This is a genomic window from Kitasatospora sp. SC0581 (assembly GCF_048159585.1).
Classification (GTDB): Bacteria; Actinomycetota; Actinomycetes; order Streptomycetales; family Streptomycetaceae; genus Kitasatospora.
Genome location: NZ_JBLRWA010000018.1, coordinates 1 through 55,674, shown reverse-complemented (window position 1 = coordinate 55,674; position 55,674 = coordinate 1). Strand labels below are relative to the sequence as shown.

Here is a 55,674-nt window from a genome sequence, read left to right as displayed (position 1 = left end):
CGGCGCGAACTGGCCGCCGAGGAGCGGGCGGCGGCGGCCGACGCGCTGGCCGGGCACGCCGGGGAGCTGGCCGCCCCCGGCGCCACGGTGGCCGCGTACGTCTCGGTGGGCGCCGAGCCCGGAACCAGGCCGCTGCTGGACGCGCTGCGGGCGCGCGGGGTCCGGGTGCTGCTGCCGGTGCTGCTGCCGGACAACGACCTGGACTGGGCCGCGTACGCGGGGCCGGACGCGCTGGCCCCGGCCGGGCGCGGGCTGCTGGAGCCGGTCGGTCCGCGGCTCGGCCCGGAGGCGGTCGCGCGGGCGGCGGTGGTGCTGCTGCCGGGCCTGGCGGTGGACCGCTCCGGGCTGCGGCTGGGCCGGGGCGGCGGCAGCTACGACCGGGTGCTGGCCCGGCTGGCGCGGGCGGGGGCGCGGCCGGTGCTGGCGGTGTTGCTGTACGAGCACGAGCTGCTGGAGCGGGTGCCGGCCGAGCCGCACGACCGGCCGGTGGACCTGGCGGTGCTGCCCTCGGGGGTGCGCCGGCTCGGGTGAGACGGCGGCGGCCCCGCTCCCTCGGGGGGAACGGGGCCGCCGGTGTCCGGGCCGTACGGGCGTCAGCCGGTGGTGAGCACCAGCTTGTGCTTGGTGGCCTTCTCGACCGCGTCCGGCGTGTAGGCCCAGGTCAGCAGCTTGCCCTTGAGCCAGAGGTCGGTCTGGTCGTTGTAGTTGTCGTGGAAGGCGTGGCCGGAGGCGCCGCCGACGTTGACCCAGCGCGAGGAGTCGAGGTCGTTCAGGTCGACCACCATGCGCATCGACGGGATCCAGTCCACCTGGTAGCCGGCCGCCGCGTTCCAGCCGGCCGCGTCGACCGCCGCCGAGCCGCCGGAGAGCCGGTACGGGCCGCGGTTGAGCAGCTTGTGCACCGCGCCGGAGGCGATCGAGGAGTCGTCGGTGCCGAGGGTCTGCTCGCGCAGCTCCAGCTTGTGCAGGCGGCCCCAGCTCCAGGTGGAGACGTCCTTGCTGAGCAGCGAGGTCAGCTCCTGGCGGGCGTTCTTCATCGCCTCCTGGAGCAGGTTGTCCAGGCCCTTCTGCTCCTTGTGCTGGTCGTCGATGTACGTCCACCACGAGCTGTCGGGCTTCTCCAGCTGCTGGCGCACGACCTCGGTCCAGCGGTCGCCGCCGTCCGGCTGGGCCTTGCCCGGTTCCCGGGTGCCGCACTCGGTGACGATCTTGGTGGCGCTGTCCGGCTTGGTGGGGTCGTCCTGCTGGCGGACCAGCAGGCAGTTGTCCTTGGCCCGCAGGTCGGCCGGGAACTTCTGGCCGAAGGCGAGGATCAGCAGCTGGCGCCAGACGCCGTTGTAGTAGGCGGCGGCGGCCGAGTCGGCGTCCTGGTGGAAGTTCCAGTCCTTCAGCAGGTCCTGGGCCTCGCGCACGTACGGGTCGCTGACCGGCTGCTTGAGCAGCAGCGGGACCAGCGTCTTGGCCATCACGCTGGTGTTGTCCAGCTGGAGGGTCTGCATGTCGTCCGGCGAGATCTTGCCGTTGTTCTTGAGCAGGCCCTCGATCTGGTCGGTGATCTCCTTGGCGCGGGTGCCGTACTCCCAGTCCTTGGTGAGGTTGTACTTGTAGCTCGGGTCCACCACGGCCTGGTTGGCGGTGACGATGTAGCCGGCCGAGGGGTTGAGGCTCCACGGCAGCGCGTTGAAGGGGATCGGGTCCTTCCACTGGTACGCGGAGTCCCAGCCCAGCGCCGGGAGGGTGCCGTCGCCCTTGCCGCGGACCGGGATGGTGCCCGGGGCCTGGTAGCCGATGTTCTTGGCGTCGGCGTAGATCAGGTTCTGCGCGGGGACGGTGAAGTCCTTGGCGGCGGCGCGGAACTCGTCCCAGTTCTTCGCCTTGTCCAGCTCGAAGACGGCGTCCATGGTCTTGCCGGGGCTGAGCGCCGTCCACTGCAGGGCGACGCCGTAGCCGCTGGTGCCGCGGTCCGGGGCGGAGGGGCCGTTGGGGGCGTACTTGCCGACGTTCTGCTGCTCGGTGCTCTGGTCGGAGATGAGCGGGGCGCCGGTCTGGGTGGTGCGGACGGTGATGGTGCGGTCGTCCCCGCCGGCGACCTTGATGGTCTCCTTGCGGAGGTCGAACTTCACGTCCTTGCCGTCCACCTGGTAGGTCTCCGGGCCGGTGACCTTCTCCAGGAAGAGGTCGGTGACGTCGGCGCCGAGGTTGGTGAAGCCCCAGGCGATGTCCTTGTTGTGGCCGATGACCACGCCGGGCATGCCCGCGAAGGTGAAGCCGGAGACGTCGAACTGGCAGGCCGGGGAGCTGGTCCGGCAGTGCAGGCCCATCTGGTACCAGACCGAGGGCAGGCCGGGGCCCAGGTGCGGGTCGTTGGCCAGCAGCGGCTTGCCGGTGGTGGTGTGCGAGCCCGCGACCACCCAGGAGTTGGAACCGATGCCCTGGCCGGGGCGGCCGAGCAGCTGCGGCATCGCGTCGACCCGGTCCGTCAGGCTCTGCAGCATCGCCTTGGTGGTGGCCGCGCCCTGGGCGGTGGCGGCCGTTCCGGCGGGCGTGCCGGACTGCGGGGAGCCGTCCGCGGGGCGGTAGTTGTCGCCGGTCACCGCGCCGGTCTTCACGATGGTGCCGTTGCGGGCGTACGGGTAGTCCGGGTACAGCTCGGCGATCTTGTCCGGGCCGAAGTCCTGGGCCAGCAGCGAGCGGTCGATCTCCTCCTGGAGGTTCCCGGAGAGGTTCCAGGCCATCGCCTTGAGCCAGGCCACCGAGTCGACCGGGGACCACTGCTCGGGCCGGTAGCCGCCGTTGACGACGCCGAGCAGGCCGTACTCCAGCGAGGCCTTCGCGCCGCCGGGGTGCTCGGAGAGCCAGGCGTTCACACCGTCCGAGTAGGCCTGGAGGTACTTCTTGGTCTCCGGCGAGAGCTTGGTGTCGAACTCCTTCTGCGCCACCTGCCGCCAGCCCATGGTGCGGATGAAGGTGTCGGTGTCGACCTGGCTGTCGCCGAACATCTCGGAGAGCCGGCCGGCGGTGATGTGCCGGCGGACGTCCATCTCCCAGAAACGGTCCTGCGCCTGGACGTAGCCCTGGGCGCGGAACAGGTCCTCGTCGGTGTCGGCGTACAGCTGCGGGATGCCGTTCGCGTCCCGCTTGACGTCGACGGGCGCGCTCAGGCCCGCGACCTTCACGCTGCCGTCGACCTCCGGGAAGGAGGCGCGAACCGCGGAGACCCCGCGGTAGCCGCCGTAGCCGGCACCGGCCACCAACAGCACGACCAGCACGATCACGATCAGACGGGCGCGCCGGAACTTCTTCGAGCGGGGCATCTGGGTCCTTGCGGTCCTGACTTCGGGGCGGGCGGGCGTGTCCAGGGCCTGCGGCCGTGACAGGGCACCACATTAGGCCGAGTCGGCCGGGCACCGTGAACGGGGGACCAAGCTAAAGATATGGCAAAATGTTAGACTGCGTAACGATCCGCAAGGGGAGCATTGACGACTTCTTAACGGGTCACCCCACAGCACCACCAGACACCCCGTCCGCCCCTGCCTGCCCGAGGTGCCCCTGCGTGAACATCTCCCATCTGAACCAGCTCCTGCTCGAGTCCTCCGTGATCCTGCTGTTCGCGGTGGGCGCCGTACGACTCTCCACCCGATCAGGGCTGCCCAGCCTGCTGATCTATCTGGGGATCGGCGTGGCGCTGGGCCAGAACGGGATCGGTGTCACGTTCAACAACGCGGAGCTCACCCAGGTGCTCGGCTACGCGGCGCTCGTGGTGATCCTGGCCGAGGGCGGCCTCAAGACCAGCTGGCGCGAGATCAAGCCCGTGATGCCCGCCGCGACCGTGCTCGCCACCCTCGGCGTCGGCGTCAGCGTGTTCGCCACCGCGGCCGGCGCCCACTGGCTGGTCGGCCTGGACTGGCGCACCTCGCTGCTGCTCGGCGCCATCGTCTCCTCGACCGACGCGGCCGCCGTCTTCTCCGTGCTGCGGATGGTCCCGCTGCCGCATCGGCTCACCGGCCTGCTGGAGGCCGAGTCCGGCTTCAACGACGCGCCCGTGGTCATCCTGGTCGTCGCCTTCGCCACCACCGGGGAACTGGACTCCTGGTACGTCCTGATCGGCACGATCGTCGCCGAGCTGGCCATCGGCGCCGTCATAGGCCTGGCCGTCGGAAAGATAGGGGCCTACGGGCTCAAGCACGTCGCCCTGCCCTCCTCGGGCCTCTACCCGATCGCCGTGATGGCGCTCACCGTGCTCGCGTACGCCGGCGGCGCGCTGCTGCACGGCTCCGGCTTCCTCGCCGTCTACATCAGCGCGGTGATCCTCGGGAACTCCAAGCTGCCGCACGGCCCGGCCGTCCGCGGCTTCGCCGACGGGCTCGCGTGGATCGGGCAGATCGGCATGTTCGTGCTGCTCGGGCTGCTCGTCACGCCCGAGACCATGGGCGACGCGGTGGTGCCCGCGCTGGTGATCGGCGGGGTGCTGGTGTTCCTGGCCCGGCCGCTGTCGGTGATGCTCTCGCTGACCCCCTTCAAGGTGCCGGCCCGCGAGCAGGCGCTGCTGAGCTGGGCCGGGCTGCGCGGGGCGGTGCCCATCGTGCTGGCCACCATCCCGGTGGTGTCCGGCGCGCACCGGGCCGAGGACGTCTTCAACATCGTCTTCATCCTGGTCGTCGTCTTCACCCTGCTCCAGGGGCCGACCCTGCCCTGGGTGGCCAAGCGGCTGCGGATCGACGAGGGCGACATGGGCCAGGACCTGGGCATCGAGTCCGCCCCGCTGGAGAAGCTGCACGGACACCTGCTGTCGGTCGCGCTCTCCCCCACCTCGAAGATGTCCGGCGTGGAGATCAGCGAACTGCGGCTGCCCAAGGGGGCCGCGGTCACCCTGGTCGTGCGCGAGGGGAACTCCTTCGTGCCGGACAAGGCGACGGTGCTGCGGGCCGGCGACGAACTGCTGGTGGTCACCACGGACGAGGTCGGCGAGGCCGCCGAGCGGCGGCTGCGGGCCGTGGACAAGGGCGGCAAGCTCGCGGGGTGGCTGAACGGGCGGTGACGGGCGCCGGGCCCGCCCCGGCTCTCCTCGGTCCGCCTTGGTCCGGGGGCCCTGACGGGCCTGCGGGCCGGGGTGGGCTGGCGGTGTCTACGCGCGTAACTGTATGCTGGTTCGACCACGCCGTATAACCACCGCTAGACCACCCCAGCATCTGCCTGACGCAGAGTTGGCGCGACCGCTCGGCGGCCGCGGTCCGGCCCCCGGCCACCACGCCGGACCGACCCGGTATCTACCCCGGTCGACGCGCGAGAGGACGACTCTCGGCGCCGTCGGGGCCACACCATGCCCTGCCGCGCTACCAGGCAGCAGGAAGGACCGACCGTGACGGCGCGCCGAACGGTCGACACCGCCGCGCACCCCGCGGCCACCCCCGCAGCTCCCGCCCCCGCCCGCGTCGGGTACGGCGAGCTGCTGCGCACGCCCAGGGCCTGGACGTTCCTGTCCCCCGCCCTCGTCGCGCGACTGCCGTACGCGATGCTCAGCATGGGCATCCTGCTGCTCGTCACGCAGACCCACGGCTCGTACGGCACCGCCGGTACGGTCACCGCGGTCGCCGCCGTCGCCCAGGCCCTGATCGGGCCGCAGACCGGGCGGCTCGCCGACCGCTACGGCCAGGCCTCGGTGCTCGTCCCGACCGTCCTGGTGCACGCCGTCTCGGTCGGCGTGCTGATCGCCCTCGCGCTCGGCCACGCGCCCGCCTGGAGCCTGTTCCTGGCCGCCGTGCCGGCCGGTGCGAGCGTGCCGCAGGTCGGCGCGATGGTCCGGGCCCGCTGGGTCGCCAGGTTCACCGCCGACGGCGCCTCCGACGCCTCCGCGGCCCGGGTGAGCACCGCCTTCGCCTTCGAGTCCGTGACGGACGAGTTCACCTTCGTGATCGGCCCGATCCTGGCCTCCGGCATCGCCGCCCTCGCCAACCCGGCCACCGCCCTGGTCGCCGAGGCCGCGCTGACCCTCGTCGGCGGCCTGGCCTTCGCCGCCCAGCGGGGCACCGCCCCGGCCCGGATCGTGCCGCAGCCCGGCACCAGGCGCGCCTCGGCGCTCGCCTCCCCCGGCGTCCGGCTGCTGGCCGGGACCTTCCTCGGGGTCGGCGCGGTGTTCGGCGGCATGCAGGTCTCGGTGAACGCCTTCGCCGACTCGGTCGGGCAGCACGACGCCGGCGGCACCGTGTACGGGATCTTCGCCGGCGGCTCCATGCTGGCCGGCGTGCTGTACGGCGTGATCGCCTGGCGGCGGCCGGTGCAGCAGCGGATGCTGTTCAGCTACGCGCTGCTGGTGCTGGGCTGCTCGGTGCTGTGGGCGATGCCCAACCTGGTCGCGCTGACCGTCGCCGGGCTGGTCTGCGGACTGGCCATCGCACCGACCCTGATCAGCGGCTACACCCTGGTCGAGACGCTGGTCGCGGACGGGGCCAAGACCGAGGCCTTCACCTGGCTGACCGGCGCCATCGGGCTGGGGCTGGCGGTCGGCTCGATGGCGGCCGGCCGGCTGATCGACGGGCACGGGCCCTCCACCGGGTTCCTGGTGCCGGTGGTCGGGGCCGGGCTCGGACTGGTCGTGCTGGCCTCGCTGCGGCACCTGCTGGTGGCGCCGCGGGGCGAGGAGACCGCCGCTGCGGAGACCGCGGAGGGCGGGCGTCCGATGCAGCTGGCGGGTGTCGCCGAGGGCTGAGCGGGGCGGCGGCCGGGGGCCGGGCCTCCGGCCGCCGGGGCCGAGCCGACGGCGGCCGGAGGCTGCGCGGGCGTTGTCCGGGAACCGGGCCGACGGCGGCCGACGGGTGCTCCGGGGCCGATCTCACACCGGGGTCGCTGGACTGATCCCGCGGAATGCCGCATCATTGACCATCGTTAGCACTCATCAGGCGAGAGTGCCAGGAGGAAGACAAGTGCCCACGTACCAGTACCAGTGCACCGAGTGCGGCAACGGCCTGGAGGCGGTGCAGAAGTTCACCGACGAGGCGCTGACCACGTGCCCCGACTGCCAGGGACGGCTCCGCAAGGTCTTCTCGGCCGTGGGCGTCGTGTTCAAGGGCTCCGGCTTCTACCGGACCGACAGCCGTTCGTCCTCCAGCAGCTCGGTGGGCGCCGGGTCGTCGTCGACCCCCTCGACGTCGTCCACCGCGTCCACGTCCTCCTCGTCGACGTCGTCGGGCTCCGGCTCCTCGACCTCGTCCAGCCCGGCTCCGGCCGCGAGCTGATCCCGGCGCCGGGCACCATCGGCCCGGACGGCCCGTAGACCCGGGAAAGGCCCGTCGATCCCGCTTCCACGCGGGGCGGCGGGCCTTTTCGCATGCCCGCCCGGGCGCCCTGTCACCCCGGAGGGGTCGACCTCACTCCGGCGAGTGAACGAAGTTGTCCACAGGGGCGAGTTGTCCACAGGCCTGGGGAAAGGGCTTTCCGAGTTCGCCGGAAACGCCCATCGTGTGGGCATCCGGTCGGTCCGCGAGGGGCCGGCCCGCCGACACCCCGGAGGTGCGTCGATGACGACCGCGAGCTTCTCCCTCCCCCTGCCGCTGCCCGCACCCGCCGTGCCGCCCCGGCAGGAGCTGCCGAGCTTCCCGCCGATCCGGCGCGGGTGCGGCGGGTGGCACCGCTGGCGCAGTGCGGTGCGGCGGCGGGCCGCAGTGCCCGTCCTGGTGCTGCTCGCGGTGGCGTCGGCGCTGGCACTGGGGCCCGCGCGGGCCGGGCTGCCACCGCCCCAGGGAGGCGCACTGGGCCGGACGGGTTGTCAGTCCGGGGCTGCGGAAGATCACCCGTAACCGGGAGGCGACTTCGTCGTTCGAGGCGGCATGAAAGGCTTCAAGGAATTCCTGCTGCGTGGAAATGTCGTCGAACTCGCCGTCGCCGTGGTCATCGGCGCGGCTTTCACCAACATCGTCAACGCCTTCGTCAAAGGCGTGATCAATCCGATCGTCGGCGTCTTCGGGACCAAGGACCTCGCGTCCTACAGTTCCTGCCTCAAGGGGCCCTGCGAGGTGAGCCCGACCGGTGAGGTCACGTCCGGGATCCTCATCCTGTGGGGATCGGTGCTCAGCGCCGTGCTCCAGTTCCTGATCACCGCGGCGGTCGTCTACTTCGCCCTGATCGTGCCCATGAACAGGCTGGCGGCCCACCGCAAGAGCCTCGCCGAGGAGGCGGCGGAGGCCGAGGCCAAGGAGGTCCAACTGCTGACCGAGATCCGCGACGCGCTGGTCGCGCCGCTGCGCTGACCGGCGGGCGCCGTTCGGCCCCGGTCCCCGTTCCCCGTCCCCGTTCCTCAGTCCCCGTGGTGCGGCGGGCGCTGGCTCAGGTACCAGTCCAGCCCCCGTCCACCGCTCTCCCCCGCCCCGGGGCGGCCGCCCCAGCCTGCGTCGGTGTCGTCCCCGGACTGCTGGTCCAACGGGTCCCGGAAGACCAGCCGGGCCTTCACGGCCGCGGCCTTCCGGAGCTCCTGCTCCTGTTCCCCGCCCTGCTCCCGGTCCTTTTCCTGCCCCTGCTCGCTCACGCCGTCCACTCCGTCCGCTCGTCCCTTTCCTCCAGCCTAAGAGCCCCGTGGCACGCCTCGGGCCCCGGTGCGGGGCGCTCCGCACCAGGGCCCGATGAGGGCGGGTCCAGTCAGCCTGCCGGGAGGCTTCCCCGGCGGCCTTTCAAGCGGCTTCCTCAGGCTGCTTTCCCGGCGGCCTCTCAGGCGGCTTCGAAGCCCGCGTGGTCCGCGATCTTCTTCAGCTCGGCCAGCGCGTGCTTCTCGATCTGGCGGATCCGCTCGCGGGTGAGGCCGTGCTGCTTGCCCACCTCGGTGAGGGTGCGCTCGCGGCCGTCCTCCATCCCGTAGCGGGAGCGGATGATCGAGGCGGTGCGGTCGTCCAACCGCCCGATCAGGCCGTCCAGTTCCTCGCGGCGGAGCATGACCATCACGGCGTCCTCGGGGGACGTGGCCCCGGTGTCCTCGACGAGGTCGCCGAACTGGGTCTCGCCCTCGTCGTCGACCGACATGTTGAGGCTGACCGGGTCGCGCGCCCAGTCCAGCACGTCCTTGATCCGGGCCTCGGTGGTGTCCAGCTCGGCCGCGATCTCGGCCGGCTCCGCCTCGCGGCCCAGCTCCTTGGACTTCTCCCGCTGCACCCGCCGGATCCGCCCGAGCTCCTCCACCAGGTGCACGGGCAGCCGGATGGTGCGGGACTGGTCGGCGATGGACCGGGTGATCGCCTGCCGGATCCACCACGTCGCGTACGTGGAGAACTTGAAGCCCTTGGCGTAGTCGAACTTCTCGACGGCGCGCACCAGGCCCGCGTTGCCCTCCTGGATGAGGTCCAGCAGCGGCAGGCCGCTGCGCGGGTAGCGACGGGCGACGGCGACCACGAGCCGGAGGTTGGAGCGGATGAAGACGTCCTTGGCGCGCTCGGCGTCGGCGGCTATCGCCTCCAGCTCCTCGCGCGTGACGCCGTCGGGGAGTTCGCCCTCGTCCAGCATGTGCTGGGCGTACACGCCGGCCTCGATCCGCAGCGAGAGCTCGACCTCCTCGGCGGCATCGAGCAGGGGTGTCCTGGCGATCTCGTCGAGGTACATGCCGACCAGGTCGCGGTCGGCCTCGAGGTTGGTCGGGCGGGCCGCGCGACTCCGGTCGGCCCTGTCGCGAACGACGGCACGGGTGGCCATGCTTGCTCCCTTTGCTGGTGTTGCCGAGGTCTGCCTGCCTGCCTCGTGAGGGCAAGAAATGCGGGCCCCTCGGGGCCTCACACGTAACGATCCAACGAACAGATTCCGGACAACATTCCCAAGTCACTCAGATTCTTCCCGGCGATGCAGTATCCTGCCGGTTTTCACCCCGGTTCTGGACACTGGGTGACCGGTCGGGCACTTCCCGTGTCATCGGGTGACCGCTCCGGGAGTGTTTTCTTCACTCGACCCTCACGCGGCCACCGCCCACCCGTTGAACCCGCGAACGGCCGCCGACGTTCCCCGCGCACCCCGCCGTCCGTCCCGGCCCACACCCCGGCGCACGCAGGTCCTCCGCACAAACGATGCCGAATCGCTATCACTCCGGCCCTTGCTCGGCACGGGACACTGGGAAGGTGTCAGCCATGCACCTGACCAACAGCACGACCATCCTCACTGCGCGTAATCGCAGTCTCCTTCGGGACGCCGCGCTCGCGCTGGGCTGTGCCGCGCTGTTCGGCCTGCTGGCGGCCCTGGTCACCGGCCAATGGCGCCCGCTCGCCCGCTTCGACCAGGAGTGGATCGGCGAACTGCACACCTACGCCCGGGAGCACCGGATCTGGACCGCCTCGGTGCAGACGCTCTCGGACATCGGCGGCACCGTCACGATGCGTACGCTTCTCGGATTCGCCGCCGGGTGGCTCTGGTTGATCGGCGCCCGGGTGCTGGCCGGCTGGGTGGCCGCCCAGGCCCTCGTCGGCTGGGGCGTCCTGTGGGCGCTGAAGCTGTCCTTCGACCGCGCCCGCCCCTCCTTCACCGATCCGGTCTCGCACGCCGGCGGGCCGTCCTTCCCCTCCGGGCACGCCATGGCCTCGGCGATCACCTGCGCCGTCCTGGTCGGCCTCCTCTGGTACCGGGTCCGTCGGCGCGGCCGGACCGCCGCCTGTCTGGTGGCCGCGGCGACGGTGCTGACCATCGGCTGGACCCGGGTCGCGCTCGGCGTGCACTGGCCCAGCGACGTGCTGGCCGGCTGGCTGGCCGCCGGGATCGTGCTGGGCACCGTGACCGCCGTGATCCAGGTGTGGCGCCCCGGCGCGCTGGCCCAGGACGTACGGCGGGTCAACTGGCGTACCAGGCCCCGGGTGCAGCGGGTCCTCGTGTCGGCCGGGCACCCCTCGGGCACCGCCGCCCCGCTGGACGAGGACGGACCGCACGGCGCGCGGGACGGCGCCCCGGGCGAACCGGTGGACCCGGCCGACCCCGTCGACCGGCCGGACGAGGCCGTGCGCTGAGGCGCCGTCACCCCGCTGACCCGCCCTCGCCGCCCCGTTACTCCGACACCGGCCGAGGGCCGTCGCGCTAGGTTGGCGGCCATGTCCGACACCCCTGCCCCCACCGCTCCCACGGCTCCCAACGCCCCCACCGCACCGGCCGGTTACCCCGGGCGCCCGCTGCGGATCGCCACCGTCCAGACCCAGGCCGTGGCCGGTGACATACCGGCCAACGCCGCCCAGGCCGCCGGACTGATCCGCGAGGCCGCCCGGGCCGGCGCCCGGCTGGTGCTGTTCGCGGAGAAGTTCCTCTCCGGCTACGAGCCCGAGCTGATCAGCGCCGACCCCGTCAGGTACGCGGTCCAGCCCGGCGATCCGCGGCTCGCGCCGATCGCCGAGGCCTGCCGCGAGACCGGCACCGCCGCGATCGTCGGCGCCGCCGTACGGGACGGCGACGACCTGCGCGTCTCCGCCCTCGTCTTCGGCCCGGACGGCGGCTTCGTCACCCGCTACGACAAGCAGCACCTGTTCAAGAGCGAACGCGAGCACTACCGCCCCGGAACGGCCGGCTGCACCGTGGAACTGGACGGCTGGCGGCTCGGCCTCGGCGTCTGCTACGACTCCGGGTTCCCCGAGCACGCCCGCGCCGCAGCGCTCGACGGCTGCCACGCCTACCTGGTCGGCGCGCTGTTCAGCATGGGCCACGGCCACCACGAGTCCCGCACCTGGTTCCCGGCCCGCGCGCTCGACAACACCCTCTACACGGTGCTCGCCAACCACGTCGGCCGCACCGGCGGCTGGCACACCTGCGGCGGCAGCGCGGTCTGGGGCCCCGACGGCCGGCTGATCGCCGAGGCGGGCGAGGACCGGCGCGAACTCGTCGTCGTCGACCTCGACCCGGACGTCCTGCGCACCACCCGCGAGACCGAGACCCTCCTCGCCGACCTCGCCCTCGCCGCCGACCGGCCGCCCGTGCCCCGGACCCGCTTCACCCTGGCCTGAGCACCCCGCCGGGCCGGCCGCCCGGCAGCCGGGAGCCGGGCACCCGGCTGCCGGCCCGGTCAGGAGGCCCGCATCGCCGCCACCGCGCTCATCCGCCCGACCCGGCGGGCCGGGAGCACCGCGGCGGCCAGGCCGACCAGGACGGTCAGGCCCAGGGCGGCCAGCACCGGCAGGACCGGCGGGGTGCCGACCGTCCCCACCGTCGAGGTGATCGAACGGGCGGCCGCCCAGCCGTAGGCGGCCCCCAGGCCCGTCCCGACCAGGGCGCCGGCCAGGGAGAGCAGCAGCGCCTCCAGGGTGAGCATCCGGCGGAGCTGTTCGCGGGACATCCCGATCGCGCGCAGCATGCCGATCTCGCGGGAGCGTTCGCTGATGCTGAGCATCAGGGTGGCGGCGACGCCGAGGCCGGCGATGGCGACGGAGAAGGACAGCAGGGCCATGCTGATGGTCTTCAGCCGGTCCAGCAGGGAGCGCAGGGTGTCCGCCTGGGCGGCCGTGTCGGCGACGGTCACCTGCGGGTGGTCGGCGAGGGCGTGGTCCAGGGCGCGGCGGGCGGTCGGCCGGTCCTCGCCGGCGGCCGGGCTGATCCAGGCCGTGGTGACGGGCGCGCCGGGGGCGAGGCGGTCCAGGGTCGCGGGCGCCACCAGCAGGGTGGCGCCGCTCTGCAGGGTGAACGGCAGGCTGCTGCGGCCGGGTTGGAGCCGCAGCTCGACGCCGCCGACCCGGCGCACCCCGGTGTCGCCGAGCCCGCTCAGCGCGCCGCCCTCGGTGAGCGCGCGGGCCCGGTCCACGTCGTCCGTCGAGGAGTTGAGCCGGGTGGCGTCGACGGCGGCGACCACGGTGGGCCGGCCGTCGAGGTCGACGGTGGCGGACCGGACCGGGGTCACGGTCAGTCCGTGCTCGGCGCCGAGCGCGCCGAGCGCCCCGGCGGGCAGGGCGCCGCCGCCGGTGGCGGCCGCCGAGAAGACCCCCGGCTGGCGCGCGGACACCACGGGCACCAGCGACTGCGAGGTGATGTCCAGCGCGGTGACCGCGCCGACCATCACGGTGACGCCGAGCAGCAGCGCCGAGCCGGTGGCCCCGGTGCGGCCCGGGTTGAGCCGCAGCTGCTGGGTGGCGAGCCGCCCGGCCGTACCGCCGAGCCTCCGGGCGGGCCGGCCGAGCACGGCGACGACGGCGGGCAGCACCCGGTGGGAGAGCCGCAGCACCCCGAAGAAGTTGGCGATGGCGCCGACGGTGACGGCGAGCAGCGACAGCGGCGGCGGGGCCACCGCCCCGGCCACCAGCAGCGCGGTGCCCGCGACCAGCAGTCCGGTCGTCCACACCGCGGCCCGCACCCGGGCCGCCCCGTCGGCCGGCGCGGGGGTGCCGCCGAGCGCGGCGATCGGCGGCACGGCCGCGGCGGCCTTCGCCGGGCCGCGGACGGCCAGCAGGGTCAGCAGCACGCCGAACAGCCCGGCCAGCAGGCAGGTCAGCGGGGAGGGCAGCAGCGACAGGTGCACCGGGCCGAGGTCGAGCCCGCCGACCACGGCGGTGCCGGCCGCGCCGAGGGCGACGCCCAGCAGCACTCCCGTCGCCGAGGCGCCCACCCCGAGCAGCAGCCCCTGGCGGCGGATCAGCCGGCGCAGCTGCTGCCGGTCGGCGCCCACGCAGCGCAGCAGGGCGAGCTGGCGGGTCCGCTGGGCGAGCACCACGGTGAAGGTGTTGCCGACCACCATCCGCGCCACCGCGAGGGCGATCAGGACGAAGGAGAGCGAGGCGATCAGCACCATGCCGTACAGGGTGCTGCTCTGCCGGGTCGCCTCGTTGACCGAGGCCTCGTGGGTGTGCACCTGGATGTCGGCGCCGAGGGCGGCGCGCAGGGCTTCGACGGTCCCTGCCCGGGAGGCGCCGGGGGCGACCCGGACGTCGAGCCGGTCGGTGACGGCGCCGGCCGCGTAGCCGGCGACCGCGTCCGCCGGGACGCCGATGATCGGGACCCCGGCGAGGCTCGGGGCGCCCCGCTCGTCCAGGGTGCCCACCAGCCGGGCGGTGGCGGTGGTGCCGTCGGCCCGGGCCAGGTGCACCTCGGCGCCCACGGCGGCGTCCAGCCGGTGCGCGGTTCCGGTGTCGAGCAGCACCTCGCCGGGTCCGGCGGGCCAGCGGCCGTCCTTGAGCAGCTGCCAGCGCAGCGCCGGGTCCTCGGCGACGGCGCTGACCGCGGCGGTGCGGTCGAGCGGCCGCCCGTCGGCGGCCAGCACGCCGCCCTTGCCGGTCAGCCGCGGCGCCACCGCGGCCACCCCGGCGGTCTGCCGCACCCGCTCCGTCGCCGCCGCGTCCAGACCGCCGGCCGCGGCCTTCCCGGTCACCTGGATGTCTCCGGGCCCGACCTCGGCGGCCGCGGTCTGGCTGAAGGAGTCGACCAGTGCCCCGCTGCCGCTGACGGAGGCGATCAGGAAGGCCACCCCGAGCGCGATCGCGGCGCCGCTCAGGAGCAGTTGGCGCAGTTGGCCGCGCAGTTCGGCCACGGTGTATCGGTACGTCGTCATGGTTCCCCGGCTCGTCCACCCTGGCCGGTACGGTGCTCCGGCAGGGGTCTCGACGAGCCTAGGAGCGGAGCGGCCGCGGGCCATCGGCACGAGGTCTGCTTCATGATCAATCCGTGGGCGGACGGTCTCCCGCCCCCTCCTCCTCCCGGAGAGGTACGCCGCCCCTGACGCGGTCAGCCCCGGGAACTCCGAGGGCTCATGGAATTCCGAGGGCCCATGGAACGCCGACGGTCCGGGGAACGCCGACGGCCGCCCGCCCCCGGAGGGACGGACGGCCGGTGCGCGGTGCCGCTCGGGCGTCAGATCTTGTCGTACACACCGAACACGTCGATGATCAGGTCGGTCGACTCCCAGCCCCGGTTCCAGACGTCGACGGTGTCGGCACCGCTGACGTCCGCCTGGACCAGGTTCGACACGGTGGCGCCCTTCTCCCAGTTCAGGACCGAGGAGTCCGGCGGCGTCGGCCGGACGGCCTTGCCGGTCCCGTAGGCGTCGGCCGCGTTCGGGTCCGGCGCGACCGAGAGGTGTCCGCTGCCCTGGGTGTTGGTCACCGTCGTGTTCAGGACGAGGGCCTCGGCCGACCGCCCGACGATCCCCCCGGCGTACTGCCGGTAGTAGTCCTGGCCCTTGAGCGACAGGGACAGCGTCCGGCTGTCCCACACGCGCCAGGGATCCACCGGCCGGTAGGCGGACTTGCCGTCGGCGCTGTAGTAGCCGGCGACGTCCACGATCACGTCGGCCCCGGACCAGGAGCCGTTGCGGACGCTGACCTTGCCGTCCGCGCCGACCGGCACGATCACCGCGTTGGCCACCGTCTGCCCCGGCTCGAAGTTCAGGTTCGACGTGGCCGACGGCTGCCCGCCACCCGGCGAGACCGTCAGGTGACCCGAGCCCTGCGGGTTCGTCACCGTGACGTTGAGCGCCACGGCCGCCACCCCCTGGACCGGCAGCCCGCCCTGACCCGCGACCTGCAGGTCGAAGGTGCCCTGGCCGGCGACCTGCCCCTGAGCGGCGCCCTTGCCCTCGCGGGTGTCGGCGATCCGCGCCGGCTTCACCGAGGTGTACCCGTTCGCCGCCGCCTTGGTGAAGTAGCCCGTCACGTCGGCGATCAGGTCCACCGTGCCACCGCTGCGGTTGGCCAGCTCGACGTAGCCGTCCGCGCCGACCGGCACGATCGCCAGCGTCGGCACCGTCCTCCCCGCCGCGAAGTTCACGTTCGAGGTGGTCGGCTGCGACGTGCCGGAGGCGAACGCGATCACGTGCCCGTCCGCCACGGCGTTGGTCGCGGTGATGTTCAGCGCCACCGCCGTCACCCCCGCCGGAATGCCGCCGCGGCCGGCCACCTTCACGCTGGTCGCGGCGTTCGGGCCGACGGCCCCGACGTACGGCGCCCCGGTGCCGTCCCGGGTGTCCAGCAGCCGGGTCGGCGCGTACGGGGTGAACTCGGAGCCGTTCAGCACCACCTCCGCGGTGGTGGTGGCGGTCAGCTTGCTGGTCTGGTCGGTCGCCGTGACCGTGATCGTGTGGGTGCCGGCCTTCCTGAACGTGTGCTTGAAGTGCCCGTACGCACTGGCGTTGGCCGCGTCCGTTTCGACCGGGCTGCCGTCGCCCCAGTCGAGCTGGTAGCTGATGGAGCCGTTGGGCAGGTCGGTGGTGACGCCGGTGGCGACCCCCACGCTGAGCGAGTCGGTGCTGTAGGAGCCCACTCCCACGGTGAACTTCGGCGCGGCCGACGGTGCCGAGGACGGCGCGGCGGCCGCGGTCTTCTGCTGTGCGGCCCCGACCCCCTTGGCCGCGAGGTCCTGCTCCGCGGCGGCCTGTCCGGCCTGCTCCGCGGTGGCCCCGGCGGTCGGAGCGGCGGCGGTCGAGGCCCCGCTCGGAGTGGCGGACGGGCCCGCCGCCTGCGCCACGGCGGGCACGAAGCCCACGACTGCCGCGACGACGACGGTGGAGATGATGAAGCGGTGACGGTACACCGGCCCCCCAGTGCTTGAACGAGTTCAAAAAGCCTGGGCCGGAGCCTACCTGACCAGCAGTTCGAGCCGAACGGGAAGCCGGCCGCCCGCTCCCGGGGAGCGGACGGCCGGCACACCGCGCATGACGCCGCGTCAGCTGGTCTCGTACCGGCCGAACACGTCGATGATCAGGTTGGTCGGCGACCAGCTCCGGTTCCAGACGTCGATCGTGTCGGTGTTCTTGAGGCTCGCCTGCACGAGGTTCGACACGGTGGCGCCCTTCTCCCAGTTCAGGACCGAGGAGTCCGGCGGCGTCGGCCGGACGGCCTTGCCGGTCCCGTAGGCGTCGGACGTGTTCGGGTCCGGCGCGACCGAGAGGTGCCCGCCGCCCTGGGTGTTGGTCACCGTCACGTTCATGACGACGGAGTCGAACGAGCCGAAGAGCTGCGGCACGTAGTGCCGGTAGTAGTCCTGGCCGGCGAGCCCCAAGCCCCAGGTCCGGTCGTCGTGCGCCCGCGTGGGCTCCTCCGGCATGTAGGCGGCCTTGCCGTCGGCGCTGTAGTAGCCGGTGACGTCCACGATCACGTCGGTTCCGGACCAGGAGCCGTTGCGGACGGTGACCTTGCCGTCCGGACCGACCGGCACGATCACCGCGTTGGCGACCGTCTGCCCCGGCTCGAAGTTCAGGTTCGACGTGGCCGACGGCTGCCCGCCGCTCGGCGAGACGGTCAGGTGACCCGAGCCCTGCGGGTTCGTCACCGTGACGTTGAGCGCGACGGCCGCCACCCCCTGGGCCGGCAACCCGCCCTGGCCCGCGACCTGCACCGCGAAGGTGCTCTGGCCGGCAGCCTGCCCCTGAGCGGCGCCCTTGCCCTCGCGGGTGTCGGCGATCCGCGCCGGGTTCATCGAGGTGTACCCGTTGGCCGCGGTCTTGGCGAAGTAGCCCGTCACGTCGGCGATCAGGTCCACCTTGCCGCCGCTGCGGTTGGCCAGCTCGACGTACCCGTCCGCGCCGACCGGCACGATCGCCAGCGTCGGCACCGTCCTCCCCGCCGTGAAGTTCACGTTCGAGGTGGTCGGCTGCTTCGCGCCGGAGGCGTAGGCGATCACGTGGCCGTCCGCCACGGCGTTGGTCGCGGTGATGTTCAGCGCCACCGCCGTCACGCCCGCCGGGATGCCGCCGTTGCCGACGACCTTCACCTTGGTGGTGCCGAACGCGGCGACCGCGCCGGCGGCCGGGGCCCCGGTGCCGTCCCGGGTGTCCAGCAGCCGGGTCGGCGCGTACGGGGTGAACTCGGAGCCGTCCAGGACCACTTCGAAGGTGGTGGTGTCGGTCAGCTTGCTGACCGGCTCGGTCGCCGTGACCGTGATCCGGTGGGTGCCGGCCTTGGCGTACTTGTGCTTGAAGTACACGTCCTCCGTGCCCAGGCCGTGCTCCGAGGCCGCGGGGGTGCCGTCGCCCCAGTCGACCGTGTAGTTGACGACGACGTACTTCAGGTCGGTGGAGACTCCGGCGGCCATGCCCATGCCGTGCGCGTTGGAGGTGGACGCACCCGTGAACACCTTGAAGTACGGCTCGGCGGCCGCGGCCTTCGGCGCGGTCTCGGCCTCGGCCTTGACCTCGGCCTTGGCGGCGGCGTCCTTCGCGGAGCGCTCGGCGGCGGCCTCGACGGCGGCCTCCTGCTGCGCGGCCGCCTCCTTCGCGGCCCCGGCCCCGACCCCGGCGGCCGGAGCGGTGGCGGTCGCGGCCCCGCCGGGAGCGGCGGACGGGCTCGCCGCCTGCGCCACGGCGGGCACGAAGCCCACGACTGCCGCGACGACGGCGGTGGAGATCATGAAACGGTGACGGTACACCGGCCCCCCAGTGCTTGAACGAGTTCAAAAAAGCCTGGACCGGAGCCTACCTGAACAAAGGTTCGGACCCGGCGGAATATCCGGCCACCTCCCGGCATCGGCCGGTGAACGGCCCGGAGAACGGACGGGACGACCGCACCGGACCGTGCGGCGAACCGGCGGAACCGACCGGCCCGGCCGGCCCGGAAAGCGGCACAGGCCCCCCGCCCGACATGGGCGGAGGGCCTGTGACCTGCGTGTTCGTTGTGCCCCAGGCAGGATTCGAACCTGCGACACCGGCTTTAGGAGAGCCGTGCTCTATCCCCTGAGCTACTGAGGCGGGGCCCGCGTGCTGCCGGGCCGTTCACAGCGTACCGGATCGGGGCTGGGGCTCGGGGTGCGTCCTGTGGATCTTGTCGGATCGGGCCGCGGCGGCGCGGACCGGGCGGGATCCGCGGGAGGCGCCGCACCGCGGCGGAGGGGGTGCGGGTGGCCGACGGCGTGTCAGGGCGGGTCAAGTAGCCTGCCGGGCAGGGCGGGATCCGCCCCGGCGCGTCGCGTGAAGGAGACGAAGGACTCGATGAGACCTGCTGTGCGCCCGGTGGGCCGGCTGTTGGGGCAGGTGTGGGTGTGGCCCGCGCTGGTCATGCTGGCGGTGGGCGGGTACCGGCTGGGAACGCCGGACCTGTGGCGGGACGAGATGGCGACCTGGACGGTCTCCACCCGCTCGCTGGGCGACCTGCTGCGACTGCTCCAGCACGTGGACGCCAGCAACGGCGCGTACTACCTGCTGATGCACGGCTGGACGGCGGTGTTCGGCGACTCGACGCTCTCCCTGCGAATACCCTCCGTGCTGGCGATGGCCGGGGCGGCGGCGCTGGTGGCGCTCACCGCCCGACGGCTGTTCGGCAGCAAGGTGGCGGCGGTCGGCGCCGGGCTGCTGCTCGCGGTGCCCCCGGAGATCTCCCGGTACGCCCAGGAGGCGCGCTCCTACGCGCTGGTGACCTGCGCGATCGCGGCGGCCTCGTACTTCCTGCTGCGGGCCCTGGAGCGGCCGACCTGGCGGCGCTGGGCGCCGTACTGCGTGGCCATGGCGCTGGCCGGCGCCGGGCACCTCGTCTCCTTCAGCACGGTCGCCGGGCAGCTGGGGCTCCTGGCGCTGCACCTGTGGCGCACCCGTCCGGCAGCGGACCGGCGGCTGCTGTGGCAGTACCCGCTGGCGGTCGCCGTGGCGGCGCTGCCGGTGCTGCCGGTGGTGCTCCTGGGCAGCCGGCAGTCGGACCGGCAGCTGGGCTGGATACCGACCCCCTCCCTGCGCGGCCTCGCCTACTTCGGCGAGCGCCTCTTCGGCTCGGACCTCGTCTTCTACGCCTTCGTCCCGCTGGCGCTGCTGGCACTGGCACTGCCCGGCCGGCGGATCCAGGCCTGGCAGGCGCTCCTGCTCGCGGAGCTGCCGGTGGTGGGCGTCTGGCTGGTGTCCCGGTTGACCGACACCTCGTACTTCCTCGGGCGGTACCTGCTGTTCACGGTGCCCGCCTGGGCGGTGCTGGCCGGCGGCGGCGCCGGGGCGGTGTACGGCGCGGTGGCGGCCCTGGCCCGACGGCGCGGCCGGGCGCCCCGGGGGGCCGTCGCGGTGGCCGGGCTGCTGACGGTCGGGCTGCTCGCGGCGCCGGCCGTGGTCGCGCTGCCGAAGCAGCCCGAGATCCGGTACGCGGACTCGCACAACGGCTCGGAGGAGCCGTTCAAGGCGGCGGCCCGGGAGATAGCGGCCGGCTACCGCACCGGGGACGGGATGGCGGCCCCGCTGGGCGACCAGGCCTGGGCGATGGCCTGGCCGGGCGTCAGCTACTACCTGCCCCGGGACGTCGTCCCCTTCCCGGTCTTCGTCGCGCAGAGCGCCGACGACGCCGAGGACCTCTCCCCGACGCCCTGCCCGCAGCCGGCGGACTGCCTGGGCGGGGTGTCCCGGATATGGCTGCTGGTCCTCGGCGACACCGAGGACCCGCTGGGCGCGATGCCGACCGACCAGGCGCAGGTGCTCCGCACCCAGTACGGCGACCCGGACCGGGTGACGCCGCTCGGCGGCCTCACGCTCGCGCTGCTCGACCGGGACGTGTAGGGGGCGAAGAAGAGAAGGGAGAAGGGGAGCCGGCGCGGACCGGCTCCCCTTCTCCCTTTCCCCGTTCGGCGCCTCAGCGCCTCAATGCCTCAGCGCCTCAACGCTTCAGCCGCTCGGCGCCTCACAGCGTGCGCAGCAACCGGGACTGGATGGACGGCGGGTTCAGGTCGGACTGGAGGGCCACCGGGACCTCCGCCTTGTCCTCGCCCGCGCCCACCCGCAGCGTGCCGACCTCCGTGCCGGCCAGCGCGCGGTGGCCGATCTTCGAGGTGTCCAGGGTGACCGTGCCGGAGATGCCGGGGAAGCCCGCCACCACCAGGTCCTTGGTCGCGACGACCGCGACCTTGCCGCCGATCCCGTCGTCCACCGAGCCGACGACGTCGCCCTTCTTCACCACGGTCTGGCCGGTCACGCCGTTCTGCGCGGCCTGGATCTGCTTGCCGCTGACCTTCAGCACGGTCGGCAGGATGCCGTCGCCCGGGTTGGGCGAGGTGGCCTGCTGGCCCAGCGTGACGCCGAGGATCAGCCGCTGCACGCCGCCGATCTCCTTGTAGGCGGCCCACATCAGGCAGCCGCCGGCCGGGGTGCTGGAGCCGGTCTTGACGCCGATGACGCCGGTCTTCGGGTTGATCAGGTTGTTGGTGTTGGAGATCTTCACGTTGTTGAAGTTGGTCTCCGGGGTGGAGACGATCTGCCGGAAGATCTCGTCCTGCATGACCTGCTCGGCCAGCTTCAGCTGGTCCTTGGCGGTGGACTTGGTGTCCGCGCTGAAACCCGCCGGGTCGGCGTAGATGGTGTTGGTCATGCCGAACTTGGTCGCGGTGTCGTTCATCAGCTTGACGAACGCGTCCTCGGAGCCGGAGTGGAAGCGGGCGAGCAGCCGGGCCACGTTGTTGGCCGAGGGCAGCATCAGCAGTTCCAGCGCCTGGTACTCGGTGATGACCTGGCCCTCGGTGAGCGTCACCCGGGACTCGTCGACGTTGCCGGACTCCTGCGCGGCCTGCTTGTCGACGGTGATCTTCGGACCGCTCTCCCCCTTCTTCAGGGGGAACTTCTGGAGGATCAGGTAGGCGTTCATCACCTTGGTGACGCTGGCGATCGAGGACGGCGTCTCCTGGCCCGAGCTGCCGAGGCTGCCGACGCCGACCACCTCGGCGGCGGACTGGCCCTTGGCCGGCCAGGCGAGGTCGAGCACGTCGCCGGAGAAGCTGTAGCTGCCCGCGGCGGTCATCTTCAGCTTGGGGTCCGGCAGCGGGCGCAGCAGCTGGGCCACCGCGAGCGCGCCGAGCACCACGGCGAGGAAGACCGTCCAGATGGTCACCCGCTTGAGGGCGCGCCGCAGCGGCGAGACCGGGCGGGCGTTGAGGGAGGCCAGGACCTCCATCGCCTCGGCGGTGTTCTCCGGCGACGGCAGCGGCTCCGGGGCGGGCAGCGGCTCGGGCTTGGGCAGCGGCGGGACCGGCGGCACCGGCCGCGGGTCGGGCTCCGGCAGCGGCTTCGGCGCCGGTACGGGGGCGGGCTCGGGGGTCGGCTTCGGCAGCGGCGCCGGACCGGGGGTCGGCTCGGGCTCGGGAAGCGGCTTGGGCTCGGGCTTGGGCTCGGGCTTCGGCTCCGGCACGGTGCCGGTCCCGGGGACGGCGGCGGCCGCGGAGGCGCGCAGCGGCGCGGGCTTCTCCAACTTCTCGGCCTGACCCGGCCGCTGGCCCGACTGGCCGGGCTGGCCGGGCTGAGCGGGCTGAGCGGGCTGAGCGGGCTTGGTCAGCGCGAGGGTCACGGAGCCGATAGCGGGAGCGCCGTCGTCGTCACCGGTGTCGCCGGTCTCCTCCGGGGTCTCCTCGGCCTTCCCTGCCTTCTCGGTCTTCGCGGCCTTCTCGGCCGTCTCGGCCTTCTCGACCGGCTCCGCCGTGGCGGCTTCGTCGGCCTTGTCGGCCGCTTCGTCGGCCGCTTCGTCGGCCGCTTCGTCGAGCTTCTCCGCCGCCTTCTCCACCGGTGCGGCGGCAGGCTCGGAGCCGCCCTCGGAGCCGGTCTCCCCCGACGGCTCGGCCGTCTTCTCCCCGGCCTTCCCCGCCACCGCGGCACCTGTCCGCATGGCGAGACGCGGGTCGGCGGCGACCGGACGCCCGGCGGGCTCCGTCACCTCCGCGGTGTCCGACGAGGACTCCTTCTCCTCGCCCCCACCTTCGGAACTCCCCTTGCCGGCAGCCTTCACCAGCTCCTCGGGCAGCCGCAGCGCGGTGGTCCGGTTGTCCACCGGCAGCCGCAGCATCGTCGTCCGGCTGTCCACATCCCGGACGCGGAGCTGCACGGTCGAGCCGCCCTTGGGCGCCGTCGCCGGGGCGTCGTCGGACGCCTCCGGGGCGGCCTCGGCGGAGGTCTCCGCGGGGCTCTCCGAGGCGGTGCCGGAGTCGGCGGCCGAGGAGGCGTCGGAGGCGGCGTCGGAGGAGGTCTCCGCGGTCGCCCCGGTCTCAGCCGCGGCTGACGCCCGGTCGGCCGCCGCACCGGAGCCGCCCCCGGCCGGCCCGGCGGCGCCGGCCGCCGCACCGGTCCGTTCGGGTTCGCGGTCCCGCTGCCGCTCGTCGCCGTCCCTCAGCACCCTGTCGGGGGACTCGCCCACGTATCCCAGCCTCCTCAACGCCCGGCGGGGCACCGGCGAACCCGATTTCGGGAAGCCGACGCCCCGCCCCGTGTACCTGTACAGTCTCCGCCACCGGCGGCCGTTCCGGCCGCGCACACCCCGCCCGACCGGCGCTTATTGTCGTCGCCCGGCCGCGCCGCGGTCTGTTCACCGCTCAGACGCAGGGCCCGCCGCCGCCGGTTCCGCGCCTTCACCGCAAGGTCACGATTCGGAGGCGTACTCGACAAGCCCGTGTGAGAGGCGTCACCCTGTCTCTCATCCACGCGGGGAGGCTTGGATGGGCAAGAGCCGCAGAACTGTTCCCGAGGAACTCTTGCTGCTCGCTTTGGACCCGACCACGGGTACCACGGCGCAGCCGCAGACCCTCGACCTCGGACTTGCCGGGGCCCAGCTCGTCGAGCTGTCCCTGGCCGGACGGATCGTACCGGAGGGAGACCGGATCGCCGTCGTGCTCGCACGGCCGACCGGCGACCCGACCCTCGACCATGCACTGGAACTGCTGCGCCGACGCGGCAGTCCGGTCCGCGCGGCGCACTGGATCGGCGGGCCCCGGCTGGGGCTGCGGCAGACGTATCTGGCGCACCTGGAGCGCTGCGGCATGGTCACGGCCGTACCGGGCCAGGTGTGCGGCGTGCTGCCGACGACCCGGTACCAGGCGTCCGACGACTGCACCAACGCCGCGATCAAGCAGCGGCTGGACACCGCGATCCGCACCGGCGTCCCGCCGGATCCGCGGACGGCGGCGCTCGCGGCGCTGGCCCACTCGGTCGGGCTGGGCAAGCACCTGTACCCGGGCAACGAGGGCCGGTCCTCGCGGTCGCGGCTGCGCGACCTGATCCGGTACGACCCGCTGGGCGGGATGGTCGCGCACGCCGTGATGGACGTGCAGAACGGCCTACCGGCTCAGCAGAACCGTTCTTCCCAGGGTTCCGGGGCCGCTTCCGGCCGTCCTGGCGCCCGTACGGCGGGCCGGGGTTCGGGCGGGCGGGTCCCCGCCTCCCGGGTCGGCGTGCGCTGATCACAGCGGCGTGCACTGATCTCGGCGGAGCGCACTGACCGCGGCGGTCCGCGCGGCCCGGCGGGCAGCCATCACGGCGCCCGACACCACCGGCCGCACGCCCGCCGGCGCCGGTCGCGCGTCCGACGCCAACGGCCGCGCACCCGGCGGCGCACGCCGCCCCGCTCGCACCGCCCGAGGGCGCCGAGCGACCCGACGCACGACCGGTACCACCGGCGCCAGGAGCACGACGCGCACCGGCCGCACCGGACGCACCACCGGCACCACCAGCACCGAGGGGCGGTCGCCCCGCGACGCGAGTCGCCCGGCGACCGCCCCTTCGCCGTCCCCGGACGCCCGGCAACCGCCCGCCCCCCGCACGCGCCGGGGCAGGTGCGGGCCGGTCCGGGAACGGCCTCCGCAGTACCTGTCCGAGTCGTCCGAGCCGCATTACCACCTGGGGGCTTTCGCTGTCTCGCGGAAGTGCTTTTCCGATGATCTGTTCTACCGCGCTGCTGTGATTCCCCGGCGCCGACCTGGCCCAAGGTGACATGCTGCTCCAAGTCAGGGGGGTTGGTCCCAATGTCCGAAGTGTTCCGAGGACTGCCGTTCCAACGAGCACCAGAGGTCCGGCCGGAGGTCGAAGTGTCCGCCAACGTCAATCCCACCGTGCGCCGTCGGCGCCTCGGTTCGGAGCTGCGCAAACTCCGTGAGGGCCTCGGCATGACGGCGGAGGAGGTCGCCGGCCGGCTGATGGTCTCCCAGTCGAAGATCAGCCGGCTGGAGAACGGCCGGCGCAGCATCAGCCAGCGCGACGTGCGCGACCTCTGCGACGTCTACAAGGTGCCCGACGACCAGTTGCGCGCCAGCCTGATGGAGATGGCCAAGGAGTCCCGCCAGCGCGGCTGGTGGCACGACTTCAACGACATGCCGACCCCGTACAGCGTCTACATCGGGCTGGAGGCGGAGGCCTCCTCGATCCGCGCGTACGAGTCCTCCTTCGTCCCCGGCCTGCTGCAGACCGAGCACTACGCCCAGGCCGTGGTCGAGGGCACCCAGCCGGACACCGACGCGGTCGCCGTGCAGCGCCGGGTGCAGGTCCGGATGAAGCGCCAGGAGCGCGTCCACGGCGAGAACCAGCTGGGCAGCCTGTGGACCGTCATAGACGAGGCGGTGCTGCGCCGCGAGGTCGGCAGCAAGGCGGTGATGGCCCAGCAGCTGCGGCAGATGCTGGAACTCAGCCAGCGCCCGAACATCACCATCCAGGTGATCCCGTTCTCGCACGGCGCCCATCCCGGAATGACCGGGACATTCTCGCTGCTGGAGTTCCCCGAGTCAGCCGATTCCACAGTTGTCTACTTCGAAGGTGTGACGAGCGATCTCTACCTGGAGAAGGAGGCGGACGTGCGCCGCTATACCGGTCTGTACGACTACCTGAGAGCGGCCGCACTCGGTGTCTCGGAGAGCCGGTCGCTGATAGCCGACATCGAGAAGGAATTCCACGAATGATCACCCCGTCCGAGTACGGAACCCCTTGGCACAAGAGCAGTCACAGCGGGGGCCAAGGCGCCTGTGTGGAGATCGCCGTCCCCGGCGCGGGGGAGGTGGCCGTCCGGGACTCCAAGGACCCCCGGGGGCCCCAACTGCGCTTCTCGACCGAGGCGTGGAACACCTTCGCCTCGGCGGCGGCGGGCGGCGCCTTCGGCGAGCTCCCGGGCTGACCCCCCTCCGGTTCCGCACTCGGACCAGTTGCCCGTAGCGGTGTCCGTCGCCCGTCGGCGGCCGGCGCTACGGGCAACTCCCGTTCCGGGGGCCGCCCCGGCCCGGCGCCGGTCCCGAGGGCCGGTCCTGTGGGCCGGTCCTGAGAGCCGGTCCCGGTGCAACTCCGGCACGCAAGGCCCCGGTTCAGCCCGCCACCGGGTAGCGGGTGGTCCAGTTGGCGCCCTCCGGGGTCCGCCGGTCGTGCAGTTCGGTGCCGTGCACCAGCTCCATCACGAAGTCGTCGGCGAGTTCGAGGATCGCCCCGCGCCCTTCGAGCCCGGCCAGCAGGCCCGGCGGCAACGCGGTGTCCCCGTGCAGCGCCCCGAGCAGGTTGCCGCAGATCGCGCCGGTGGAGTCGCTGTCCCCGGAGTGGTTGACGGCGAGCAGCAGGCCCGAGCGGACGTCGTGCGCGACGAGGGCGCAGTAGACCCCGATCGCCAGCGCCTCCTCGGCGACCCAGCCCTCCCCCAGCGCCTCGACCCGCTCGGCGGACGGCTCGCCGGCCCGCACCGCGTCCAGGGCGGCCCGCAGCGCCGCGGTGGTCTCCTCGTGCGCCGACCGCTCGGAGAGCAGGGCGAGCGCGAGGTGGACGCCCTCCTCCAGGGTGCCGCCGCGGGCGACGGACTGGACGATCACCGCGAGCGCGCCCGCCGCTAGGTAGCCGGTGGGGTGGCCGTGGGTGAGCACCGAGCACTCCACCGCGAGCTGGAACACCAGGCCCGGCTCCCAGGTGGTGAGCAGTCCGAAGGGCGCCGCCCGCACCACCGTGCCGCAGCCCTTGGAGTGCGGGTTCTTGGGGGCCTCCAGGGTGCCGAGCCGCTCGGCGTGGGCCCCGCTGAGGCCGGACAGGCAGCCCTGGCCGGGGGCGCGCTGGGCGTACAGCCACTCCTCGCGGCCGAGCCAGCCGAGGTCGGGGCGGCGCTCGTCCGGGCCCCAGTCGCGCTGGGTGGCGGCCCAGCGCAGGTAGGCCAGGTGCAGGTCGGTGGGCGGGTGCCAGCTGCCGGTGTCCCGTCGGATGTGGGCGCGTATCAGTCCGTCGACGGTGAAGAGGCTGAGCTGGGTGTCGTCGGTGACGGCGCCGGTGCGCCCGTACGCGGGGACGTAGCCGGTGACGCCCTGCGGACCGTGCTGGGCCCGGATCTTCTCCAGCGACTCGAACTCGACGCCGGCTCCGAGCGCGTCGCCGATGGCACCGCCGAGCAGACAGCCCCGCACCCGGCTGCGGTAGTCCTGCTGCTGGGCGCGTGACCACAGTGGCATCACGACGGGGCGCCTTTCCTCGGGCGTGTGGGGGTCCGCGCGACGCTCGGCCGGGCGCGCGCCCTCGCACTGTATTCGAAGAGCCGGTCGGACCGGCCCCGTCCCCCGGACTTCGGCGCACCCGTCCCCGGGAGTTCACCGCCCCGTCCCGGCCGCCGCCCGTACGGCGGCCGGGACGGCGACCGGGGCGGCGGCCGGGACCGTCGCGGGTCTCAGTCCAGCACCGGCAGCAGCTCCGGCAGGTGCCCGTCCGAGGCCAGCGCCGCGGCCCGCCGTTCGGCCGGCACCTCGCCGTAGGTGGTGGTGCGCTGGCGGTGCGGGCGGCCCGCCGCCTCGGCGATCGCCTGGAGGTCGCGCACCGACTTGTAGCTCCCGTACGCCGAGCCGGCCATCCGCGAGATGGTCTCCTCCATCAGCGTGCCGCCGAGGTCGTTGGCGCCCGAGCGGAGCATCTCGGCCGCGCCCTCGGCGCCCAGCTTGACCCAGCTGGTCTGGATGTTGGGAATGTGCGGGTGCAGCAGCAGCCGGGCCATCGCGACCACCGCGCGGTTGTCCCGGGCGCTCGGGCCGGGCCGGGCGATGCCGGCCAGGTAGACCGGGGCGTTGGTGTGGATGAACGGCAGGGTCACGAACTCGGTGAAGCCGCCCGTCCGCTGCTGGATCTCCGCGAGCAGCCGCAGGTGGCCCAGCCAGTGCTCCGGGGTGTCCACGTGCCCGTACATCATCGTGGACGAGGAGCGGATGCCCAGCTCGTGCGCGGTGGTGACCACCTCGGCCCAGGTGGCGGCCGGCAGCTTGCCCTTGGTGAGCACCCAGCGGACCTCGTCGTCGAGGATCTCGGCGGCGGTGCCCGGGATGGTGTCCAGGCCCGACTCCTTGGCGCGCTGCAGCCAGTCCCGGATCGACAGCCCGGTGCGGGTCGCGCCGTTGACCACCTCCATCGGCGAGAAGGCGTGCACGTGGATGCCGGGCACCCGCTCCTTCACCGCGCGGGCGATGTCGAAGTAGGCGGTGCCGGGCAGGTCCGGGTGGATGCCGCCCTGCATGCAGACCTCGGTGGCGCCCACCTCCCAGGCCTGCGCGGCCCGGTCGGCGACCTGCTCCAGGGAGAGGGTGTAGGCGTCCGCGTCGGTGCGCCGCTGGGCGAAGGCGCAGAAGCGGCAGCCGGTGTAGCAGACGTTGGTGAAGTTGATGTTCCTGGTGACGCAGTAGGTGACGTCGTCCCCGACGGCGTCCCGGCGGACGTCGTCGGCGATCCGGCAGAGCGCGTCCAGGGCCGGGCCGTCCGCGTGGAACAGGGCCAGCGCCTGGTCGTCGGTCAGCCGCGCCGGGTCGTCCGCGGCCACCGCCAGGGCCTCCCGGAGGTCCCCGGCGAGGCGCTCGGGCGCGCCCTTGGCGAGCACCTGCTCGCGCAGCACCTCCCAGTCGCCGTACACGTCCTCGAAGTCGGCCCGGCGGTCGCCGGTGCGGCCCTCGGTGTCGACGGCGGTGTGCAGGTCGGTGCGCCCGTACGACTCCGGCAGGTCCTCGGGCTCCTGCCAGGGCAGGCCGCGGACGACGGCGTCCGGGTTCGCCAGGCCGGTGGCCGGGTCGGCCAGGGCGCGCACGTGCGGCAGCACCCGCGGGTCCAGCCAGGGCTCGCCGCGCAGCACGTACTCGGGGTAGACGGCGAGGCGCTCGCGCAGCTCGAAGCCGGCCGCCGCCGAGCGCTCGGCGAGGCGCTCGATCTGCGGCCAGGGGCGCTCGGGGTTGACGTGGTCGGGGGTGAGCGGGGAGACCCCGCCCCAGTCGTCGACGCCGGCCGCGATCAGCCGCTCGTACTCGCCGTCCACCAGGTTCGGCGGGGCCTGGAGGCAGGCGGCCGGGCCCATCAGGTGCCGGGCGACGGCCACCGTGGCCACCAGCTCGTCCAGTTCGGCGTCCGGCATGCCGCGCATCGCGGTGTCCGGCTTGGCGCGGAAGTTCTGCAGGATCAGCTCCTGGACGCCGTGGTAGGCGCGGGAGACCCTGCGCAGCGCGAACAGCGACTCGGCGCGCTCCTGGTGCGTCTCGCCGATGCCGATCAGCAGGCCGCTGGTGAACGGGACGGAGCTGCGCCCGGCGTCCTCCAGCACCCGCAGCCGGACGGCCGGCTCCTTGTCCGGGGAGCCGAAGTGCGGGCCGCCGGGCTCGCTCCACAGCCGGGTGGCGGTGGTCTCCAGCATCATGCCCATCGAGGCGGAGACCGGCTTGAGCCGCTGGAAGTCCGTCCAGCCCAGCACCCCGGGGTTGAGGTGCGGCAGCAGGCCGGTCTCCTCCAGGATGCGGATCGACATGGCGCGCACGTAGGCGATGGTGTCGTCGTAGCCGTGCGCGTCCAGCCACTCGCGGGCCTCGGGCCAGCGGTCCTCGGGCTTGTCGCCGAGCGTGATCAGGGCTTCCTTGCAGCCGAGTTCGGCGCCGCGGCGGGCCACCTCCAGCACCTCGTCCGGGGACATGAACATCCCGTGCCCGTCCCGGCGCAGCTTCCCGGGGACGGTGGCGAAGGTGCAGTAGTGGCACTTGTCGCGGCAGAGCCGGGTGAGCGGGATGAAGACGCTCTTGGAATAGGTGATGACGCCGGGGCGGCCGGCCGCTTCGAGTCCGGCGTCGCGGACCCTCGCGGCGCTCGCGCAGAGGTCCAGCAGGTCCTCGCCTCTGGCCTGCAGCAGCACGGCGGCCTCGGTCACGTCGAGGGCGACGCCGTCCCGGGCGCGGCGCAGGGCGCGGCGCATCGCGTTCGCGGTCGGCGGGGTGCTGGAGTCCGTGGCGGTTCCGTCCATGGCGCGACCCTACGCCAGGGGTGGTACCGCGGGTGGATGCAACCCTGAGGCGGCATCAGGGTCGGCGTACCCACGAAGGTCAACCCGATCTGGCCCCACAGGGCGATGACGGCGGCGGCGCGGCGGCCTCTAATGGAAGGGCAAGGCCAACCACACGTGTTCGCGGAGGAGTTGAGGACGCCATGACCAATGAGAAGGCGGCGGGGGACGATCTGGACGCCGGTACGCCGTACCGCTCCCGACGGCGCGTACTGATGCGCGCCGGGGTGCCGGTGGCGGTGGTCGCCGCGATCGCCGCGGGGGTGGGACTGGTCCCGGCACTGGCCGCCGACAGCGCGCCCGACCTGCCGGCGGTGAGCGCGGAGCAGCTGGTCGCCAAGGTGCTCGGCTCCGAGACCCAGGCGCTGTCCGGGTCGGTCGCCATCTCGACCGACCTCGGCGTGCCCGGCCAGCTGCTGAGCGGCGCCGCCGGCCTCGGCGGGGCGGTCGGCGGGCACGGCGGTGACGGCGGGGGCTCCACCGCGGACCCGCAGTCCAAGCTGCTCGGCCTGCTCGGTGGGGACCAGACGCTGCGGATCGCGGTGGACGGCCCGGACCGCCAACGGGTGGACGTGCTGGAGAAGATGGCCGGCTACTCCATGGTCCGCAACGGCGACCAGGCCTGGGCCTGGGACAGCTCGTCCAACTCCGCGGTGCACATGACCGGTCGGGCCGCCGGCCAGGAGCACGCCAAGACGCCGCTGTCCGAGCTGCCGACCACCCCGCAGGAGGCCGCCAAGCAGTTCCTGGCCGCGAGCGCCGGCACCACCTCGGTGACCGTCGCCGGGACGGCCAAGGTGGCCGGGCAGAACGCCTACCAGCTGAGCGTGAAGCCCACCCAGTCCGGTTCGACCCTCGCCGAGGTGCGGATCGCGGTGGCCGCCGACAACGGGGTGCCGCTGTCGGTGGCGGTGAAGTCCATCGACGGCAGCACCGTGCTGAACGTCCGCTTCACCCAGGTGTCCTTCGCCCGGCCGGACGCCAAGACCTTCGACTTCACCGCCCCCAAGGGCGCCAAGGTGACGGAGCAGAAGGCGCAGGACGCGGCCAAGGGCGCGCCGGGCGACGCCCGGGAGCACGTGGGCACCGGGGCGCCCGAGGGCCTCGACGTGATCGGCGAGGGCTGGACGACGGTCCTCGCCACCCGGCTGCCCGCCGCGGTGGACGGGGCCGCGGACGGCGCGCCGAAGGGCGACGCCAAGGGCGGCAAGCACGGCGGCCACGGGGCGGGGGCCGGTCAGTCGCTGAACCCGCAGTCGATGGTGAAGTCGCTCGGCAAGCCGGTCGCCGGCGGCACCCTGGTGAGCACCAAGGTGCTCAACGTCCTGCTCACCGACGACGGCCGGGTCCTGGCCGGCGCGGTGACCCTGCCGGTCCTCCAGCACGCCGCCGGGGTGAACTGACGGATGACCCAGGCTCCCGTAACGGGGGACGTTACGGAGCCGGCCGGGGGTCCGGGCGCCGCGTCGCGCCCGGCCCCCGCGCCCGTGCCCGCTCCTACCGCTCCTTCGACTTCCACTCCTTCGGCTTCCGCTTCTGCTCCGGCTCCGGCTTCCGACGACGTCATCCGGACCCGCGGCCTGACCAAGCGCTTCCGCGGCGGCCAGCTCGCCGTGGACGGCCTGGACCTCGCCGTGCCGCGCGGCTCCGTCTTCGGCTTCCTGGGCCCCAACGGCTCCGGCAAGACCACCACCATCCGGATGCTGATGGGCCTGATCGCCCCCACCTCGGGCGCGGCCACCGTCCTCGGCGAGTCGATGCCGCAGTCCGTCGCCACCGTGCTGCCCCGGGTGGGCGCGCTGATCGAGGGCCCGGCCCTGTACGGCTTCCTCACCGGACGGGACAACCTGGTGCGCTTCGACGCCGCCGACCCGACCGCCGACCCGCGCACCCGCCGCCGGCGCGTCGACACGGCCCTGGACCGGGTCGGCCTGAGCGCCGCGGCGGGCAAGAAGGCCCGCGCGTACTCGCTGGGCATGAAGCAGCGCCTGGGCCTGGCCTCCGCGCTGCTCCAGCCGCGCGAGCTGCTGGTGCTGGACGAGCCGACCAACGGGCTGGACCCGCAGGGCATGCGGGAGATCCGGACGCTGGTCCGGGAGGTCGCGGCGGAGGGCACCACGGTGTTCCTCTCCTCGCACCTGCTGGACGAGATCGAGCAGGTCTGCACCCATGCCGCGGTGATGTCCCGGGGCCGGCTGGTGGTGCAGGGCACCGTCGCCGAGCTGGCCGCCCGGGCGCAGGGCCGGCTGGTGGTCCGCACCCCGGACGTGGCGCGGGCCGCGGAGGTGCTGGCGGCCCACCGGGTCACCGCCCTGGTGCCCGGCGAGGACCGGGTGGACGGCGAGCCGGGCGTCCTGGACGAGGAGGCGCTGCCCAGGCTGTGCGCGGCGCTGGTCGGCGCCGGGGTGCGGGTGCACGGCTTCGGGCTGGAGCGGGGCACGTTGGAGGACGCCTTCGTGGCGCTGACCGGGGAGGGCTTCGATGTCGCGGGCTGAGGCACCGGCCGAGGGCGGGGCGCTGCCGTTGACGACCGGCCGGCGGCCGCAGACGGCGGCCGGGTTCCTGGCGCTGTTCCGCAGCGAGCTGCACCTGACCTTCCGCCGGATGCGCACCAAGGTGCTGCTGGGCATCCTGGCGGCGCTGCCGATCCTGATCGGGGTGGTGGTCAAGCTCAACACGGACAGTCCGCACCAGGGCGGCGGCGGTCCGAGCTTCATCGCGCAGACCACGCAGAACGGGCTGTTCCTGGTCTTCACGGCGCTCGCGGTCGCGCTGCCGGTCTTCCTGCCGATGACGGTCGGCGTGGTCGCCGGGGACTCGGTGGCGGGCGAGGCGGCCGCCGGGACGCTGCGCTACCTGCTGGTCGCCCCGGCCGGGCGGACCAGGCTGCTGGCCGCCAAGTTCACCGCCGGGCTGGTGTTCTGCCTGGCGGCCACGGCGGCGGTCGCGGTGACGGCGCTGGCCGCGGGTGCCCTGCTCTTCCCGCTCGGCCGGGTCACGCTGATCTCCGGGGACACCATCGGCCTCGGCGACGCGCTGCTGCGCGCGCTGCTGGTGGCGCTGGTGGTCGCGGCCTCACTGGCCGGGCTGGTGGCGATCGGGCTGTTCGTCTCCACGCTCACCGGCAGCGGCATCGCGGCGATGGCCGCGACCGTCGGGCTGGTGGTCACCGTCCAGATCCTGGACGTCTTCCCGCAGCTGCACGCCGTCAGCCCGTTCCTGTTCTCCCACTACTGGCTGAGCTTCGCGGACCTGCTGCGGGCGCCGATGTACTGGGACGGGGTGCTGAAGGACCTCGGCCTCCAGGCCGCCTACGTCGCCGTGTTCGGCTCGGCGGCCTGGTCCCGCTTCACCAGCCGGGACATCAGCGCGTGACGGCCTCCGGGCCGGCCGCGGGGGTGGCCGCCGCCACGGGGACGGGCTGCGGCACCGCCGCGGCGGCCCGCACCGCGCGGTCGGCCCGCACCTGGCGCAGCGCGTCCCAGGTGAGCAGCGCGAGCGCGACCCAGACCAGGCCGAAGCCGGCCCAGCGGGCGGGCGGCATGGACTCGTGGAACACCGCGACGCCGATCAGGAACTGGAACACCGGCGCCAGGTACTGCAGCAGGCCGAGCACCGTCAGCGGCACCCGGACGGCGGCCGCGCCGAAGAACAGCAGCGGGATCGCGGTGATCACCCCGCTGAGCATCAGCAGCCCGGAGTGCCCCCAGCCGTACGAGCCGGCCACCGTGTGCCCGAAGGTGCCGCGCCCGCTGACCTCCAGGTAGACCAGGTAGCCGAGGGCGAACGGGAACATGAAGGCGCTCTCGGCCGCCAGGCTCTCCAGGCCGCTCAGCCCGACCTGCTTCTTCAGCAGGCCGTAGGTGGCGAAGGAGAGCGCCAGGGTGAGCGCGATCCAGGGCAGCTGCCCGTACGCGACGGACAGCACCGCGACGGCGGCGGCGCCGATGCCCACCGCCGTCCACTGGGCGCCGCGCAGCCGCTCCTTGAGCACCAGGACGCCGAAGCCGATGGTGACCAGGGGGTTGATGAAGTAGCCGAGGCTGGTCTCGACCACGTGGCCGGCGTTGACGGCCCAGATGTAGACGCCCCAGTTGACCGAGATCACGGTGGCCGCGCCGGCCAGCATGGCGAGCCGGCGGGGCTGGCGCAGCAGCGGGCGTATCCAGCCCCAGTGCCGCTGGGCGACCAGCAGCAGGACGACCGCGACCAGGGACCAGACCATCCGGTTGGCCAGGATGTCGTCCGCGGCTCCCGGCTCCAGCAGCGGCCAGAACAGGGGGAAGAGGCCCCAGATGCCGTACGCGGCGACGCCGTACCAGAGGCCCCGGCCGTTGTCCTGCTGGTCTGTTCCCGCCATGGCCGAGTGCCCTCCCGCGCGCGTGTGTCGATGGCGACGGTAGCGGGCGGGAGGGGCGACTGTCATCTCCGTTTCCGGATTTTGGTCATGACATTGCCTGCATGCTGGACCCGTCCGGAGTTCCGGGAGCTCAGGGCGGGTGCCCCGGGGGTCGGGAGCCGCCGTCTCAGGCGTCGAGGGCCGTACGGACGGACTCGGCCAGCGGGACGGTCGGGCGGCCGATCAGCCGGGCCAGGTCGCCCGGGGTGCCGGCCAGCTCGCCGCGCGCGATGCCCGCGTCCACGTCCACCAGGGCCTCGGCGAAGCCCTGCGGCAGGCCCGCGCCGACCAGCGCGTCCAGGTGCTCGGCCGGGGTGACGTCCCGGTGCCCGACCGGCTCGCCGGAGGCCTTCGCCAGCTCGGCGGCCAGCTCGGGCAGGCTCCACGCGGCGTCGCCGCTCAGCTCGTACACCCGGCCCTCGTGGCCCTCGCCGACCAGGACGGCGACCGCCGCGTCCGCGTAGTCCCGGCGCGGGGCGGTGGCGACCCGCCCGTCCCCGGCGCTGCCGAGCACCACGCCGCGCGCCACCGTGCCGGCCGCGTCGCCCAGGTAGTTCTCGGTGTACCAGCCGTTGCGCAGGAACGCGTGCGGCAGCCCGGAGGCGAGGATCAGCTCCTCGGTCGCCTTGTGCTCGTCGGCCAGCCGGAAGGTGGCCGCGCCGGGGATGCTGGTGTAGGCGAGCAGCGCGACCCCGGCGGCCTTGGCGGCCTCCACCACGGCCCGGTGCTGCGGGATCCGGCGGCCGACCTCGCTGCCCGAGATCAGCAGCACCCGGTCGCCCTCGGCGAAGGCGCCGGCCAGGGTCTCCGGCTTGTCGTAGTCGACCACGCGGACGGCGACGCCGCGCGCGGCCAGGTCGGCGGCCTTCTCGGCGGAGCGGACGGCGACGGCCACCTCGCTCGCGGGGACCTGGGCCAGCAGGCCCTCGACGACGAGACGGCCGAGCTGGCCGGTGGCACCGGTGACGACGTACATGGTGAAGCTCCTCGGGGTTACGTTTTGCGGTTCTGGCCTCGGAACTCACCCTAGGGGTGGCACTAACCTTTCGAAAGTACGCACTTCAAAGTAGGGTACTGACATGAAGGTAAGCGAGATGAAGGCCGGCGGGCTGCCACCCGCCGACGTCTTCGACCGGATGTGTCCGTCCCGGGGCGTGCTGGAGCACGTCACCAGCCGCTGGGGCGTGCTGGTCCTGGGCGCGCTGAACGAGCGCGGCTACCGGTTCAGCGAGCTGCGCCGCAAGGTCACCGGGGTCAGCGAGAAGATGCTCGCCCAGACCCTCCAGACGCTGGAGCGGGACGGCTTCGTGCTGCGCGAGGCGCACCCGGTGATCCCGCCGCGGGTCGACTACAGCCTCACCCCGCTGGGGCGCGAGGCGGCGGAGCTGGTCGCGGCGCTGGCGCACTGGTCGGAGCGGCGGGTGCCGGAGGTCGAGGCGGCGCGCCAGGGGTACGACGGACGGGCCGCCGCCCTGCGGTGAGGCCGCCTCCCCGCGGTGATCGGGCGGGCCGCCGGCCTCGGCTACCGCTCCGCGACGAGGGCGGCGAGCCCGTCCAGGACCCGGGCCAGGCCGAAGGCGTAGGCGTGGTCCGGGCTGTACGCGCCGCCGTGCGCCTCGCCGGCCGCGGCCCCGACCCGGGCGGCGACCGGGTAGCGCTCGGCGTCGAAGACCCGGGCGAGCAGGTCGGCGTTGGCGGCCCACCACTGCTCGTCGGTCATCGCGCTGTCCTGCCGGGCGGCGCGCTCGTCGGCGGCCATCCGGGCACAGGTCTGGACGAAGCCGAGCAGGTGGGTCAGCGCGGCGTCCAGGTCGACGTCGGGCAGCCCGGTGCCCTCGAAGGCGCGCAGCTCGTACTCGTACTTGGCCATCAGGCCGGGCCCGAGCGGCGGGCGGCTGGTGGAGACGGCGGCGACCCACGGGTGGGCGCGGTGCAGCTCCCGGTTGTCGTCCGCGACGGCGGTGACCCGGGCGCGCCAGCCCTCCCCGGCCGGGGTGCTGCGGGGCATCGTGGCGTAGACGGTGTCCAGCATCAGGTCGAGCAGCTCGGCCTTGCCCGGCACGTAGGTGTAGAGCGCCATCGGGGAGAGGCCCAGCTCCTGCGCGACCCGGCGCATGGTGACGGCGTCCACGCCCTCGGCGTCGGCGAGGGCGATCGCGACGGCGGCGATCTCGCCGGTCGAGCGCGCCTGCCGGGGCCCGCGCCGGCCGGGCTTCTCCTCGGCGGTGAGCCCCCAGAGCAGGGCCAGGGTGCGGGCCGGGTCTCCTGCGCTGCTGCGGTCGGTGGCCATGGGGCCATCGTTTCACGCACCGGCCGGGGGCCCTGACGGCGCGGACGGCTACCGTCTCACCATGACCAGCCCGACCACCCCTCCCGGCCTTCCCGGACCGACCGGCCTTCCCGGACCGACCGGCCCTTCCGGACCGGCCGAGCCCGAGCCGCTCCCCGGGACGGACACCGCGCAGACCCTCCGCCCGCGGGTGACCTGCCGCCGCTGCCACCGGCCGCTGCACGACCCGGAGTCGCGGATGCTGCGGCTGGGCCCGGAGTGCCGGGACCCGGCGGAGCGGGTCGCCCGGTACGACGTCGACCAGGAGCCGCTGCCCGGGGTGGGCTAGCCGCGCCCCTGAGCCTCAGCCCCGGCCGAAGAGGCGGCGCAGCCGGCCGCGCCGGGGCTCCTCCTCCGCGGCCGCCGCTGCCGGGGCCTGCGGCTCCGCGGCCTGCGGCTCCGACTCCTGCGGCTCCGGCTCCGCCCCCGCGTCGGCGGCGTCCTCCCGGGCCGTCAGGTGGCGGGCGAGCGCGCGGTCCTCGGCGGACGTCCAGGGCGCGGCGAGCACCAGCGCGGACAGCGAGCGCAGGATCGTCACCGCCCGGGTGCGGCGGGCCCGGGCGCCGTGGTGCAGCCGCTGCCGGAGCAGCTCGGCGATGTCGGCCCTGGTCCGCGGCTGCGTCCAGCCGATCGCGACCAGCGCGAAGCCGGCCGCCTCGACCACCCAGTCCTCCGGCCCGAGCAGCAGGTCGCGCAGCACCCGGCGGCGCTCGGAGTCCTCCCAGGGCTGGTCGGCCCGGTGGTGGGCGATGCCGAGGCAGGCGAAGACCTGGACGGCCCGCACCCAGAGTTCGGGCTGGTGGGCGAGCAGGGCGCGGCCGAGGTCGTCCTCGCGCGGCACCGGCGGGTGGACCAGGACGCCGAGCAGGTCGTCCAGCGGCAGTCCGGCCAGCCGGACGGCGTGGTCGTAGGCGGCGGGGACGGTCGGCCAGAAGATCTCGGCGGTGGCCCGGACGAGTTCGGCGCTCTGCGGCGCGGGCGGGTCGACGGCCGGGCGCGGGTCGGTGCCGTCCCAGGCCCAGATCCGGGTGGTGGGCTCGGTCAGCGGCAGCCGGGGGTCGGGCTCGCCGACGGCCTGGTAGCGGACGGTGGAGCGCGGCAGCGCGAGCCGGACGGCCAGCACCGAGCTGGGCGGCTCCACGGTGGAGGCCGTGCACTCGATCTCGGTGTCGCGGCTGGTGTCGGCGGCGGCGAGCACCTGGTGCAGCACGTTGACGGTGGCCTCGGTGGCGCCGGAGACCAGGCCGAGCCAGGGCTCCCGGTGGCTCAGCCGCTCCAGCAGCTCCTGGGCGTACCCGTGTTCGGGGTGGGCGCGGTGGTGGTCGGCCAGGGCGAGCAGGTGGGCAGGGTCGCCGTCGAGGGCGTGGCGCAGCCCGTACCGGGCCGGGCCGGCCTTGGGGTGGTCGGGCACGGCGGCGAGCACCCGCTCCAGCCAGGGCAGGCCCTCGGCGGGGCGGCCGAGCGCGCCGTACAACTCGGCGACGTCGACGGCGAGGTAGCTGTTGGAGTCGTCGAGGTCCGGGGCGACCCGCTCCAGTTCGGCCTCCCAGACGGCGAGCGCCTGCTCCGGGCGGCCGGCCGAGCGCAGGGCGTTGCCGAGCATCACGGCGGGCAGGTAGCCGGGGGCCGACCGGTGCGCCCGGTCGGCGAGTTCGACGGCGCGGGCGGTGTCGCCGAGCCGGCGGGTCAGGCCGGAGGCCATCGCCAGCAGCAGGACGTGGTCGCCGTGGCGGTCCAGCACGGCCTGCACGAAGTCGTGGAACGGCCGTACGGCTTCGGCCGGTTCGGCCGGGAGCGGGTCGGGCAGCGCGCCGGTCGCGCGGGCCACCGCCTGGGCGACGGCGTCCGGGTCGACCAGGCCGGGCAGGTCCTCGCGGGCGAGCCAGGCGGCGTGCGCCCAGGGGCGGGCCGGCTCGGCCTGGATGGCGGAGGCGAGCAGTCCGACGGCGGCGTTCCAGTCCCCCGCCGCGGCCTCCACGTGGGCCCGGCAGACCGCCGTGCCGAGGTACACCCGGCCGTCCAGCGGGAACAGCTCGCGGGCCGCCGCCGGGCCGCCCGCCGCGGCGCACAACTCGGCCAGCGCCTCGTGCAGTTCGGGCAGTTGGGGGGCGGCGAGGATCGCGTCGCCGAGGTGCTCGGCGGCGTGCGTCAGGTCCCCGGAGTCGATCGCCAGCCGGGCGACCGCGACCTCCCCCTCGGCGGCCAGGCGCTCGGCGCCCTCGTCGTCGGTGTGACCGCTCATGCGCCCCTGCTCCCCCGGTTGTGCCGTCCCACTCGGAAGGAGGCTATCCGGTACGACCGACAGCCCGGTGATCACCCCGAGGGCGGCTGGCGTCCAACGACCGGATTGGATACGACCCGTACGAGTGGTTTAGACCTCCGTTGGACATATTTGACGCTTTCCGCCCGCCAGGATGGCGGAGGCCCTTCGCGAACCTTCGCGAGCTGTCGAGACCCTTCGCGACTCTTCGCGGATCTTTGTGACCTTTTGCGCGAATCTGCGCGTCCCCGCGAACCGTCCCGAGCCGTCGCGAGCCCTCGCGAGCGAAGTGCCGTCCCCGCCAAGGAAACCCGAGGAACGAGGAAACCGATGAAGCTTTCCCGCACCCTGTCTCTGGCGGCCTCCGCCGCCGTGCTGAGCACCCTCGCCGTCGCCGGCCAGACCGCCCCGGCCTCGGCCGCCGGCTCCTTCGTGGTGAGCGAGGCCCAGTTCAACAAGATGTTCCCGAACCGGAACGCCTTCTACACGTACAAGGGCCTGACCGACGCCCTGGGCGCCTACCCGAAGTTCACCACCACCGGCGACACCGCGACCCGCAAGCGCGAGGCGGCGGCCATCCTGGCCAACGTCAGCCACGAGACCGGCGGGCTGAAGTACATCGTCGAGCAGAACACCGCCAACTACCCGCACTACTGCGACACTTCGCAGCCGTACGGCTGTCCGGCCGGGAAGTCCGCGTACTACGGGCGCGGGCCGCTCCAGCTGAGCTGGAACTTCAACTACAAGGCGGCCGGCGACGCCCTGGGCATCGACCTGCTGCACGACCCGTACCAGGTCGAGAAGAACCCGGCGACGTCCTGGAAGACCGCGCTCTGGTTCTGGAACACCCAGAACGGCGCCGGGCGGATGACGGCGCACGACGCCATCGTCAACAACAAGGGCTTCGGCGAGACCATCCGCACCATCAACGGCGCACTGGAGTGCGACGGCAAGAACCCGGACCAGCGCAACGACCGGATCAACCTCTTCAAGCAGTTCGTCGGCGTCCTGGGCACCGACGTGGGCGGCGGCAACCTCTCCTGCTGACGGGCGCCTCGGCCGCCCGGTGCCCGGGGTCCCGGTGCGGCCGATCAGCCCGTTCATCGAACGTCGACCGCCCGTCGACCGCTTGTCCACGCCCCACCCCGACCGTGATCACCTGCCGGCCACCGGGGCCGGCCCCCTCCGAGGAGCTGAAAATGATCACGAAGCGGATCGCACGGGCGTCGACACTGGCCCTGGCAACCGCCGCACTGGCCGGCACGTTCACCGTCGGCGGCGCGGGCAACGCGTTCGCGGCGTCGGGCGGCGGCTGCAACGGCAGCACCCAGCAGGCGTGCGTCAGCGTCAACGGGAGCACCCTGGTCGCCGACGCGTACACCAACTTCGCGAACTCCAACTGCACGGTCGACCTGGTCCTGTACGACCGGAGCACCGGCTACCGGTGGGACACGATGGCGGGCTGCGGGCTCGGCTGGTCCCACTACGTCGGCACGCAGGTCCCCAACCCGACCCCGGGCCACGTCTACCAGACCCAGCTCATCGTCAACTGGGGCGCCGGGAACGTGGGCGTCACGTGGAGCCCCGAGCTGACCGCCTGACGCCTCCGGGCCGTCGTGGAGCGGGAAGTCGGCCGGGCCGACTTCCCGCTCCGTGTTCGGCGGCTCAGCGGGGCACCGGGGTGGCGCCGGTCGCGGCCAGCGAGAGCTCCCAGAGGCGGGCCGCCCCGCCCGGGTCGACGGCGTACGGGCGGACGCCGCCGTCGTCCATCGGGGTGTCCTGGCCGGCGGGGCGCGCGACCTCGCAGTCCTCCAGGTAGAGCCCGCCCAGACCGTCGAGCAGCGGCGAGGTGGCCGCCCACAGGCCGGTGGCGGCGCCCTGGGAAGGGGACTTGAAGTCCGCGCCGATCACGGTGCCCCGCTCGTCCACCCAGCCGCGCTCGACCTGCTCCTGCCGGGTCATCTCCCGCTGGAGCCCGGTGATGATCTTCCCGGGGTGGAGCGCGAACGCCCGGACGCCGTCCGCCCGTCCGAGCGCGTCGAGGTGCACCGCGAACAGGGCGTTGGCGGTCTTGGACTGGCCGTACGCCAGCCACTTGTCGTAGCCGGTGCGGAAGTGCGGGTCGTGCCGCCGGATGTCCGTCAGGAAGTGCCCGGCCGAGCTGTTGACGACGACGCGGGCGCCGTCCGGGGCGGCGGCCAGCAGCGGGTACAGCTCGCAGGCGAGCAGGAAGTGCCCGAGGTGGTTGGCGGCGAACTGCCCCTCCCAGCCCGGCCCGACGCGCCGCTCGGGGGTGGCCATGACCCCGGCGACGGCGAACAGCAGGTCGAGGCGGTCCGTGGTCTCGCGGACCAGCCCGGCGGCGGCGCGGACGCTCGCCGGGTCGGCGAGGTCCATCGGGACGATCCGGCTCCCGGTTCCGGCGAGCGCGGCGCGGGCGGTGTCCGGGCGGCGGGCCGGGACGATCACCTCGGCCCCGGCGGCGGCCAGCGCCCGGGTGGTCTCCAGGCCGAGGCCGGAGTAGCCGCCGGTGACGACGGCGGTGCGGCCGGAGAGGTCGAGGCCCGCCAGGACCTCCTCGGCGGCGGTGGCGGCGGAGAAGGGCGAGCCGATCGGCTGCTGCTGGCGCTGGAGCTGAGTGGTGGTCATGGCGATGACCGTAGGAAGTGGAGCGCGGTCTAGATCAAGCCCGGCTCCCGCGTTCTTCCTATGCTCTGACGACATGACGGAACTCAGCATCGGCGAGGTGGCCGAACGCACCGGGCTCAGCGTGCACGCCCTGCGCTTCTACGAGCGCGAGGGGCTGCTGGTCGGCCCGGTGCGGCGCACGGCGGGCGGGCGACGGCGGTACGCCGTGCTGGACGTGCGGTGGCTGGAGATCTGCGTCAGGCTCCGCGAGTCCGGCATGCCGCTCGCCGACCTGCGCCGCTTCGCCGAACTGGTCCGGCAGGGCCCGGGCAACGAGGCCGAACGGCTGCGGCTGCTCGACGCCCACCGGCAACGGGTCGACGAGCGGATCCGGGAGCTGGAGGAGTGCCGCTCGCTGATCGCCTGGAAGACCGCCGTCTACGCCGACCACCTGGAGCGCGGCGAGGCCGCCGGGCTCTGGGACCCGACGGCGGAGAACCGGTCGGCCCGGGCCTGATCCGCCCGGCACCACGGCCGGCGCTACCATCGGCCCGGCTCATGGGGCCCTCGGGTGCCCGGGGCGGGCCACTCGAACGGGGGGATCCAGGAATGGCGTCCGACGCGGCCGACACCACCGACGCCGCAAACACAGCCGACATCGCCGACATCGCCGGAACGACCGACGGCGACGCGACGACCGGCACCGCCGACGGCGCCGGTGCCGGCGCCGGCGCCTGGAAGCGCGGCGGCCGACCGGGCCTCCGGACGGCGGCCGCGGCGGCCCTGGCCGTCGCCCTCCTGGGCGGCCTGTGGGGGCTGGGGTTCCTCCACCTCCCGAAGCCGGGGCACGAGCCGGGCGGCCCCGGAAAGCCGGCCGAGTGCGCCGCGCCCCGCCCCACCGACAAGCCGGGCTACCCGGCGCTCTGCGCGGCGCTCAACCGCCCCGACCTCCCGGCCCTGCTGGGCACGCCCGAGGACCGCGTCACCGTCGCGCAGCCGGCGCCGATCACCTTCGGCACGGACGTCATGGCGGAGGTGCGGCTCACCCACACCGTCGTGAGCCTGCTGGACAGCAGCACCTCGCTCGAGGACACGCGCGACATGCGGCGGGTCTACACCTGGCCGGCCACCGTCCTCGGCCACCCCGCCGCGACCTACTGGTCCAACGCGACATCGGTCATCCCCGGCGGGAAGCTCGGCCCCGCCACGCGGAACATCGTCGTCGCCCAGGACCCGGCGGCGCCCGGCGGACGGGCCTTCGAGGTCGTCGTCTTCCGCGACGACGGCCTGACGCCCGACGAGGCGACCCTGACCCGGCTCGCCGAGACGGTGCTGCCCACCGTCCCGGGCTGGGTCCCGGCCCCGTAGCCGGACACGGCGGGCCTCCTTCCTCAGGCGTCTCCCTCGTCCTCGTCCTCGCCGTAGGGCGGGATGGTCCAGCGCAGGACCGTCCCGCCCGCCCCGTCGGCTTCGAGGGTGACCGGGAAGGCCTGGCCCCAGTCCCGCCCGCCGTGGTGCCGGACCGCGTGGTCGCCCTGGCACCAGTCGATCCCGAGCACCTGGCAGCCGCCGACCTCGATCGCGCCCACATGCAGCGGGTGGTGCAGGCCGGCCCGCCGGAAGGTGAAGTAGTCGACGTGCTTCTCCACCGAGGTGGCCACTCCCCTGCCGGGCAGGCCGCCCCGCCAGGTGCTGATCTCGGCCTCCAGCGCGACCGCCTCCGCCACCGGGAGGTCGAGCCACCCGTACGGCCCCCCGTCGCCGTAGAGCGCGGGCATCCGTTCGCCGCCGAACCGCGCATGGGCATCGGCCTCGTACCGTCCCCAGTAGGAGAGGTCGGCGAGCCCGTCGGCCGGTTCGTCGTCCAGGCTCGTCCACGCGTCCAGCCCGACGGCGTCGCCGACCACCATGCCGCTCCGATCGACCGGCAGGTCCCCGAGCAGCACCGGGCCCTCCGCACCCTCCGGCCAGGGCAGGCCGAGGGCGATCTCCAGCGTCGCGATCGTCGGCTCCTCGTCGAAGGCCGAGGGCTCGGTGGTGGCCCGCACCGCCAGCGGCCGGTCGGCGGCGGCCGGGACGGCGACCGCCTCGCACTCCTCGTCCCGCAGGTGACCGCCTCCCGTCTTCGCCGCCGCCGCGGCCCGCACCGGCAACGGATCCCCCAGCTCCCGCCAGTAGTCGATCCAGGTGGCCATGCCGAGCACCACCACCCCGGAGGGCGCGGTGACGAATCCCAGGTCAACGAAGGTTTCGGGCATCCGTCGATTATCTCCGGGCAGGACGTCGCCCCGTCGCCTAGCCTGGCCCGGTGAATCTTGACGATCTCGCCTGGCAGCGGCAGTTCGACGGCGGGATAGAGCCCGCCATGGCGGAATACCTGGCCCGACAGGGGCAGTTGGAGTTGCTGATCGAGACCGCACGGGACCGCGGTGAGTGGTTCTGCGCCGAGGTGGCGGTCGGTGAGCTGTGCGAGGCGGGGGAGTTCGAACGGGCCCTGACGGTCCTGGAGCCGTTCGTCGCGGTCGGCTGGCCGTTCGCCGTACGGGAGTCCGCCTCGATCCTGGTCCGGCAGGGCCGGATCGAGGAGGGGCTGGCGCTGGTGCGTCCGGACGCGGCCGGCCTGGAGTCGGCGTTCGACTGCCGCTGGTTCGCCGGGGCGCTGGTGGAGGCCGGGCGGGTGGACGAGGCCATCGAGGTGCTCACGCCCCACCTCGGGGAGCCCTGGATCCTGGAGTCCCTGGTCGATCTGACCAGGGGGGAGAACCGTGACTCCCGTGTCCTGGAGCTGCTCGCCCCGTGCGCCGAACGGGCCCTGGGCGGCGCGGCGGACTGCCGGTGCTCCGCGGCCGGGGGTCGGCGCGAGTGCCGGCACCAGCCGTCGGAGGTGCTGGTGAAGTACAGCCGCGTCCTGGAGCGCATGGGCCGGGCGGACGAGGCGATCCGGCGGCTGGGCCCGGTCCTGCCCGCCGTCCCGGGCGTCGCCTGGCGGTACGCGGAACTCCTCGCCGACCAGGGCCGGTTCGAGCAGCTGCGCGAGCTGGCCACCGGCGAGCACGCGGGGCTCGCCCTGAACCAGTACGCGAAGGCGCTGGAGGAGCAGGGCGAGCTCCGGGAGGCCGAAGCCGTCCTGCACGAGGCCCTGGCAACAGACGCCGAGTACACTCGCCGACGCCTCATGGCCTTCCTCGCCCGCCAGGGGCGCCTCGACGAGGTCGTCGACGTCGGACGGCCCACGTACGAGGACGCCGAAGGGAGCCTCCTCCACGAGGCGATCGACCTGCTGATCAGGGCGGGCAGCCCGGAGCGCGCGCTGGAGCTCGTGGACGGCCTCGGCGCCGCGTACGTCGAGGCGCATGCCGACGTCCTGGGCTACACCCGGCTGCGCCTGCTCGCGAAGGCCGGGCGCTACGCCGAGGGCATCGCGGAGGCGCGGGCCCTGAGCGAGCGGGAGCCCGGCCAGTGGGACACCACGCTGGCCTGGCTGCTGGATCTGGACGGCCGGCCGGACGAGGCCCTCGACCTGCTCCGGTCGTCCACCGAGCGCGAGGCCCACCGGGCGATCGCCCAGATCCTGACCAGGCACGGCCACTACGCCGAGGCCGTCGCCGTCATCCCCACCGTGCCCGCCCAGCGCGAGGCCTGGGACCGGCGCTGAGGCAGGAGGCCGCCGACCGGCCGGCCCGAATAGTTCAGTGAGAGAAATATTCAGGTGGACGGGGGCGTTCCGGCAGGAGCAGGCGCGGGAGGTCCCCGCGAGGCTGGAAGGAGTGCGGCGCCGTGCGCGTGGAGATCTGGACCGACATCAACTGCCCCTGGTGCTACATCGGCAAGGCCCGGTTCGAGCAGGCCTTGGCGGCGTTCCCGCACCGCGAGGAGGTGGAGGTCGTCCACCGCTCCTTCGAGCTGGACCCGAGGGCGCCGCACGAGGCCCGTCCGGTCGTACCGCTGCTCGCCGCCAAGTACGGGATGAGCCTGGAGCAGGCCGAGGCGGCGGAGGCCCGGATCGCCGAGAACGCGCACGCCGAGGGCCTGCCGTACCTGCGCGAGGGGCGCGACGCGGCGAACTCCTTCGACATGCACCGGCTGCTGCACTTCGCCGAGGAGCACGGCCGGCAGGGGCAGCTGCTGGACGCGCTGTACCGGGCGAACTTCGCCGAGGAGCGGTCGGCCTTCGAGGAGGGCCGGCTGGTCGAGCTGGCGGTCGAGGCCGGACTGGACGGCGAGGCGGCCGCGGCCGTCCTGGCCGACCCGGAGGCCTACGCGGAGGCGGTGCGCGAGGACGAGACCACGGCGAGCGCCATGGGGGCGACGGGCGTGCCGTTCTTCGTCCTGGACCGGCGCCTCGGCGTCTCGGGCGCCCAGCCCGCGGAAATGTTCACCCGCGCACTGGAGCAGGCCTGGGACAGCCGGGTCGCCCTGCCGCTGGCCCCGCTCGCGCCCAAGGAGTGAGGCGGGGCGGAGCAGGAAGTCGGCCGGGCCGACTTCCTGCTCACCCGGCTTGCCAGCGGTGGGCGTAGACGATGTGCAGGCTCGCCGGAACGCCCTTGGCCGCCCGCCCGGAGCCCCAGCCCTCGTGGTCGAGCTCGATGCAGTAGTGCTCGTCGGGGCGCCACCCGAAGCGCCACCCGGGGGCCTCGCGGGTGAACTCGTGGAGCTGGGAGCCCGACCAGCGGAAGGCCGTGGGGCTGCCGGTGACCACCAGTGTGTGGGCGGCCCCGGAGAAGCGGAGCCGGTCCCGCCAACCGGCGAAGTGGTGGCGTTCGTAGTCGATCTCCTCGTCGGACGGGAAGTCCGTCACCGGCAGGTCGACGGTGTGCGGCGTCCCGGCGCCGAGCCGCGCCCGGACCTCCTTCCAGCGCGACGCGGGGAAGCCCAGGCCGTGGTGGACCAGCAGCAGGTCCAGCCGGTCCTCGGACGGGACGTCGCCCAGCCCGGCCGGACCGGCGTTGGCCCGCAGCGGCAGGTGCACCAGGGAGCGCCGGGAGCGGGCCGCCAGGGCCCAGGCGGTGGCCAGGTCCTCGGCGCCCTGCCGGTCGAGGTGCAGGTGCATGTACGTGCTGCCCGGGCCGGCGTGGAGGAAGGCCCCGGTGGGCGGCCGGGCCGGGGTGACCACCCGGTACTCGTCCCGGCCGAGCCGCACCCGGTGGATCTTCGTTCGCAGTCTCACCGGGTCTTCGTACCGGAGACCGGCCCGGGCTGTCCCGCGGTTTTCCTCCGGCCGGGGCCGCGCGGCGCTGCTCCGCCACGAGCCAGGCACCCCGGGGTGTCCTTGAGGGATCCGGATCCCTGCCCGGCCGGAGCCGCCCCGCGCGACAGTTCCGAAACATTCAACCCCCGTGTGTAAAAAGACCATTGAGGCTGCCTCGCCGTCTGGCACACACTGTGCACCGACGCCCTTCCGGGGGCGGGGTCATGACACACCAGGGGGTAGGGGCATGATCGACAAGGACACCGTCCTCAACCACCGGTACCGGCTGCTGGAGCAGCTCGGCCGTGGCGGGATGGGGACGGTCTGGCGCGCCCGGGACGCCGTCACGGAACAGGACATCGCCGTCAAGGTGCTCAACCCGGGCCTGCTGGAGGATCCGACCGCCACCGAGCGTTTCCGCCGGGAGGCGAAGGCCGTCACCGGAATCGGCCACCCGGGCGTCGTGGGCGTCCACGACTACGGGGAGAGCGGCGCGGAGGGCACCGACGGCACGGAGAGCACCGACAGTACGGACGGCGCCGACGGCCCGAAGGGCACCGACAGCCCGAAGGGCGCCGACACCGGCCCGCGCTACGCCTACATCGTGATGGACCTGGTCGAGGGCCGGCCGCTCAGCGCGGTGCAGAAGGACGAAGGGCCGATGCCGCCCGAGCGGGCCCTGGCCATGGTGGCCACCGCACTGGACGCCCTCCAGGCCGTCCACCAGTCCGCCATCGTCCACCGCGACGTCAAACCGTCCAACCTGCTGGTGCGCGAGGACGGCGCCGTGCTCGTCGCCGACTTCGGCCTCGCCCTGGCGATCGCCGACTCCAAACTCACCACGTCGAACGGATTCATCGGCACCGCCTCCTACGCCTCCCCCGAACAGGTCGACCCTTCTCCCGACAACCCCGTCACACCCGCCGCCGACCTCTACTCGATGGGGGTCGTCTGTTACGAACTGCTGGTCGGGAAGCTGCCGTTCGAGGGCGGACGCGCCATGCAGGTCGCGTACAAGCACGTCAACGAGCCGGCGCCGGAGCTGCCGGACACCTTCCCGCCGGCCGTCCGGGCGCTGGTCGCCAAGGCCCTGTCCAAGGCGCCGGAGGACCGGTACGAGAGCGCCGCCGAGATGGCGGCGGCGGCACGAGCGGCGGTCGGACTGCCGGTCGGTGAGGCCGCACAGCGGCCGGTCAGGCTGTGGAAGAGCGCCCCGAGGGCGGGCGGTGCGGGCCCCGCTCCGCGGAACGAGCCGGTCCCCACGGCCGAACTGGTCGTGAAGGTGTCCCCGGTCGTCCAGGCGGACCCTCAGCAGACGGCCGAGCAGAGCCGCCGCCGCTCGCGGCGGCGCCGCCTGCTGGTACCGGTGATCATCCCGGTCGTCGTCTCGTTGGGTACGGCGGGCGCCCTGCTGGTCGACCGCAACCCGTTCAGCGCCGACGCCGCGCCCGGAAGCCGGTCGACCACCGCCGTGACCGCCCCGCCGCCCGGGGGCACCGGTGTCCCGGACACCGGTGCCCCCGTCGAGACCCCGGCCGCCACCCCGGCGGGCGACCAGCTGCCGGGGACCACCCCCGACCAGCAGACGCCGCAGCAGCAACGGCCCGTGCCGCCGGCCTCCTCCGGCGGCAACGGGGGCAACGGCGGCAACGGGGGTACGAACGCGGGCAACGGCGGAGGCGCGAACAACGGAGGCGCCAACAGCGGCGGCACGACCGCCGGACAGAACGGAGGCACCCAGCCCCGCCAGTCACCGGCCAACACCCCCGCCCCGCAACCCCCGGTGACCAACAACCCCGCCCCGCAGCCTCCGCCGCAGAACTCCGCCGGCGGGACCACCGCACAGCCCGGCGGCGGCAGCACCCCGCCGCCGGAGTCCCCGGCCCGCCCGGCGGAGTGCGGCGGAACCAACTGGACGCGCATCATCGGCGTCCAGTCCGGCCTGCCGATCGGGCTGGCCAACGACAACCTGAACGCGAGCAACCCGGTCGTCCTGGGCGGCGCCACGCAGTACGGCTGGGTCGTCAGCTACGACAACTGGAACGAGTACCACGCCTGCAACTCCGCAGGCTACCGCCTGATCAGGGGCGCCCCCTTCAACAACGCGGTGACCCTCGGCAACGGCCTCGACTTCGCGTACCGGTGGACCGTACAGCCCGCCGCCTCGGGCGGGTACACCCTGGGCGACGGCACCAACTGCATGACCGCCGGCGCGCGGGGCAAGCCCATCACCATGACCACCTGCACCGACGACCTCGCGAGCCAGCTGTGGAAGTTCCAATGACCGCAGGGGTGTCCACGCGCCCGCACGGCCTCACATCCGGAATTCATGGTCCGCACCCGGGAGCCCGGCTGTCCATCACCTCGCCGTCAGGGGACCGGAAGGCCTCCCGAGCGGGCGGCGAGCCAGGCGGCGGCACGCTCTCGTTCCTCGCGGTCGGAGAAACGACCGTCGTGACACGCGATCCACTCCAGGTGTCGCAGGACGTTCTCCGAGCGGTCCGGCTCGCGCACCGCGAGCACGTCGACGCCGGTCTCGCCCGTCGAGGCGCAGACGTACACGCTGCTGTCCAGGGCCATCATGCCGAAGCCCGGGTGGCCCGAGCGCACGCCGAGGAACGCCGATGCCGCGCCTCGGCCCATGATGTCCCAGCGGTCCAGGAGCCGGACCCGGGTCCACTGCGCCGGTGCGTGGCTGCGGCCGTGCTGGGTGGCTCCGGGGTGCTCCGGGCGCTCAGTCGTAGAAGAACTGGCGGAGGTCCTCCGCCGAGCCCGGGCCGAACAGGAAGGTCTCGCACCCGGCGAGCGCCCGGGGCGGCGGCGGGCCGTCGGCGGGGAGCCGCCGTAGCCAGGCCTCGCCCTGCTCGCCCACCGCGTGGACGGCGGAGAGCAGTTCGGCCATCCCCGCCGGGCGGGGCGGGGCCGCTCCGGTGACGGGGGCGAGCTCCCACCCACCGGCCCGGGCGGCGAGCCGCACCGCGCCCGCCCAGGTGGCGATGCGGCAGAGGCGGTTGCGCAGGGGGAGTTCGACGGACGGGTCCAGGTACCCGAGTCCGACGGTCGCGGCGGCGAGGTCGTCCATCACCCGGCGCTCGACGGGGGTGCGGGTCCAGTGGCCCTCCTGGGCGTCCTCGATGGCGGCGCCCCACCACTCCCAGGCGCTGTCGAGGCGGGCCACTGCCTCGGACTCGGCCTCGGCCTCGGCCGCTGTCCGCGAGGGAGGACCCGGCCGGGACGCCTGCGGCCGGTACAGGTGGAACAGTTCCGGATCACCCTCGTCGAGGCCCTGGACGAGGCCGACCGGCTGCCACCCGGCCCGGTGCAGGAGCCGTCGCATCGGCTGGTTGGAGACGTTGGTCGAGGTGAACAGCTTCGGGGTCTCGCAGGAGGCCGCCGCGGCGTCCAGCAGCCGGCGGCCGACGCCCCTGCCGCGCGCGGCGGGCGAGACCATCAGCATCGTGACGAAGCCCTGCTCGAAGAACGTGTACTCGGTGACGCAGTAGCCGAGGAGCCCGGACGCGTCTTCGGCCACGAGCACCGGGCCCGGGGCCTGCCGGCACCACCGCCGGATGCTCGCCGCCCGCTCCTCGTCGCCTTCGAGGGCGACCGAGTCGATACCGGTCAGCCCGTCCGCGTCCGCGTCGGTGCCGCGCCGAACGACGAAGTCGCCGAAGTCGCCGAAGTCCACTGTGTCCATGGGGACATGCTGCCAGGTGGCTCCGGTACGAACCTCTACTGCGGCCCCGCTCCTCCGTAAACGACCCGGGGGTGCAACCGGGTCGCCTGCCAGGGCGAGTTACGGCCGGCGGCCTCGCGGTAGGCGACGCGCTGGACGGCGAAGAGCAGGCGGTAGAGGTTGAGGGCGGTGTCGGAGTCGTCGGCGGCGAAGCCGAGGTCGTGGACGAAGTGCTCGAGCTTGGGCCAGTCGAAGTCGTCGGGGACGGGCGGGGCGACGGCGACGCCGAAGAGCGCATTGAAGGCCGCGGCCACGGCGTAGTGGGAGGCGGCGAGGGCGTTGAGGACGTCGGGGTCGGCGGCCGGGTCGAGGACGGGGTCGGGCACATCAGGTCTCCTCTTGGTCGGGCCTTGCAAGCTTGAGCGTGGTGACGACGCCCAGGGCGACGGTGGCGAACGCCAGGGCGAGGAAGGAGAGGAAGGCGGCGGCGATCAGGAACCGCACGAGCGCTCGCGGTCGGCGTCGAAGAGGAGGGTGAGGAGGTTCATCAGCGTCGAGGCCGGCGCCGTGTTGAAGGCGACCAGGACGCGGCCGTCCATGGTCGTGTCCGTGGTGGCGGAGGGGAAGATCAGGCCGAACGCGCGGCCGCGCTCCTGGAGTTCGGCGAGGAGGATGCGGACCTGGTCCTCGGTGTAGCCCCGGATGCGGGGGTCGGTGGGCTGCATGGGGAAGCGGCGGCGGTTCACGCGGAGGCCTCCAGTTCGAACCAGACGACCTTGCCCGTCTTGCGGGGCTCGGCGCCGAGGCGGTGGGTGAGGGCACGGACGAGGAAGAGGCCCCGGCCGGAGGAGGCGAGCGGGTCCGTGGGGAGGTGGACGGTGGGGAAGATCGGGTTGTTGTCCGTGACCGAGACCCGCAGACGGTGGCCGGTGAGGGCCAGCACGACCATGGGGGCAAGGGTGCCCCCGTGCCGCCAGGCGTTGACGAAGACTTCGTGGAGGGCGAGTTCGGCGTCGGAGATGACGGACGGTCGCCACCCGGCCGAGACGAGGAGGTCGGAGAGCTCGGAACGAGCGGTGGACCAGTCCGGAAGGTTGCAGGCACGCATGAGAGACCCCAAGGGAGGAAGAGGGGAATCGACGAAGCAGACACTCCGTCATGTGATCGGTGCAACACTGAGAGTAGGACCGTCGGTCACACACGTGCAACCTGATCGCCGAGATGTCTCCCCCAACTTGGCTAAGCTCACTCGTGTGGGTGGAGACTGGCCCGACACGGAAGGAACCCCCCTTGGCACTCAGGACCCAAATCAGCGAGCGACAGCGGCGGTTCGGCGCTGAGCTGAGAAGGTTGCGCGAGGCCGCAGGCCTGGCGGTCAAGGACGCCGGCGCCCTCATCGGCATCGCGGGCCCGCAGCTGAGCCACATCGAGGCAGCTCGAACGGCGCTCGACCCGGAGCGACTCTCGGTCTTGCTCGAAGGCTACGGGTGCACGGATGAGACCTACATCGCGCTGCTGCACGCTCTCGGAGCCAGCAACGGCAAAGGCTGGTGGAGCACCTACAAGGGCCGGGTGCCCGACCTGTCGCTCGACCTGGCCGAACTCGAAGACCGAACTGTCACTCTGCGCAACTTCGAGACTCTGTACGTTCCCGGGCTGCTCCAACTACCTGAATACGCCGAGGCCATCTACAAGGACGCCTACCGCAACGGGCATTGGGATCTGGCGACGGCCATCCAGTTCCGCATGGACCGCCAGCGGATCCTGGAGAACGAAGAGCAGCGGCAGTTTCGATTCGTCATCCATGAAGCAGCTCTGCGGATGCTCTTCCCTGGTGTGGAAGTCATGAGGGCTCAGCTGGACCACCTGCTGAACATGGCTGAACGCCCCAACGTCACCATCCAGGTCCTCCCCTTCACAGCTACGAGGAAGCCTCCTCAGTCAGGCCCCTTCGTGCTGTGCGACCCCGGATGCCTTGACCTCGCAACCATCCTGCTGGATGTACCCGGGCGAGCCGAGCACCAGAGCGACCCTGAGAGCATTGCGGCGTACGAATGGAAGTTCCAACAGCTGAGCGAGATCGCACTGCCGGCCGTCGACGTAGCGGCTTCCGCCAACTCGCGAAACTCGTGGGGGATTCTTCAACATCTCCTCTACACCCTACAAACATGAGAGGCGCCTCGGATGGCTGGATTCTCCTGGCAGAAGTCATCGTTCAGTGGCGGCGATGCCGGCAATTCCTGTCTGGAACTGGCCCACGGCGCCGACAACCTCTGCTACCTCCGCGAGTCGGACGACCCCTCCGTCATCGTCACCACCTCGACCACCAAGCTCCGCGCCTTCCTCCTCAGCGCCAAGGCCGGCGAGTTCGACCACCTCATCTGAACCACGCGACGGGGGCGGGACGGCGATACCGCCATCCCGCCCCCTGTCTCTGCCGCAGGAAGTCACCGTGACCCCGAACGATCCCTGCTCCCCGACCTCCGTGAGGCCGTCCTGGGATGAACTCCCTCTCCCCGCACAGGAGTCCGTCGAGACCCACCTCGGCGCACCGGTCACCGGCGCCCGGACCCAGGCCGGCGGGTTCAGCCCTGGCCTCGCGGTCCGCGCGACCCTCGCCGACGGCCGAGCCGTGTTCCTCAAGGGCGCCGCCACCGACCACCCCGTCCACGGGAGGTACGCCGCCGAGGCAGCCATCAACCGAAGCCTGACCCGGCAGGTCCCCGTGCCGAGGATGCTCGTCTCCTGGGAGGCCGGCGGATGGCTGCTGATGGCCTTCGAGGACGTCGGCGGCGGCCACCCCGACCTCGGCCCCGGGTCGGCCGACCTCCCCGCCGTCGTCCGGCTGCTCGACCGACTCCCCAGGGCGGTCAGCCCGTCGCCGATCCCCGACGCCCCGTCCATCGTCTCCGTCCTCGGGGGCGGCTCCCGCAGCTGGCGGGCTCTCGCCGACCAGCAGGCCGAGCTCGACCCGTGGTCCACCCGGCACATCGGGCAGCTCGCGGCCGTCGAGTGCGACTGGCACGCCGCATCCGCCGGGGTCTGCCTCCTCCACGCGGACCTGCGCGCCGACAACATGCTCATGCGCGGTGACGACGCCCTCGCCATCGACTGGGCCTACCTCCACCAGGGCGCCGCCTGGATCGACCCGGCCTTCCTCGTCACCCAGCTGATCCGCGCGGGCCATACCCCAGCCCAGGCCGAAGCCCTGCTCGCACCCGTGGCCTCGTGGGCTGCCGCCCCGCCGGACGCGATCACCTCCTTCGCGGTGGCCCAGGCCGGCTACTGGGAGCTGAACTCCAGGCTCCCGGCCCCGCCGGGAGTGCCGTACCTGCGCGGCTACCAGGCCTCCATGGCCGCCATCGGCCGGACGTGGATCGCGCACCGGACCGGCTGGCACTGACCGAACTCGCAGCACCAGCAGAGCTGTTCGCGAAGCCCACCAGCAAGCACGAGCCCTGCCGCTGATCCCCGCCCGCTCATTGGCCCCCAACGAGCGGGCGGGGTCTTGTCCACCCCCGCCGTTGCTCAGGCGACGGCGCGACCGAGGTGGGCGGCCAGGCGGTCGAGGGCGGTCGCGTCGTGGGGCGCGGGCCGGGACGGGGCGAAGGAGCCGCCTTCCGTCCGCGGCAGGCCCGCGTAGATCTCCCGCACCACGGGCATGGCCACCGTCGCAATGTCCGGGACCAGGTCGCGCGGGTGTCCGATGGCTTCGGCCAAGTCCCAACCGTGGACCAGCATTTCGATGACCAGCTGCTCGACGAGACGTCGGCCCGGCGCCGGCCCGTACCGCCGGTCGAGCATGCCGGGCCGGCGAAAGGCCGTGAGCGTCCGCTGGGCGGCGGTCCGGAACGCCGCGACATGATCACCGCCCAGGTGATCCGCGGCGGCATCGGACCGGGGCCTCCCGTCCGCCAGGCCGGCCCACATCAGGTTCTCCCAGACCAGGTGGTCCAGCAAGGCGCGGACGTCCCAGTCGGCGCACGGCGTCGGCCCGTCGAGGCGGCTCGGGTCGACGGCGCTGACAAGGTCACCCACGGCCTGGAGGACTCGCTCGCAGGCGGCGATCAGACCCACCGGCTCCCAGGCCTCGGCTCCGGAGTCGTACAGCGCGTCGAGATCGGCGGCGCGGCGTCCGGGTTCGGGATTGGCACGCAGGGCGGTCTTCAGCCAGTTGCCCGCCGTCTCCAGACTCGGCCGCGCCGGTTGGCCGTTGATGAGGCAGAGCAGCTGCCAGTACCGCTCGACGCACGGGACGGAGACGATGCCGAGTTGTTCGAGCAGCAGGCTCCGGGCCGGCCCGCCGTCGGTGCGGACCCCGTCGACGGTCCGCGCCTGGGAGGGGAGCCACTTCTCGACGACGGCCGCGACAACGGGTTCCGCCGCGGGCGAGTCCGGCGCGATCCCGTCCCGGACGGCCTCGTCCACCCGCCCCGTCCAGTAGTCGGTGACCCGCCGTGCCTCCTGGAGTGTGGCGTCATCGTGCTCGCCGGGGGCGTGTTCGGCCGCGTACTGCGCCATGCGCCGCATCGCGCCCCGCAGTTCGGGATCGGCCACCAGCTCGCCCAGTTCGATCCAGGCGTCGACCTGCGCGTCCGTGGGGTCGTCGGGCAGCTCCGGGGTGGCGGCCAGCAGGCCGCTGCGGTAGGTCGGTACGTCCAGGCCGGCGAGCGTCCCGGTCACGAACTCGTGGATGGTCTTCCGGCGTTCGGCAGCGGACAGTCGGGCGGTGCGGTTCATGAAGGCGAGTCCTTCGGCAGTGGTTTCGCGACGGGCGGCGGAGCGCAGGACCGCCTGTTGCGCGCGCAGCAGGCGGATCCGCGTCTCCAGCACGTCGACGTGGACCGCGGCCACCTCCGCCAAGGTGTGCTCCCGGTCGAGGACTTCGCGGATAGCCGGCAGGCCGAGCCCGAGGTCCCGCAGCGTCCGTGCCAGCTCCAGGCGGGCCACGGACTCCGCGTCGTAGACCCGGTACCCGGCGGCCGTGCGTCGGGCCGGTGGCACGAGGCCGAGATCGGACCAGTGCCGGATGAGCTTCACCGACAGCCCGGTCTTCCGCGCGACCTCTCCGATGCTCCACAGCACCCTGTCGTCGACGTGCATGTGCCCCACCCTCGGCTCTCCCACGATGGGAGAGTCAACCAGCCGGGAGCTCTGGCCTACCGCGCGCGTTGACCGTCGCTCCGCCCCGCAGCCGGCCCGGAAACGCGAAGAGTCCCTGAAAACGCGAAGAACCCCCATCCGGGACCCGGATGGGGGTTCTTCTGAAGAATTGTTCGGCGGCGTCCTACTCTCCCACAGGGTCCCCCCTGCAGTACCATCGG

General features: G+C 73.5%; 49 protein-coding genes and 1 tRNA gene (1 of these 50 only partly in view). 27 read left to right on the top strand and 23 right to left on the bottom strand.

Annotated elements, in window-relative coordinates:
• On the top strand, window positions 1-531 hold the 3' portion of the coding sequence (locus ACLWS4_RS24685; protein WP_074001262.1) for a 5-formyltetrahydrofolate cyclo-ligase. The gene continues 60 nt to the left of window position 1, outside the view; the window shows 531 of its 591 coding nt (coding positions 61-591); its start codon lies off the left edge, out of view; it ends in the stop codon at window positions 529-531.
• A gap of 62 nt (window positions 532-593) precedes the next feature.
• Here ACLWS4_RS24685 and ACLWS4_RS24680 read toward each other — a convergent pair whose 3' ends face one another.
• Complete coding sequence (locus ACLWS4_RS24680; RefSeq protein WP_416875241.1) at window positions 594-3,314, bottom strand: penicillin acylase family protein; 2,721 nt, start codon at window positions 3,312-3,314, stop codon at window positions 594-596.
• 239 nt (window positions 3,315-3,553) lie between these two features.
• On the opposite strand from ACLWS4_RS24680, the gene ACLWS4_RS24675 reads away from it, so the two are divergent.
• The 5 genes from ACLWS4_RS24675 (at window position 3,554) to mscL (ending at window position 8,243) form a co-directional block, all read left to right on the top strand.
• The gene (locus ACLWS4_RS24675; protein WP_074001261.1) at window positions 3,554-5,038 is read left to right on the top strand and encodes a potassium/proton antiporter; all 1,485 of its coding nucleotides are present in this window, start codon (window positions 3,554-3,556) and stop codon (window positions 5,036-5,038) included.
• A gap of 321 nt (window positions 5,039-5,359) precedes the next feature.
• Window positions 5,360-6,706: an MFS transporter gene (locus ACLWS4_RS24670; RefSeq protein ID WP_416875240.1), complete on the top strand. Its 1,347-nt coding sequence runs from the start codon at window positions 5,360-5,362 to the stop codon at window positions 6,704-6,706.
• Between the two features lie 214 nt (window positions 6,707-6,920).
• A complete protein-coding gene (locus ACLWS4_RS24665; RefSeq protein ID WP_049654525.1) occupies window positions 6,921-7,232 on the top strand; it encodes an FmdB family zinc ribbon protein in 312 nt (103 codons plus the stop codon).
• Between the two features lie 282 nt (window positions 7,233-7,514).
• On the top strand, window positions 7,515-7,793 hold the full coding sequence (locus ACLWS4_RS24660; protein ID WP_143204480.1) for a hypothetical protein: 279 nt from the start codon (window positions 7,515-7,517) through the stop codon (window positions 7,791-7,793).
• Between the two features lie 30 nt (window positions 7,794-7,823).
• Window positions 7,824-8,243 carry a large conductance mechanosensitive channel protein MscL gene (gene mscL / locus ACLWS4_RS24655; RefSeq protein WP_049654529.1) on the top strand — a complete coding sequence of 140 codons (420 nt, stop codon included), beginning with the start codon at window positions 7,824-7,826 and terminating at the stop codon, window positions 8,241-8,243.
• A gap of 47 nt (window positions 8,244-8,290) precedes the next feature.
• Here mscL and ACLWS4_RS24650 read toward each other — a convergent pair whose 3' ends face one another.
• Window positions 8,291-8,518, bottom strand: a complete 228-nt coding sequence (locus tag ACLWS4_RS24650) for a hypothetical protein (RefSeq protein ID WP_049654534.1) — start codon at window positions 8,516-8,518, stop codon at window positions 8,291-8,293.
• Between the two features lie 179 nt (window positions 8,519-8,697).
• Window positions 8,698-9,669 carry a sigma-70 family RNA polymerase sigma factor gene (locus ACLWS4_RS24645; protein ID WP_049654530.1) on the bottom strand — a complete coding sequence of 324 codons (972 nt, stop codon included), beginning with the start codon at window positions 9,667-9,669 and terminating at the stop codon, window positions 8,698-8,700.
• 425 nt (window positions 9,670-10,094) lie between these two features.
• On the opposite strand from ACLWS4_RS24645, the gene ACLWS4_RS24640 reads away from it, so the two are divergent.
• Together ACLWS4_RS24640 and ACLWS4_RS24635 are read left to right on the top strand one after the other, a co-directional pair.
• Window positions 10,095-10,961, top strand: a complete 867-nt coding sequence (locus tag ACLWS4_RS24640) for a phosphatase PAP2 family protein (RefSeq protein ID WP_387974688.1) — start codon at window positions 10,095-10,097, stop codon at window positions 10,959-10,961.
• Between the two features lie 81 nt (window positions 10,962-11,042).
• A complete protein-coding gene (locus ACLWS4_RS24635) occupies window positions 11,043-11,942 on the top strand; it encodes a carbon-nitrogen hydrolase family protein (RefSeq protein WP_416875239.1) in 900 nt (299 codons plus the stop codon).
• Between the two features lie 59 nt (window positions 11,943-12,001).
• Here ACLWS4_RS24635 and ACLWS4_RS24630 read toward each other — a convergent pair whose 3' ends face one another.
• From ACLWS4_RS24630 to ACLWS4_RS24615, 4 genes are all read right to left on the bottom strand, one after another.
• Window positions 12,002-14,470, bottom strand: coding sequence for an FtsX-like permease family protein (locus ACLWS4_RS24630; protein ID WP_416875238.1), 2,469 nt, complete (start codon window positions 14,468-14,470; stop codon window positions 12,002-12,004).
• A 299-nt stretch (window positions 14,471-14,769) separates the two neighbouring features.
• The gene (locus tag ACLWS4_RS24625; RefSeq protein WP_416875237.1) at window positions 14,770-16,446 is read right to left on the bottom strand and encodes a PKD domain-containing protein; all 1,677 of its coding nucleotides are present in this window, start codon (window positions 16,444-16,446) and stop codon (window positions 14,770-14,772) included.
• Window positions 16,447-16,578: 132 nt separating this feature from the next.
• Window positions 16,579-18,261, bottom strand: a complete 1,683-nt coding sequence (locus tag ACLWS4_RS24620; RefSeq protein ID WP_416875236.1) for a PKD domain-containing protein — start codon at window positions 18,259-18,261, stop codon at window positions 16,579-16,581.
• 264 nt (window positions 18,262-18,525) lie between these two features.
• Window positions 18,526-18,598 (bottom strand) — tRNA-Arg (locus tag ACLWS4_RS24615).
• Window positions 18,599-18,838: 240 nt separating this feature from the next.
• On the opposite strand from ACLWS4_RS24615, the gene ACLWS4_RS24610 reads away from it, so the two are divergent.
• The gene (locus tag ACLWS4_RS24610; RefSeq protein ID WP_079271838.1) at window positions 18,839-20,377 is read left to right on the top strand and encodes a glycosyltransferase family 39 protein; all 1,539 of its coding nucleotides are present in this window, start codon (window positions 18,839-18,841) and stop codon (window positions 20,375-20,377) included.
• Window positions 20,378-20,498: 121 nt separating this feature from the next.
• Here ACLWS4_RS24610 and ACLWS4_RS24605 read toward each other — a convergent pair whose 3' ends face one another.
• Window positions 20,499-22,991: a hypothetical protein gene (locus ACLWS4_RS24605; protein WP_416875235.1), complete on the bottom strand. Its 2,493-nt coding sequence runs from the start codon at window positions 22,989-22,991 to the stop codon at window positions 20,499-20,501.
• Between the two features lie 298 nt (window positions 22,992-23,289).
• On the opposite strand from ACLWS4_RS24605, the gene ACLWS4_RS24600 reads away from it, so the two are divergent.
• The 3 genes from ACLWS4_RS24600 (at window position 23,290) to ACLWS4_RS24590 (ending at window position 25,730) form a co-directional block, all read left to right on the top strand.
• A complete protein-coding gene (locus ACLWS4_RS24600; protein WP_049656970.1) occupies window positions 23,290-24,030 on the top strand; it encodes a GOLPH3/VPS74 family protein in 741 nt (246 codons plus the stop codon).
• Between the two features lie 624 nt (window positions 24,031-24,654).
• The gene (locus ACLWS4_RS24595; protein ID WP_049656226.1) at window positions 24,655-25,518 is read left to right on the top strand and encodes a helix-turn-helix domain-containing protein; all 864 of its coding nucleotides are present in this window, start codon (window positions 24,655-24,657) and stop codon (window positions 25,516-25,518) included.
• Window positions 25,515-25,730 (top strand): DUF397 domain-containing protein, encoded by a 216-nt coding sequence (locus tag ACLWS4_RS24590; protein ID WP_049656225.1) that lies wholly within the window; start codon window positions 25,515-25,517, stop codon window positions 25,728-25,730. Before ACLWS4_RS24595 ends, ACLWS4_RS24590 begins: the two co-directional genes overlap by 4 nt.
• Window positions 25,731-25,914: 184 nt before the next feature.
• Here the strand turns inward: ACLWS4_RS24590 and ACLWS4_RS24585 are convergent, their stop codons facing one another.
• Together ACLWS4_RS24585 and ACLWS4_RS24580 are read right to left on the bottom strand one after the other, a co-directional pair.
• Window positions 25,915-27,030 carry an ADP-ribosylglycohydrolase family protein gene (locus ACLWS4_RS24585; RefSeq protein WP_049656224.1) on the bottom strand — a complete coding sequence of 372 codons (1,116 nt, stop codon included), beginning with the start codon at window positions 27,028-27,030 and terminating at the stop codon, window positions 25,915-25,917.
• A gap of 212 nt (window positions 27,031-27,242) precedes the next feature.
• The gene (locus tag ACLWS4_RS24580; RefSeq protein WP_416875234.1) at window positions 27,243-29,831 is read right to left on the bottom strand and encodes a bifunctional FO biosynthesis protein CofGH; all 2,589 of its coding nucleotides are present in this window, start codon (window positions 29,829-29,831) and stop codon (window positions 27,243-27,245) included.
• A gap of 182 nt (window positions 29,832-30,013) precedes the next feature.
• Between ACLWS4_RS24580 and ACLWS4_RS24575 the strand changes: the two genes are divergently transcribed.
• Genes ACLWS4_RS24575 through ACLWS4_RS24565 form a run of 3 tightly spaced genes read left to right on the top strand, consistent with a single transcriptional unit; the run spans window position 30,014 to window position 33,245 of the window.
• Window positions 30,014-31,273, top strand: a complete 1,260-nt coding sequence (locus ACLWS4_RS24575) for a LolA family protein (protein WP_380740068.1) — start codon at window positions 30,014-30,016, stop codon at window positions 31,271-31,273.
• A 3-nt stretch (window positions 31,274-31,276) separates the two neighbouring features.
• Entirely contained in the window at window positions 31,277-32,365 is a 1,089-nt protein-coding gene (locus ACLWS4_RS24570) for an ABC transporter ATP-binding protein (RefSeq protein ID WP_416875233.1), read from the top strand.
• Window positions 32,352-33,245 carry an ABC transporter permease gene (locus tag ACLWS4_RS24565; RefSeq protein ID WP_416875232.1) on the top strand — a complete coding sequence of 298 codons (894 nt, stop codon included), beginning with the start codon at window positions 32,352-32,354 and terminating at the stop codon, window positions 33,243-33,245. Before ACLWS4_RS24570 ends, ACLWS4_RS24565 begins: the two co-directional genes overlap by 14 nt.
• On the opposite strand, the gene rarD is transcribed toward ACLWS4_RS24565, so the two are convergent.
• Window positions 33,235-34,230 (bottom strand): EamA family transporter RarD, encoded by a 996-nt coding sequence (gene rarD / locus ACLWS4_RS24560; protein WP_416875231.1) that lies wholly within the window; start codon window positions 34,228-34,230, stop codon window positions 33,235-33,237. The two genes, ACLWS4_RS24565 and rarD, sit on opposite strands and share 11 nt — an antisense overlap.
• 166 nt (window positions 34,231-34,396) lie before the next feature.
• Window positions 34,397-35,245, bottom strand: coding sequence for an SDR family oxidoreductase (locus tag ACLWS4_RS24555; protein ID WP_380779521.1), 849 nt, complete (start codon window positions 35,243-35,245; stop codon window positions 34,397-34,399).
• 103 nt (window positions 35,246-35,348) lie between these two features.
• On the opposite strand from ACLWS4_RS24555, the gene ACLWS4_RS24550 reads away from it, so the two are divergent.
• Window positions 35,349-35,750, top strand: coding sequence for a winged helix-turn-helix transcriptional regulator (locus ACLWS4_RS24550; protein ID WP_074001251.1), 402 nt, complete (start codon window positions 35,349-35,351; stop codon window positions 35,748-35,750).
• A 41-nt stretch (window positions 35,751-35,791) separates the two neighbouring features.
• Here ACLWS4_RS24550 and ACLWS4_RS24545 read toward each other — a convergent pair whose 3' ends face one another.
• A complete protein-coding gene (locus tag ACLWS4_RS24545) occupies window positions 35,792-36,559 on the bottom strand; it encodes a TetR/AcrR family transcriptional regulator (RefSeq protein ID WP_049659734.1) in 768 nt (255 codons plus the stop codon).
• Between the two features lie 61 nt (window positions 36,560-36,620).
• Here ACLWS4_RS24545 and ACLWS4_RS24540 point away from each other — a divergent pair, with 61 nt between their 5' ends.
• Entirely contained in the window at window positions 36,621-36,887 is a 267-nt protein-coding gene (locus tag ACLWS4_RS24540; protein WP_416875230.1) for a DUF6011 domain-containing protein, read from the top strand.
• 15 nt (window positions 36,888-36,902) lie between these two features.
• On the opposite strand, the gene ACLWS4_RS24535 is transcribed toward ACLWS4_RS24540, so the two are convergent.
• Entirely contained in the window at window positions 36,903-38,840 is a 1,938-nt protein-coding gene (locus tag ACLWS4_RS24535; protein WP_416875229.1) for a hypothetical protein, read from the bottom strand.
• Between the two features lie 348 nt (window positions 38,841-39,188).
• Between ACLWS4_RS24535 and ACLWS4_RS24530 the strand changes: the two genes are divergently transcribed.
• Window positions 39,189-39,905, top strand: coding sequence for a chitinase (locus ACLWS4_RS24530; RefSeq protein ID WP_416875228.1), 717 nt, complete (start codon window positions 39,189-39,191; stop codon window positions 39,903-39,905).
• A 152-nt stretch (window positions 39,906-40,057) separates the two neighbouring features.
• Window positions 40,058-40,459 carry a hypothetical protein gene (locus ACLWS4_RS24525; RefSeq protein WP_049658920.1) on the top strand — a complete coding sequence of 134 codons (402 nt, stop codon included), beginning with the start codon at window positions 40,058-40,060 and terminating at the stop codon, window positions 40,457-40,459.
• Window positions 40,460-40,523: 64 nt separating this feature from the next.
• Here the strand turns inward: ACLWS4_RS24525 and ACLWS4_RS24520 are convergent, their stop codons facing one another.
• Window positions 40,524-41,507 carry an oxidoreductase gene (locus tag ACLWS4_RS24520; protein WP_416875227.1) on the bottom strand — a complete coding sequence of 328 codons (984 nt, stop codon included), beginning with the start codon at window positions 41,505-41,507 and terminating at the stop codon, window positions 40,524-40,526.
• 73 nt (window positions 41,508-41,580) lie between these two features.
• Here ACLWS4_RS24520 and ACLWS4_RS24515 point away from each other — a divergent pair, with 73 nt between their 5' ends.
• Together ACLWS4_RS24515 and ACLWS4_RS24510 are read left to right on the top strand one after the other, a co-directional pair.
• Entirely contained in the window at window positions 41,581-42,003 is a 423-nt protein-coding gene (locus ACLWS4_RS24515; protein WP_117489226.1) for a MerR family transcriptional regulator, read from the top strand.
• A gap of 92 nt (window positions 42,004-42,095) precedes the next feature.
• Window positions 42,096-42,854, top strand: a complete 759-nt coding sequence (locus ACLWS4_RS24510) for a DUF6215 domain-containing protein (protein ID WP_416875226.1) — start codon at window positions 42,096-42,098, stop codon at window positions 42,852-42,854.
• A gap of 23 nt (window positions 42,855-42,877) precedes the next feature.
• Here ACLWS4_RS24510 and ACLWS4_RS24505 read toward each other — a convergent pair whose 3' ends face one another.
• Window positions 42,878-43,744: a hypothetical protein gene (locus tag ACLWS4_RS24505; protein WP_416875225.1), complete on the bottom strand. Its 867-nt coding sequence runs from the start codon at window positions 43,742-43,744 to the stop codon at window positions 42,878-42,880.
• 50 nt (window positions 43,745-43,794) lie between these two features.
• On the opposite strand from ACLWS4_RS24505, the gene ACLWS4_RS24500 reads away from it, so the two are divergent.
• Both ACLWS4_RS24500 and ACLWS4_RS24495 read left to right on the top strand, forming a co-directional pair.
• Window positions 43,795-45,141, top strand: a complete 1,347-nt coding sequence (locus tag ACLWS4_RS24500) for a hypothetical protein (RefSeq protein WP_416875224.1) — start codon at window positions 43,795-43,797, stop codon at window positions 45,139-45,141.
• A 122-nt stretch (window positions 45,142-45,263) separates the two neighbouring features.
• Complete coding sequence (locus ACLWS4_RS24495; protein ID WP_416875223.1) at window positions 45,264-45,935, top strand: DsbA family oxidoreductase; 672 nt, start codon at window positions 45,264-45,266, stop codon at window positions 45,933-45,935.
• A gap of 40 nt (window positions 45,936-45,975) precedes the next feature.
• Here ACLWS4_RS24495 and ACLWS4_RS24490 read toward each other — a convergent pair whose 3' ends face one another.
• On the bottom strand, window positions 45,976-46,653 hold the full coding sequence (locus ACLWS4_RS24490; protein ID WP_416875222.1) for a hypothetical protein: 678 nt from the start codon (window positions 46,651-46,653) through the stop codon (window positions 45,976-45,978).
• 268 nt (window positions 46,654-46,921) lie between these two features.
• Here ACLWS4_RS24490 and ACLWS4_RS24485 point away from each other — a divergent pair, with 268 nt between their 5' ends.
• Window positions 46,922-48,958, top strand: coding sequence for a serine/threonine protein kinase (locus ACLWS4_RS24485; RefSeq protein ID WP_416875221.1), 2,037 nt, complete (start codon window positions 46,922-46,924; stop codon window positions 48,956-48,958).
• Window positions 48,959-49,044: 86 nt separating this feature from the next.
• Here ACLWS4_RS24485 and ACLWS4_RS24480 read toward each other — a convergent pair whose 3' ends face one another.
• The 5 genes from ACLWS4_RS24480 to ACLWS4_RS24460 form a co-directional block, all read right to left on the bottom strand.
• Window positions 49,045-49,317 (bottom strand): hypothetical protein, encoded by a 273-nt coding sequence (locus tag ACLWS4_RS24480; protein WP_416875220.1) that lies wholly within the window; start codon window positions 49,315-49,317, stop codon window positions 49,045-49,047.
• Between the two features lie 91 nt (window positions 49,318-49,408).
• Window positions 49,409-50,371 carry a GNAT family N-acetyltransferase gene (locus ACLWS4_RS24475; protein WP_416875219.1) on the bottom strand — a complete coding sequence of 321 codons (963 nt, stop codon included), beginning with the start codon at window positions 50,369-50,371 and terminating at the stop codon, window positions 49,409-49,411.
• 35 nt (window positions 50,372-50,406) lie between these two features.
• Complete coding sequence (locus ACLWS4_RS24470) at window positions 50,407-50,736, bottom strand: hypothetical protein (RefSeq protein WP_416875218.1); 330 nt, start codon at window positions 50,734-50,736, stop codon at window positions 50,407-50,409.
• A gap of 105 nt (window positions 50,737-50,841) precedes the next feature.
• Window positions 50,842-51,096, bottom strand: coding sequence for a hypothetical protein (locus tag ACLWS4_RS24465; RefSeq protein ID WP_049653135.1), 255 nt, complete (start codon window positions 51,094-51,096; stop codon window positions 50,842-50,844).
• Window positions 51,093-51,458 carry an ATP-binding protein gene (locus ACLWS4_RS24460; RefSeq protein WP_416875217.1) on the bottom strand — a complete coding sequence of 122 codons (366 nt, stop codon included), beginning with the start codon at window positions 51,456-51,458 and terminating at the stop codon, window positions 51,093-51,095. The genes ACLWS4_RS24465 and ACLWS4_RS24460 overlap by 4 nt, the downstream gene beginning before the upstream one ends.
• A 182-nt stretch (window positions 51,459-51,640) precedes the next feature.
• Between ACLWS4_RS24460 and ACLWS4_RS24455 the strand changes: the two genes are divergently transcribed.
• The 3 genes from ACLWS4_RS24455 (at window position 51,641) to ACLWS4_RS24445 (ending at window position 53,753) form a co-directional block, all read left to right on the top strand.
• Window positions 51,641-52,522, top strand: a complete 882-nt coding sequence (locus ACLWS4_RS24455) for a helix-turn-helix domain-containing protein (RefSeq protein ID WP_380781476.1) — start codon at window positions 51,641-51,643, stop codon at window positions 52,520-52,522.
• Between the two features lie 12 nt (window positions 52,523-52,534).
• Window positions 52,535-52,735 (top strand): DUF397 domain-containing protein, encoded by a 201-nt coding sequence (locus ACLWS4_RS24450; protein WP_049653129.1) that lies wholly within the window; start codon window positions 52,535-52,537, stop codon window positions 52,733-52,735.
• 67 nt (window positions 52,736-52,802) lie between these two features.
• Window positions 52,803-53,753, top strand: a complete 951-nt coding sequence (locus ACLWS4_RS24445) for a phosphotransferase (RefSeq protein WP_416875216.1) — start codon at window positions 52,803-52,805, stop codon at window positions 53,751-53,753.
• Window positions 53,754-53,878: 125 nt separating this feature from the next.
• Here ACLWS4_RS24445 and ACLWS4_RS24440 read toward each other — a convergent pair whose 3' ends face one another.
• The gene (locus tag ACLWS4_RS24440) at window positions 53,879-55,453 is read right to left on the bottom strand and encodes a TIGR03086 family metal-binding protein (RefSeq protein WP_416875215.1); all 1,575 of its coding nucleotides are present in this window, start codon (window positions 55,451-55,453) and stop codon (window positions 53,879-53,881) included.
• Window positions 55,454-55,674: the final 221 nt, after the last annotated feature.

Bases quoted from the DNA above. Each gene is read 5' to 3' on its own strand.
- ACLWS4_RS24480 (WP_416875220.1), bottom strand. From the start codon at position 49,317: ATGGGCCGAGGCGCGGCATCGGCGTTCCTCGGCGTGCGCTCGGGCCAC.
- ACLWS4_RS24460 (WP_416875217.1), bottom strand. From the start codon at position 51,458: ATGCGTGCCTGCAACCTTCCGGACTGGTCCACCGCTCGTTCCGAGCTC.
- ACLWS4_RS24550 (WP_074001251.1), top strand. From the start codon at position 35,349: ATGAAGGTAAGCGAGATGAAGGCCGGCGGGCTGCCACCCGCCGACGTC.
- ACLWS4_RS24450 (WP_049653129.1), top strand. From the start codon at position 52,535: ATGGCTGGATTCTCCTGGCAGAAGTCATCGTTCAGTGGCGGCGATGCC.
- ACLWS4_RS24535 (WP_416875229.1), bottom strand. From the start codon at position 38,840: ATGAGCGGTCACACCGACGACGAGGGCGCCGAGCGCCTGGCCGCCGAG.
- ACLWS4_RS24520 (WP_416875227.1), bottom strand. From the start codon at position 41,507: ATGACCACCACTCAGCTCCAGCGCCAGCAGCAGCCGATCGGCTCGCCC.
- ACLWS4_RS24565 (WP_416875232.1), top strand. From the start codon at position 32,352: ATGTCGCGGGCTGAGGCACCGGCCGAGGGCGGGGCGCTGCCGTTGACG.
- ACLWS4_RS24635 (WP_416875239.1), top strand. From the start codon at position 11,043: ATGTCCGACACCCCTGCCCCCACCGCTCCCACGGCTCCCAACGCCCCC.
- ACLWS4_RS24630 (WP_416875238.1), bottom strand. From the start codon at position 14,470: ATGACGACGTACCGATACACCGTGGCCGAACTGCGCGGCCAACTGCGC.
- ACLWS4_RS24600 (WP_049656970.1), top strand. From the start codon at position 23,290: ATGGGCAAGAGCCGCAGAACTGTTCCCGAGGAACTCTTGCTGCTCGCT.
- ACLWS4_RS24485 (WP_416875221.1), top strand. From the start codon at position 46,922: ATGATCGACAAGGACACCGTCCTCAACCACCGGTACCGGCTGCTGGAG.
- ACLWS4_RS24640 (WP_387974688.1), top strand. From the start codon at position 10,095: ATGCACCTGACCAACAGCACGACCATCCTCACTGCGCGTAATCGCAGT.
- ACLWS4_RS24660 (WP_143204480.1), top strand. From the start codon at position 7,515: ATGACGACCGCGAGCTTCTCCCTCCCCCTGCCGCTGCCCGCACCCGCC.
- ACLWS4_RS24555 (WP_380779521.1), bottom strand. From the start codon at position 35,245: ATGTACGTCGTCACCGGTGCCACCGGCCAGCTCGGCCGTCTCGTCGTC.
- mscL (WP_049654529.1), top strand. From the start codon at position 7,824: ATGAAAGGCTTCAAGGAATTCCTGCTGCGTGGAAATGTCGTCGAACTC.
- ACLWS4_RS24515 (WP_117489226.1), top strand. From the start codon at position 41,581: ATGACGGAACTCAGCATCGGCGAGGTGGCCGAACGCACCGGGCTCAGC.
- rarD (WP_416875231.1), bottom strand. From the start codon at position 34,230: ATGGCGGGAACAGACCAGCAGGACAACGGCCGGGGCCTCTGGTACGGC.
- ACLWS4_RS24585 (WP_049656224.1), bottom strand. From the start codon at position 27,030: ATGCCACTGTGGTCACGCGCCCAGCAGCAGGACTACCGCAGCCGGGTG.
- ACLWS4_RS24610 (WP_079271838.1), top strand. From the start codon at position 18,839: ATGAGACCTGCTGTGCGCCCGGTGGGCCGGCTGTTGGGGCAGGTGTGG.
- ACLWS4_RS24680 (WP_416875241.1), bottom strand. From the start codon at position 3,314: ATGCCCCGCTCGAAGAAGTTCCGGCGCGCCCGTCTGATCGTGATCGTG.
- ACLWS4_RS24525 (WP_049658920.1), top strand. From the start codon at position 40,058: ATGATCACGAAGCGGATCGCACGGGCGTCGACACTGGCCCTGGCAACC.
- ACLWS4_RS24575 (WP_380740068.1), top strand. From the start codon at position 30,014: ATGACCAATGAGAAGGCGGCGGGGGACGATCTGGACGCCGGTACGCCG.
- ACLWS4_RS24510 (WP_416875226.1), top strand. From the start codon at position 42,096: ATGGCGTCCGACGCGGCCGACACCACCGACGCCGCAAACACAGCCGAC.
- ACLWS4_RS24570 (WP_416875233.1), top strand. From the start codon at position 31,277: ATGACCCAGGCTCCCGTAACGGGGGACGTTACGGAGCCGGCCGGGGGT.
- ACLWS4_RS24440 (WP_416875215.1), bottom strand. From the start codon at position 55,453: ATGCACGTCGACGACAGGGTGCTGTGGAGCATCGGAGAGGTCGCGCGG.
- ACLWS4_RS24505 (WP_416875225.1), bottom strand. From the start codon at position 43,744: ATGCCCGAAACCTTCGTTGACCTGGGATTCGTCACCGCGCCCTCCGGG.
- ACLWS4_RS24545 (WP_049659734.1), bottom strand. From the start codon at position 36,559: ATGGCCACCGACCGCAGCAGCGCAGGAGACCCGGCCCGCACCCTGGCC.
- ACLWS4_RS24540 (WP_416875230.1), top strand. From the start codon at position 36,621: ATGACCAGCCCGACCACCCCTCCCGGCCTTCCCGGACCGACCGGCCTT.
- ACLWS4_RS24590 (WP_049656225.1), top strand. From the start codon at position 25,515: ATGATCACCCCGTCCGAGTACGGAACCCCTTGGCACAAGAGCAGTCAC.
- ACLWS4_RS24620 (WP_416875236.1), bottom strand. From the start codon at position 18,261: ATGATCTCCACCGCCGTCGTCGCGGCAGTCGTGGGCTTCGTGCCCGCC.
- ACLWS4_RS24580 (WP_416875234.1), bottom strand. From the start codon at position 29,831: ATGGACGGAACCGCCACGGACTCCAGCACCCCGCCGACCGCGAACGCG.
- ACLWS4_RS24530 (WP_416875228.1), top strand. From the start codon at position 39,189: ATGAAGCTTTCCCGCACCCTGTCTCTGGCGGCCTCCGCCGCCGTGCTG.
- ACLWS4_RS24475 (WP_416875219.1), bottom strand. From the start codon at position 50,371: ATGGACACAGTGGACTTCGGCGACTTCGGCGACTTCGTCGTTCGGCGC.
- ACLWS4_RS24645 (WP_049654530.1), bottom strand. From the start codon at position 9,669: ATGGCCACCCGTGCCGTCGTTCGCGACAGGGCCGACCGGAGTCGCGCG.